Genomic DNA, 43,306 nt, shown 5'->3' with positions numbered 1-43,306 from the left:
TGGTGGGTGATGACGGGTTCGAACCGCCGACATTCTGCGTGTAAGGCAGACGCTCTACCAACTGAGCTAATCACCCTCAAGGAATCCTTTAAATAGGATTTCTTAGAAGTTCAATTCTCTAAAGGTGTCACGTTCTAGAATTATAAAACTTCCAACAGCTTAAAGCTCATTAAAGCCCTCTGCTGTGGGTGTGTATTATATAGATTTACATTGGTCTGTCAAATAGTATTTTACACATTTTTTAAATTAGTCGTGATTAGGCAGTAAAAGCACAAGGTAAGAATGAATGCTGGCTACACAGTTACCTATTGTGTGATAGCCAAAAGCCACTATACTATTAGCGTTTTAACTATTAGCTAGCATTTTGGTAATTGTAATCATAATTAGTTGTATTCGGTTATATGAGTCGTATTGGTTTATGGAGGTTAATATAGACGGTTTAGCTACTGAGCAGCAACTTGCATCGTGGTCATGGACCGATATTGCAGGGTTTGGGTGGATATTACATATTATCCTCATGATAGTGATGACTTTGCGTATTGTCTCCGTACAGCGCAACATTGGCGTGGCGATTGCATGGATAGCAGTATTGTATACGCTGCCTGTGGTGGGGCTGGTTGCTTATATTTTAGTTGGTGAGCCGATGATTGGCCGCCGCTACCGCCAGCGCATGGATCAGGCGCGGCTGCTGATGAATGAGATGGCGGAGCGTGAAAGTTTGGTTTTCGATAAGGGCCAAGAGCTGCTCCCTGAGAATTACCGAGGTGTTAGTCGAATTGGTACTCGCTGGACGGGGTTCGGTGTATTTTCAGATCATGACATGCAGCTATTGACTCATCCCAATGCTATTTTCGAGCGTTTGATTGATGATATAGAAGGCGCTCAACATACTATTCTAATGGAGTTTTATATTATTTACCCCAAAGGGCAGGTGCTAGATGTGGTGCAAGCCTTAATGGCAGCTGCTCAGCGCGGGGTAGAGTGCCACATTCTCATAGATAGTGTGGGGAGTTTTAGCTTTTTTAATAGTAATGAGCATCACGAATTAGAGCGTGCTGGCGTTTCTGTACATCAATCGTTGCCAGTAGGATTGTTTAAAACCTTACTTAAGCGTTCTGATCTGCGAAATCATCGTAAGATTGTCGTTATTGATGAATATATTGGTTATATCGGTAGTTTTAACTTAGTCGATCCGAAATTTTTTAAACAAGATAAAGATGTTGGTCAATGGATTGATGTGGCGATACGTAGTGTCAGTCAGCAGTCAATCAGTATCGCGACTGCGATGGCTAAGGTGGTGGTCACCGATATTGGTGCTGAAAATAGGGATAATCTAGATGCGTTGCATCAACGCGTGAATAGTTATACACGTAAGTTGTATGTGCAGCATCCAACCATCAATGATATGAACAGTCGGATAAAGGTGCTAAAAGAAGCCGTCGATTATATTGAGCAGCCGAGCACGGGTGCGACATCGATTGTGATTCCGCAGATGCCTGTAGTAAAGGGTGTAGTGGCACAGCTGATTCCCTCAGCGCCGCAAGTGACCGCTCATGTAATTTATAATACTTTGGTGACCATTATCCACCGCGCCAATAAGCGTATTCAAATTACCACCCCGTATTTTGTTCCCGATGAAGCGCTGTCAGGGGCGCTGGTAACGGCAGCTAAGCGTGGGGTGGATGTGACCCTTATTATTCCTGAAAAGGTCGATTCATTTCTAGTACAGCACGCCTCGCAAGCGTATTATCAAGAATTGTTAGAAGCGGGGGTGACCATTGCGTTATTTAAAGGCGGACTACTACATGCCAAAACGGTAATTATCGACGATGATTACTGTTTGTTTGGTACGGTCAATATTGATATGCGCAGTTTTTATTTAAATATGGAAGTCAGTTTGGCAATTTATACGCCGGAGATGGTCGCGCAAGTCGCTGACTGTCAGGAATCCTATTTGCAAAGCTGCCGTTTTATGGGCTTAGAGGAGTGGGAGCAGCGCCGTGATTATGAGCGCTTGTTCGATAATGTCGTGCGATTGTTTAGTCCTTTATTGTAGCGATTTAGATTTTAGTTTAGGATAACTGCCAACTAATCGCTGCTCACTTATTTTATAAAAGGATGGGCTTGCCTTATGCCTGCTATGTCTACAACGTCCTTACCTAAAACGCCGCTCGATTATGTCGCAGAAGGCTATTGGCAAGATTTCTTAGCCAATCGTCCTATCGCTGGTGACATTGCTTATGAAGCGGCGCTGCGTGATTGTCAATTAGATGAATCGATGTTGAGCTTACAACGGCTTGATACGCTGTTATTACAAATACGCCGTGATATGATTAAGTCTAATATCTGGGATGAAAAAGCGCTACTGGCTGATGAGCGTTATCGTAATTTTCTGATATTTTTAGCATTTTATACGGGACGGGTGCTGGCAAGACAATGGCAAAATATGCCGCATTGGTATGGTCAATTTGAATTGCGCACCCGTTATCCTAAGTTGCCACTGATAACCGATGATTTTTATCAGCATATGGCGGTATTGTATAAAGAAGCTTCTATGCAAGGTAATGATACAAAAGCTGCTATCAATGACGAGGCAGTTGCGCCGGTGTTTTTTGCTTTAGAGCCGATAGGAATGCGCTTATTTGGACATATTGATCGGCAGTTTCAAGCAGTACAAGGCGGACTAGTTGCCAGCGGTCTATATCAAGCAGTTCATGCATTATTACCTAATGCTACGGCTGCTGCAATTAATACAGTGTCTGTTATGCCAAATACTGTTGTCAACGCGGATATTACGGCAACTTCAATAAGTAAAAACCCCATAAAGAAAAACTCCCATGCAGGCCAAGCTATTGTTAATACATCAGAAAATGTGTCTGTTGTGCCATCAAAACCAGTACCAACAATATCGCCAACCCCAACGCCCGAAATTTTTACTCAACTCCTTACTGAATTGGATGAGATTGAAGTGGTACAAACAGCGGGCAATAGCGATTATCAACAAGCACGCAAAATCCTCGACCAGTTTGAGCGTCATATAGTCAAGCAGCATAAACCACGCGCCCAAGTGATATTTTCAGAGAAGCACCAAGCGTCACGTAAGCAAACCCTTGTCCTACTAAAAAAATCTGCAACGGCTGGCAATACTGCGGCGATGCTCCGATTGGCTATGTATGAGCTATTAGGTGAAGGCCTGTTAATAGACAATCCAGAGAATGAAGCTGCCGCTAAAGAGAACGGTGTTAACTGGGTTAAACAGGCCGCTAGCACTAAGGATAGCCGCGCCCAGCGTTTGCTAAGTCGAATGTATTATCAAGGAATAGGCGTGCCACAAGATATTAATAATGGCAAACATTGGCTTGAACAAGCGGCTGAAAACGGTCATCTCGAGGCGGCGGGTCTTGTGGCACAATGGCAGCAGGCGCAAATATTGATTACGACGCGAAAGCAAGAAGAACATAGCTTTAAGCGTTATCAGCTTTTGATTGGGGTAGTGGTAGTAGGCGCTTTGTTATTAATTATCTTTGTGTAATGGTCTTATCTTTTAGTCTATCCATTATCAATATAAGCTTTCTCCTGCCATCTTCTTACCTACCACCGCAAAAATTAGCGTCTGAATCTGAGCCGTTGAAATTTGTAAATTAGCTGAATAATCATACTATGGAAATCATCTCTACACAAATAACCAAGCGCCCTGTCATTAGCCCACCTTGGTATTATCGACTGGTTATTAGCCTATTAAAGCCCTTGTATCGTCTGCAAGTATGGCAACGCTCGCATAAGCGTGATAACTATCAGCAAGAGGTGGCGCAGCGTTTTGGTAAGCACTATCCACCACGTCCAGTTACTCAAGCTACAACTAATCATAAAATAATTTGGTGTCATGCAGTCTCGTTGGGCGAGACCAATACGGTTGCGCCCTTGTTAGATAAATTGCTCCAGCAGGGCTATCAGATTTGGCTGACCAATACCACTCAGACTGGTTTTGCACGTGGTGCCAGCCATTTTGCAGAGGATATTGCCCAAGGACGCATGAGTCACAGTTATGTGCCGGTAGACACTCCGGCGGTTATTAAGACGTTTTTAGCGCATGTACAACCGGTTGCCGCTTTATTTGTCGAAACTGAGTTGTGGGCAAATATTTTAACGGTCCTCTCACAGCAGAGTATTCCCAGTATATTAGTCAATGGACGCCTATCAGCAGCGTCTTTTGGCCGTTACCAAAAAATTAGCGCGGTCAGCCAAAGCATGATGCAAAACCTAACGCTAATCATTGCCCAAGACGAGGAGTCGGCTCAGCGCTTTCAACAATTGGGTGGTCATAGTTCGCAAGTTCGGGTAGCGGGTTCGCTTAAATGGGTGATTAATTCTCCTAAGATAACTCATAGTAATAATGAGGCTTTCAATCAAAATATAGACCAAGTGATAGCAGAAAAAAATTCCATTGCTCTTGAGCAGAAATCTGCTAATAAAAAACCTGCAGATATTGATTTACACCATTTAAAGCGCCCCATCTGGATAGCCGCAAGTACCCATAGTGGTGAGGAAGATATCATGCTGTCATTACAGCAGCAAGTTTCAGCCATACCTGAACTTAGTGAGACCCTGTTAATTATTGTGCCAAGACACCCTGAACGCTTTGATGAAGTCGCGGCCCTTATCCAGAAGTCAGGATTGAGCATGGCGCGGCGTAGTATTAATGAGACCGTCTCAGCGCAGACGCAAGTTTATCTCGCTGATAGTATGGGTGAGCTAATGACTTGGTTTGCGCTGGCTGATGTGGCGCTAGTCGGCGGCTCCTTGGTTGATATTGGCGGCCATAATCCTGTTGAGCCGGCAAGTGTGGCAACGCCCGTATTGATGGGTCGCTATACGCAATCGTGTCAAACCGTAGTGGATAAGCTTGCTGGCGTCGGCGCGTTGTATCAGCCTCATAATGATTTTTATCGTCCCATAACTGTTAATGGACAGTTTGCAAAAGAGGATGAATCCGAGCGTATTCAACAAATTTCTGACGCTGATGCCGATATTGAAGATAGTGCACTTATTTATGAACAACTGCAATTTTGGCTGAGTCATTTATATATTGCTAAGCAGGCAGGACAGGCAGGCGTAGAGTTAGCAGAGCAACAGCAAGCGGTACTTACGCGCCAGTTGCTGATGATTGAAGATGTCATTGAGCAGTTTGTAATTGCTGACGAATAAATACTACTAACAACCTTTACTAATAACCGTCCTTCATCCTAAGTAAGCACCTGCCCTTATGAATTGTATTTTATTGCCTGCTACCAATTTTTCATTGCCCTTTGCCTATATTAACGCACCTGCCCAAATTGAGCATATTAATAACGTATTAGGTGCAAAGGTTGGCGATACTCTGAAAATAGGTCAGCTTGGCGGCAATCTTGGTACTGCAGTTATTAATGAAATTGTCTTTGATAATATTCAGCTGCATGATGTGCAGTTAGATAATCTGCCGCCTGCTAAACTTGATGTGACGGTGATTTTGGCATTACCGCGTCCCAAAGTATTACGGCGCTTGATTATGGATATGACCGCGCTTGGTGTGCGTGATATTGTCCTGATTAATAGCTATCGCACCCAAAAAAGTTATTGGCAAAGTCCATTATTAGCAAGGCTTGATGAGTTCGTATTGGAAGGTCTACAACAAGGCGTTGATACGATTGCGCCGCACATTCGCTTACAAAAACGCTTTAAGCCTTTTGTGGAAGATGAGCTGGCAAGTTTGATTACTCATCATGCCATCGTCGCGCACCCTTATAGTGAGCTGTCGTTATTGTCATATTTGCAGCAGCTCGCCTTATCTCAAAATGAAGATTATCCTATCAAAACCAACTTAGTTAAAAACACAGTATTACCAAGCGTGGTTTGTATTGGTGCTGAAGGGGGTTGGGTTGATTACGAGATTGAGCTATTTGCCGCGCAAGGATGTCGGGCGGTCAATATCGGCACGCGAGTATTACGTACGGAGGCTGCAGTGAATGTGATTCTCGGACATTGGTTGCTACACAGTTCGGTCTAGGAGTGTAATTACACTCCTAGATAAATGTATTGATAACTAATCTCATTTATATTAGTATGTTACTTTTGGTTTTTATCATTTTATGATTAACATCTCTTAAGTTTTTCTTATCCATTAGCAGTTGATTAACTAATTTTACCTCATCTACTTATTGCACTATCTATGGAGAAAATCATGTCGTTGAATGCGGCTACAGCATTGCCATCTTTTACTCGCCCTGTGAAGGCCACCTTATCTATTGCTGTATTTAGCTTGATGTTAGGTTTGGTTGGTTGTAATAAAGCGGAAACGCCCGAGCAAGGTGCTGATGCCGCTGCGCCAGTAGAAACTACCGCACCAGTAGCTGGACAAGATGCCGCTACCGATGGCGTTGCAACGACTAACAGTGACCAAGTGGTTACCATTTATTCTTCACGTAATGAGCAGTTAATTAAGCCTTTGTTAGATAAATATACCGAAGAGACTGGCGTAAAGATTGAGCTGGTCACGGATAAAACGGGTCCACTAATGGCGCGTCTAGATGCTGAAGGTAAGAACACTCCAGCAGATATACTATTAACGGTTGATGCCGGTAACTTATGGCAAGCGGCGCAGCAAGGCTTATTGCAACCAGTCTCTTCTACTATTTTAGAGAGCAATGTCCCTGCTAAATATCGCGATCCAAAAGGTCTATGGACCGGTTTGTCATTACGCGCACGTACCATTTTTTATGACCCAAGCAAAGTTGATGCCGCTCAGTTATCTACTTATGCTGATTTGGCCGATCCAGAATGGAAAGGCAAGCTATGCTTACGTACCTCGAAAAAGGTTTATAATCAGTCGCTAGTTGCTAGCATGATGGAGCATTTGGGCACAGAGAAAACCGAACAAGTCATTCGTGGTTGGGTTGATAACTTAGCAACCGACGTATTCAGTGATGACGTTAGCATGTTAGAGGCGATTGCTGCTGGTCAGTGTGAAGTCGGTATTGCTAACAGCTATTATTATGGTCGTCTGCTTGATGAGAAACCTAATTTCCCAGTAAAAATATTTTGGGCCAACCAAGATACTACCGGTACGCACGTAAACATTTCTGGTGCTGGGGTGATCGCAAACTCAGACAATCCAGATGGCGCGCTTAAAGTGATGGAATGGCTGTCTTCTGATAAAGCACAAGGTCTCTATGCTAGTGCTGATAAAGAGTTTCCTGTAAAAGAAGGTGTCGATGAGTCAGAGCTACTCAGATCATGGGGTCCGTTCAAGCAGGATGATATTAATGTACAAAAATTTGGCGAGTTACAGACCCAAGCAATCCAAATGATGGATAAAGCAGGGTATAAATAAGCGCATAAGCGTACATAGCTATTACAACCTAGACTTTATAATTTAGCCTTTATGCGTCTGACATGGTAATAATTTTATGATGACAATAGTTTTATGATGGTAATGATTCTATGATGACAACACCAAAATTGCCCGTTCGTCAAGACGATACTGTCAATAACAACCAGGCTGTCAGCCAAGATCATACAGTCGGCAAGCGTATTACCTCGAAATCAGTCTTAGGACTGATTTCGTTGTTTATGCTCGTACCGATTTTAATCGTGCTGTTATCGTGGACGCAACCGGTAGCCGATATTTGGACGCACATGCGTGAGTATGTGCTGCCGCAAGTGCTCAAAAATACGGCAATACTATTACTGATGGTCACGACAATCTCCGGTAGTATTGGTACGGCATTAGCATGGGTCACGAGCATGTACCGCTTCCCCGGACAGCGGTTTTTTTCGTGGGCGTTAATGTTACCGCTGGCGATACCGGCTTATGTGCTAGCCTTTGTCACCATAGGAATCGTTGATTTTAGCGGGCCGCTACAGACCGGTTTGCGAGATATGGGTATCAGTACGGCGATACCCTCAGTGCGCAATATATGGGGCGCAGGTTTAGTGTTATCGCTGGCATTTTATCCTTACGTTTATCTGCTGGCACGCCAAGCTTTTTTATCGCAAGGTCGCCGTGCCATTGAAGCGGGTCAAATGCTGGGGCTTAGCCGTAGTCGAGTATTCTTTCGTCTGGCTTTACCGCAAGCGTTGCCTTGGATTGTTGGTGGGCTGTTGCTGGCTACAATGGAAACTCTCGCTGATTTTGGGGCGGTATCAGTATTTAATGTCGATACTTTTACTACGGCGATTTATAAAGCGTGGTTTGGATTCTTTAGTTTGACCACTGCCGCTCAATTGGCTGCCTTGCTCATTGGGGTGGTATTTATCGTGGTATTGTTTGAGCAGTATTGGCAAGCCAAGCGCGGTAATGCGATCAGCCAAGGTAGCAACCGTCGCTTTGAGGCCAGTAAGCCGGCTAAATGGGCGATGTCATTGCTATGTACAGTGGTGTTTCTAATTGCCTTTCTGATACCATTTTTACAGCTGGTCTATTGGACAGCGATGAATTTTCGTCAAGATTTTGATGCGCGTTATATTGGTTTTGTCACTAATAGTTTATTGATAGCGACTATGACCACGCTATTCATTGCGGTTCTGGCTATTATTATTGCGTGGGTTAAGCGCCAATATCCGGATAAATCTACCAAATTAATGACTACGTTAGCCAATTTAGGCTATGTGGTACCGGGAACGGTATTAGCCGTCGGGGTATTTATTCCGATTGCTTGGCTAGACAATCAACTCATTTCTTTTGGCGTCACTTCGCATCAGGTTCTTTCAGGTAGTGTTATTGTGATGCTGCTGGCTTTATCCACCCGCTTTATGACCGTGAGTTTTCAGCCAGTAGACCGTCAGCTCCAACGCTTGACGGTTAACCAAGAAGCGGCGGCTAAATTGCTTAGTGACAGCCCATTGCAACGCTGGCGACAAGTGGTGTTACCGGTGCTCAGTCCCGGGGTGCTGACTGCATTGTTGATGGGCTTTGTTGAAGTGATGAAAGAGATGCCCATCACCTTAATGACACGGCGGCAAGGCTGGGATACGCTAGCAGTTCGAGTATTTGAGATGACCAGTGAAGGTATGTGGGGAAGGGCCGCATTGCCAAGCTTACTCATTGTGATGGTTGGCTTGATTCCAGTATGGATATTGCTGCGTCAAAGTGATAGAACAGGTTAATCCTATCGGCTATTGTCTACAGCACAGCTTATAATAATTCTGGCTCAGTTGGCTTGTTGTTATTATTATTATTGTTAGTTATTATTATTTTACTCATTAATCGCTTATTGGTACCGTCTATGTATACTGACCTCATGAACGACTCGACAGACCAGCCAGACCCAAAGTTTGCCAACAAAAAGGCGCGACTTGATTATGAACGTCAATCGCCAGCAGCTATAACTAAAGCGCCGCCAGCTCAGAAGAATGAGATTTCTAATCCAGACAATAATCATCAATTAAATACTAAGAGAAATAGCGTCACTGATGAGCCTTATTTTAGTGTACAAGATTTGGTAGTTGGTTATGATAAGACGACGGTAGTAAATGGGCTATCGTTAACCTTACAACAAGGCGAGATTGGTTGCTTTTTGGGTTATAGCGGCTGCGGAAAAACCACAGCACTTCGAGCTATTGCAGGGTTAGAACCCACGCGGGTTGGCATTATCAGCTTAAATGAGCAGCGCTTAACAGAACAGTCTAAAGGCACCTCATTTACCGTTGCGCCTGCCAAGCGTGGCATGGGTATGGTCTTTCAAGATTATGCGTTATTTGGACATTTAAGCGTCGCCAAAAATATTGGCTTTGGCCTGAATAAATGGTCAGCGGCGGATAGAAAGGTACGCGTCGCTGAGATGTTAGAGCTGGTTGAGCTGAGTGAACACGCTGATAAGCGCCCGACTGAATTGTCCGGCGGCCAACAGCAGCGCGTTGCTTTAGCACGAGCCTTAGCACCAAAACCTAAACTATTATTACTTGATGAGCCATTTTCTAACCTAGATGTAGTGCTGCGCGAGTCGCTGGCAATGAGTGTGCGCGATATTCTTAAGCGTACCAATACCACTGCGATTTTGGTCACTCATGATCAAAACGAAGCTTTTGCCTTAGCGGATAAAGTTGGGGTGATGAATGAGGGTAGATTGGTTCAATGGGCAACGCCAACTGAGTTATATCATGAGCCGGTCAGCCCTTTTGTCGCTGAGTTCGTTGGTGAAGGGGCGATGATAGATGGTATTATTAAAGAGGGTCATGTTGAGACCGCGCTTGGTGATATTTACCGGCGTATGGACTGCTATGATGAGGCCGGGCAGCCGCAGTATTGCGACTATGATTATCCTAATGGCACGCTGATTAAGGTGTTAGTCCGCCCTGATGATATCCTTCATGATGATGACAGTACGCAGACTGCACTAGTAGTAGGACGGGTCTTTCGCGGGGCAAACTATTTATATCGTTTGCAATTAGAGGATGGACAGACTGTATTGGCTTTGGTGTCCAGCCATCATAACCATGAAATTGGTTCGCATATCGGTATTTTACCGATGCTTAAGCACGTAGTAGTCTTCGACGAGAAGAATGTCAATGCTACTACGTGGTCAGAATACGATATGTAATAAGCCGTTGCTAAAGCGCTTATTGCAATCAAGGCAATTAAACATGGCGAGCCGCTAATATATGCAAATAGCGCCCCAATCTTTTATAAGGCTCTTTTCGTGAATAACGCAGCTCCATCCGAATCACCGCTTTGGGGTCGTTATGACCGCCGCGTTTTAACGGCGCATAATCGTGAAAGACGCGTAGACCGCTTTCTAATACAATATGATAATGATGCTGTTGTAACCACGACTCGACCTCTTGCTTGGCTACTGGATGATTCGGGGTCAAGCTTTTTTTATTGTCGGCTTTATAGTCCGTATTATCGAGTAGGTTAAAATTCCCCATAATAAGGTTGCGATAATCAAAACTTGCTGGGTTATAAAAACACAATGACAGCGCGCCTTTCTCAGTAAGCTGACTGTCAAAAAAGTCCATGATGGCTGCCGGTTCAGCTAGCCATTCAAGTAGGGCATGACACAATACCAAATCAAACTTGTCCGCTTTATTATCAACAACCAGCTTTTCTTCGAGCTGTTGATAAGGACAGACGTACCATTTTATCTCACCGAAATTCGCCGTACCGAAAGTCACTGTATTTAAAACATCGTTATCAGCGGTTGCCTTTTGTTTTTCAAAACTGGCTTTGGCTTTATCTAGCATATTAGCTGAGATATCGTTGACTACGACGCTATGACCTTGTACAGCAAGATCAATCGCTATTTGTGCCAGACCTGCACCCACATCTAAAATACGTAGCGGACGTCCAAGCGTTTTAGTCATCTGTTCGGTATACTCAAAAATATCACGGCGTAATACTGCCAGCCGAATATCACCTTTTAAGCCGCCATAGACCTTTTTTTCAAAGTGATCGGCAATCGCATCAAAGCTGCGGTCGGTGCGTGTCTCATTAGTTTTTGTTAAGTCTGGCATGTCCATATCGTTGTCATTATCGTTTGAGTGGTTATAGGTTTGATTGGGTATCACTTACTCATTTATCGACGGCGATTGATAACCCATTTAAATATCAGTTTAGATAAGGTAATGATCACAAATACCACTACTATAAACACCCAAATACCAGTCCCTTGCAAATTGGCTTGATAAGCAGAGGCGAGATAAGCTGATAATCCCATCGCAATCAGTAAAGACCCCCAGCGGATAAAAGGCAGCGCCTGGTTATTATGATTGGGAAAGCTGACAGCATAGTCGCTAGAAAAGCTGTATAACACCATTGCCAAAATCCAGACGATAGCTAAAACGATATCCATAAAAATAAATACCTATATATTAATAGATGGCTGAAGATTTAATATTAAAAAAATGAACCACTATAACTGATACTTGCATTCGGATGACGTTTGGTTACACATTCTTTGATATCTTTTAATAACATACTACGGTATAACCAGTAAGTTACAAGACACAAACCTTACTTTCATTGAATATTAAGCATGCTAAAGCCACTCTTTTATTACTGCTAAGGATAGTATTTATGACCACATCTAAGACGAATATTAAGTTCGCCAAGCAAACTAACCACTCTTCTGCCATTAGCCCAACTGTTGATTCAACTATTAATATTACTAGTAGGCCAACAATAACCCGCTGTTTACTATCCGTTGCGATAGCAAGTAGTCTGCTGCTTGTCGGTTGTGATGACGATGATGACTCTAGCGTGACTTATTCGGCCACATCTCAGTCTGTTGAAACCTTCAGTAACAGCCAAATAGATGCTGAATTATCAGAAGCAGAAACCGCTGGTCTCGGTAATACCTCGACCCCCGCTGCCAAATGCGGTGTCACGGTAGAAAAAGTCAGCTATCCAACCAAAGGTTCAGCAGGTGAGCAGACCAATGCGACTGCTGCGCTGATGCTGCCAAGCGGAGATGCTGCCGAGTGTCAAGGGGATCGCCCAGTCTTGCTATATGCTCATGGCACCACTACCGAGAAGACCTATGATTTTGCCCAAGTAGGTAACAATCAGAATCCGGCAGGCGCAAACGCAACCTTAATAGCGGCGAACTTTGCAGCGCAAGGTTATATCGTCGTCGCACCTAACTATGCAGGCTATGATAACTCTGATCTCGACTACCATCCGTATCTTGACGCCAATCAGCAGTCGTTTGATATGGTTACTGCCTTAGATAGCGCTCGCTCCATTATTAAACAGCAACAAAGTGCTAATAATAGTAAATACATTAATGTTAATGATTCTGGTAAATTATTTATTGCAGGCTATTCGCAAGGTGGGCATGTGGTTATGGCAACAGCACGTCTTTTAGAGCAGCAAAACAAGCCGGTAACTGCCATTGCACCCTCATCAGGGCCTTATGCTTTAGCAGCATTTGGGGATGCTATCTTTACGGGTAATGTAAATATCGGAGCGACAGCATTTGCACCGTTACTGGCTACTGGTTTGCAAAAGGCTTATGGCAATATCTATCAAAATCCAATGGAGATTTTTACCCCGCAATATGCAGATACTAAGCTGCCAAACGTATTAAGTTTTGAGGCACTGATAAATAATAAGAAGCTACCTGCAAACGCTTTATTTCAAACGCCACCTACTAATAACCCTGTAATTGATCAACTGCCAGAAAGTGAATTGCCTTTTGCTTCTGCCGGATTTGATAGTGTCAACTATCTTATTAATACTGAGTTTCGTGCTAAGTATGTTGCCGATGCTGTACAAAATCCTGATGGTCTAGTTCCAACCCTTGTTACTGGTATGCCAGCGGTCAACCCACAAAACAACCTTCGAAAAGCGCTAAAAGCCAATGATTTGCGCGGTTATGTGCCCACTATGCCAACGCTTATTTGTGGTGGTAACCAAGACCCGACGGTATTTTATGATTTGAATACTGGTTCAATGACAGCATTATTGCAAGGAGCAAGTGAGCAAAATCCAGCTGCTAAGCTTAACGTCACGGTATTGGATGTTGATGTGACCAATAAAGCCAAACGCCAAGATAAACTTGACCTAACTATCATTGGACAGGCATCTATGAACTCATGGAATGTTCAAACGGTCGCTAACAGTGTCCAAGCTAATTTTGCTGACAGAGTTGAACAAGTCATCTCTAATGCAGTACAGCAAGGCAATTCACCTGACGTCGCTTTTTTAAGCAGCTATCATGGCGGTCTAGTAAACACTGCTTGTAACCAAGCGACGCGTGAGTTCTTTAATCAAGAGTTTGCTCAACTGTAAGATGGGCGGGGTAGCGAACTGCTTGAAATAGGGCAAGTTTGTCTGCAAAAATGGTAAAATTAGTCAGTCTAAAAAGATATGTTGCTAGGACAAACTTAACATCCACTAATTTTGTAGAAAACCTACTACGAGTGACCTGATTTGCTTAAGCTTAATGACGCGCAAATGCCCCTAAATAGGCAAATTTGTGCTAAAATAGCTTCTTTTATTCAACATTAAAACTATCGCTATTTCCCTATCATTTTGCACGCTTTGTAGCGCTTTTTTATGGATTGTATTTGGGCAGTAGCTGCGCGTTTGTGCAGTTATGTTTAACTATACTATTGGCTGTAATTGTAAGCCTTCTATACAAACTACAAAACAGAACTGCAAGATAGCGAAAGGGATGCGAATGAAGGAATGTATATGAGCGAATCGGTCAGTCCTATTGGCATCGTCGATGAATTAAAGCAATCCTATTTGGATTATGCGATGAGCGTGATTGTCTCGCGCGCGCTACCTGATGTGCGTGATGGATTCAAGCCAGTACACCGCCGTGTGATGTTTGCAATGCACGTATTGTCTAATGATTATAATAAAGCTTATAAGAAATCAGCACGTGTAGTTGGGGACGTCATCGGTAAATACCACCCGCATGGTGACAGTGCAGTATACGATGCGATTGTACGCATGGCGCAGGATTTTAGCTTGCGTTATCCGATGGTCGATGGTCAGGGTAACTTTGGCTCGATTGATGATGATCCACCGGCAGCGATGCGTTATACCGAAGTACGTATGACCAAGCTGACCCATCAAATGCTTGCTGACTTGGATAAAGCCACCGTCGATTGGGAAGACAACTACGATGGCTCTGAGCGCATGCCAAGTGTGATGCCAGCACGTGTTCCTAACTTATTGGTCAATGGCGCGACAGGTATTGCCGTCGGTATGGCGACCAATATGGCACCGCATAACCTCACCGAAGTGATTAATGCCTGTTTGGCATATGCCAGCAATCCGCAAATCTCTGGTGAGGAGCTGATGAATCACATCTCAGGTCCTGATTTTCCTACAGGCGGTATTATTTATGGTCGTGCCGGCATTCAAGATGCCTATCGTACTGGTAAAGGCCGTCTACATATCCGTGGTCGTTATCATATCGAGTCGATGGCTGACACTGGCGTGAACCGCGACCGTGAGCGCATTGTATTCACTGAAGTGCCTTATCAAGCCAATAAAGCCAAGCTGATTGAACGTATTGCTGAGCTAGTTCGGGACAAGAAAATCGAAGGTATTAGCGAGATTCGTGATGAGTCTGATAAAGACGGTATGCGTATTGCTATTGACTTACGTCGCGGTGAAACTGCTGAAGTTATTGTAAATAACTTGTTTCTTCAGACCCCGCTTGAGTCCAGTTTTAGTATCAACATGGTGGCACTGGATGATGGTCAGCCGAAACTATTAACCTTGCGCCAGCTAATTGCTGCCTTTGTTCGTCACCGTCAAGAAGTCGTGACGCGTCGTACGATTTATGAGCTCAATAAAGCCCGTGTTCGGGGTCATTTGCTCGAAGGTTTGACCGTTGCATTGGCTAATATTGATGAGATTATTGCGACTATTAAAATTTCTGCTAGTCGCGCTATGGCCCGTGAAAACTTGCTAAATAATACGTGGGGCTCAGGTAGCGTGCAAGCGATGCTCACTGCTGCAGGTAGCCAATCAGTACGTCCTGAATTTATTGAGGGTGAAGATCCAAAAGCACCGTTTGGCTTAATCGAAGGTGCTGAAAGTTATCGCTTGTCATTAGATCAAGTCAATGCCATCTTAGAGATGCAATTGCATCGCTTAACCGGACTTGAGCAAGACAAGCTGACAGAAGAATATCAAGATTTATTACGTGAAATCGCTGGTTTAGAATCAATTCTTGGTGATTTTGATAAGCTTATGACTATTATCTCTGATGAGATGATTGAGATTCGTGAGAACTTCGGTGATGAGCGCCGTACTGATATTATTGACTCACGTACTGACTTTAGTCGTGAAGACCTTATTCCTGAACAAACGATCGTGATGACGGTATCGCGTACCGGTTATGCGAAAACCCAGCCAATCGATGATTATGTTGCCCAAAAGCGTGGCGGTAAAGGCAAGTCTGCAACCGCTATGAAAGAAGATGATGTGATTGACCATTTGGTCGTGACATCAACCCATGCAACCGTACTGTGTTTCACTGATAGTGGCCGTGTCTTTAGTTTACGTGGCTTTGAAGTTCCGATTGCCAGTCGCGGTGCGCGAGGTCGTCCACTAGTCAATCTCATTGGACTTAATAACGATGAGACCGTAACGACTATTTTACCGATTCCGCAAACGACTGATGAAGTGACCGGACGTTTTGTATTTTTCGCCACTGCTAACGGTACCGTAAAACGGGTTGAGCTTGAGCAGTTTGCCAGTATTCGCTCTAACGGTCTGATTGCTGTTGGTTTAGAAGAGGGCGATAAGTTAGTCAGCGCACGTATTACTGATGGCACACAAGATGTGATGCTGTTTGCCTCTAGTGGTAAAGCCATCCGCTTTGATGAAAACGATGCTCGCTCGATGGGTCGTACGGCAAAAGGCGTTCGCGGTATGCGCCTTGCTGACGATGAGTTTATCAAGTCGTTGGTCGTCATCGAAGATGATGTTCGAGAAATTCTGATTGCCTGTGAAAATGGCTTTGGTAAACGTACCTTTATCGAAGAATTCAATAAGCAAGGTCGTGGCGGTGGCGGTGTGATTGCTATCAAAACCAGTGCCCGTAATGGTGCACTCGTTCGCGCTACTAAGGTCGAGCCTGAAGATGATATTATCTTAATCTCAGACAAAGGTACATTGGTACGTACACCAGTTGAACACGTCGCTAGTGCGGGTCGTAATACTCAAGGTGTTACCTTAATTCGTCTGTCAAAAGATGAAAAACTCGTCGCTATGGCACGGGTTGAGCATGAAGAAGACAACAGTGAGTTAGTTGATGCTTTAAGAGAAGATGGTGTATTTGCAGTAGAGGGTCAAGAGCAAGTAGGCATAAATGCGGCGACCGATAGCACCGGTACAGCTGATATTACTAAAACTATTGATATTGCCAATGACTATAGTTTAGAAGATGGCACGTTAGACAATAATATGTTAGACGACGATACGGAATAAGTATCTAGATGAACTGCCTAGTAGAGTGGATAAATAGCTATATTTCTTGTCCATTCTGCTTTTGGCATCGTATCGTGATATATTCTAATAGGATAAACTAATATAATTTGTCCTAATGTTACATCATTATTGCCCTATTGTTATAAGAAGAAAAGCCTCCGACGTTAGCGTTTGAGGCTTTTGTTTTTTTTCTAATTAATGGTAGCGGATATCCGTTATTTTAAAAGCTTCATCTCAAAAGGCTGTTGTTATGTTGACTACCAATCAAACCTTTCAAGGATCCCTAGCATCGCTATCATCGAGTATTTTATTCTCGTTAATGTTTTTGTTTGGGCTATTTATGCAACCATTATCGGGTACGCAGGTAGCCTCATGGCGCATACTGATGATGTTATTGAGTCTGGTATTATTGGTCAGTTTTACTAAGCAGTGGCAGCATGTTTTTGATTATTTAAAAACTTTAAAGACTCCAAAAGAATGGCTATTATTTATATTACCCACCCCCATTTTAGGAGGGCAGATTTGGTTATTTATGTGGGGGCCGGTTAATGGTTTTGGTCTTGATGTCACTTTGGGTTATTTTTTATTGCCATTAGTGATGATCTTGATTGGACGATTTTTTTATCATGAGAGTATGGGTTTATTACAATGGTTGGCAGCATTATTTGCCGCGCTGGGTATTGGCTATGATATATTTCAATACGGGACGGTATCATGGGTGACTTTGTTTGCATGTTTGGGCTATCCGCCTTATTACTTGTTACGGCGCAAGCTTGCCGTACCGCCGATTACGGGCTTACTGTCTGATTTGACTTTACTGACGCCGGTAGTGTTAATCATGCTTTATAGTAATGACGGCTTTAGTATGGCAGCAGAATTTAGTAAGTTCTGGTATTTGTTGCCGCTGTTAGGGGTTTTTAGTGCGCTTGCGATGTCGCTATCGATGGTTGCTAGTAGCAAATTGCCCGTCTCCTTATTTGGTGCTTTAAGTTACCTTGAGCCTATGCTTTTGTTCGTATTATCCATTACCGTTTTGAATCAAAGTCTGGATGAGGGCGGCTCCTTGTTTATGTATGGCATGATCACTCTGGCATTACTATTCATGATTATGGAAAGTACAATGGGCTATGTTACTCGTAAGCGTGACAATCGTCTGCAAGGTTATGATAATCTACAAATTGACAGCTTTCCACCGCGTCGTCGTCCGAAAAAACATCGTATTAAAGGGGTGTTAGTGGCTCATAGATTCCGTAAAATCAAACGTTATCAGCAGAAAATTGATAAGATGATGCGCAAAATTGACCAATTGCACTCAAAATAATAGGCTTTTGCAAGAGTATGCTAAACCTCACTACATTTAATTTAAAAAGCTTAAAATGACTTAACCGGTCTAAATAGATTAGCTGTCGAGCAGAATCTTAGGATCGTTTAGTCTAATTCTGACTTGTTTAATATTGACCAGACAGACATTGTTTTTCGTAACGGTTGCGGTTACCTGTAGTGTCAAAGGTAAGTTAAGTACGCTATTATCAATAATAACAGGTTAGAACTTTACGCTATTTATCGCAATAATAGATTGCATAACTGTATTGTATAACCATAAATTTATAATTATAAGGATAGTCCATGTTACATCTTCATCATTTAGAAAATTCGCGCTCATTTCGTATTTTGTGGTTATTAGAAGAGCTTAAGGTTGACTATAAACTGACTTGCTATGACCGTACTAAAGCTTATCTAGCGCCTGATAGTTTAAAAAAAGTTCACCCGCTCGGTCACGCGCCCATATTAGAAGTGGATAATCGGGCGTTAGTCGAGTCCGGCTTTATTATCGAATATCTGCTCAAACACTACGATAAAGGGCAGATGTTTAAGCCTGCAGATGATAATGAAGCGGCGTGGGAAGCATATACTTTTTGGATGCACTTTGCCGAAGCTTCAGCAATGCCGCCATTAGTGATGCGTTTGGTATTTACTAAAGTGGTTGAAAAGTCACCGATGCTGATTAAACCTATTAGTAAAGGTATCCAAAAGCAGGTCGAAAACAGCATCATTGAGGATAGTATTACCAGTATATTGGCTATGATGGAGCAACAGCTACAAGACAATCATTGGTTTGCAGGGGCAGCCTTTAGTGCCGCTGACATTCAAATGTACTTTGTGGTAGTCGCTGCCAAAGCTCGTGCAGGATTGGATAGCGCCAAATATACTAATATATTAAATTGGCTCAAACGCTGTCAGGAGAGGGATGCCTTTAAACGTGCCGAAGATAAAGGTGGCCGTATTCAGTTCTAAGTGTTGTTTTTAGTATTTCTTACATATTGTTTTTGCTTATTAATAGAGAAAATCTCGATAAGGTAACATGATGACAGAGCGCAATAAACGAGACGGTCTTAATAAAAGCACCCTTGAAAAAGATGGCCTTGATAACAACACCCTTGATAAAAATCGACGGCATTCCGCAGAGCCTGAGGTTAATCCTCAGCAAGTTTCTATCAAGGCGTGGTCTCAGAAGATACTGGTTGCTTTATTATGTTTGGCTAGTTTTTATGGTGGCTGGAAGTCGCATGAGTCGAGCATGGTCAATCAGTGTTTTGCTAGCGGTGGACAAATAGTCGAGGGCGGCAAGACTATCTTGTGCGAAATATCGTAAAACAGAAATATCTTAAAACATAAGCTATGAGCCATAAATCATGATTAAGATGAATAGTAAACCATGCTACAACTGACATTTTTAGGTACTTCAGCCGGTGTCCCAACCAAGCAGCGTAATGTGACGGCGCTGGCTATTGAATGCCTAAACCCTTATCCGGTAGGGCCTAAGAAGAAAAATGACCATTATAATGACCAATATAATAAGAAGTCGCGGCCTTGGTTATTAGTTGATTGTGGGGAGGGGACGCAGCACCAGTTGTTACACACCAAGTTATCGCTGCATCAACTGACCGCTATTTGTATTACCCATGTACATGGCGACCATTGCTACGGTCTGCCTGGCTTGCTAGCTAGTGCTGCCATGTCAGGGCGTACTGCGTCGCTAACTCTTATCGCACCTCAAGCAATCGCTAAACTACTTGATACCTTTACTTTGACTACCGAATTATATCTTCCTTTTACCATTAACTTCATGCCGATTGAAGAAGTATTGTCTCAGCAAAACGGTACAATTAGTTTGCATTTAGGCGACCAACTAAATAACCAGCACCAGCTTGATGTTGATATCACTCCATTATCGCATCGCGTACCTTCTCATGCTTTTGGCATTACTCAAACCATCAGCCGTCGTATCCTGAATAAGGCTAAGCTCATGGCGGCAGGTATTCCGGCAAGTGCGCTATGGGGCAAATTACAACAAGGCGAAGATGTCTGTACGGAAAGCGGTCAGAAATTGCTTTCGGCAGATTACGTTGATAATGATAAGCGACGTACACGAGTGGTTGTCGCTGGAGATAATGACACACCTGCTTGTCTAACCTCTGCGTTAAATGATGCTGATTTATTGGTACACGAAGCCACTTATACCTCTGAGGTGTTGTCTAAAATTAAAGCTAAAAATCTAGACTTTGATCCGATGCATAGTAGCGCACAATTAGTCGGCAAGTTCGCTCAAAACATTGGCATTAACAATTTAATTCTGACTCACTTTAGCGCCCGTTATCAAAGCTTTGATAACTCAAACAGTCGTACAGTAAATATGGGGCATATACGCTTGGACGCTGAAAGTACCTATCAAGGTAACTTATGGCTAGCAGCAGATTTTGCTCAGTATTTGGTTAATGGCGCAGCAGAAGTAGTCGATGGAGAAATAGCGAGCCCCGTACAGTATTTAGGTTCTGCACGCGGTAATTAAAAATTAAATAGAATAATTTTGATAGACACCACTAGACTACTTTTTTGTATTTTTCAATACTCTAAGAGTCACTATCTGCATTTGCCAGTTGTTCTTTACCACTCCAATAACGGCTAAACTGATAGGCTACTCGCCCTGAGCGCCCACCACGTTCTGATGCCCAGCGTAGTGCATCTGCTCTAATGTTTTTAGCCAGTTCCTTATTTTTATTATTACTATTAACTTCATCATTAACGTTAGCATCACTATCACTATCACTATTTATATTGTTGTCTGTCATTTCCGCTGCTTGTAAGCTTAGATAATGCTCGACGATTTGCAAATAAGTCTGCTGATTCATGGGGTGAAATGATAGCCATAAGCCAAAGCGGTCGGATAATGAGACGGACTCATCAATAGTCTCATAAGGGTTGACCTCATCAGTCTGGCCATCATAAATATTGACGTTATCTTTCATCAGCTGTGGCATTAGGTGCCGACGATTACTGGTCGCATAGACCAATAGCTTGTCTTGCTCAGAATCTAGCGATCCATCCAGCACACTTTTTAGGGTACGATAGCTCTCATCTTGACTATTAAATGCCAAGTCGTCGCAATAGACCACATAGCGGCAATGACAATCGCTAGGCAGCTTATTAATAGCTGCGCGAATCTTATCTAATACCAATAGATCGTTACGAGCTATCTCAATAATACGCAGCCCCTCGTTATGATAGGCTTGCAGTAAAGCCCGAATCAATGATGATTTACCTGCACCACGTGTACCAGTCATGAGCACATGATTGGCAGGATACCCTTTTAGGAATTGGCGCGTATTTTGTATTAGCTTAGATTTTTGGGTATCAATACCATGCAAGTCATCTAAGCTTAAGAATAAGTTGACCGCTAACGGCTCTAGATGTCCGCTATGTCCACCAACCCAGCGATAGGCCAGTTGAGTTGGGTCAATCTCAATGGTTGGCGTTACTTGCTGCTGTAAATACTGGTTCAGTAAATCTAGCAAAGGGGCTGGCAGTGCGTAAGGGGGTGATGGTTCAGATGAGTATAACTTAGATGAAGAGGACATAATTACTCTATCGTTAATAAAAAATTGGTGTTGCGTTTAAAATCAGTATTATATTTAATAGTGCGGTAGCAGCTTTATAAAGGGTCGACTGTACCATGAAAAATAGTGCCAGTAATCCGTCTATAACACAAGCTTTACGTACTCGAGCCATACAGTTATTGCCTATCTTGACGGCTGAGCTTATGGATTTAGGTTATCATAAAATCTCTCATCAGCGTATCAGCCAGCAAGATCAGTATACCAAGACCGTGATCTATCAAGGAGCTATTTACCAGGGATTGACACGCGCTTGGCATAAGCAGTTTGGTCGCGTGATGATTAAATGGGAATTAAGTCCTTATAATGATGATGCTAATCATGATATCGCTAATTATAATGCACCCAATCACAGTATATCTGACCTTAGCCATGAAATAGCTGTCCTGCAAACCTTGCATAAGTCACTACAAACGCAAGCTCAAAATAACGTCACAATCAAATTGTCTATCGCGCCGCCCATATGGGCTTATAAAAGCTTGAGCGTAAATATAATAAATCAAAATCATTGGCTCACGATGCTAGTTATGCCTTATTATCCGCATGGTAGTTTGGCGTATCGGCTTAAAGATAAAGAATATCCATTATTAACAGGTAAGCAAAAACGGCAACTTATAATACAAGCCGCGCACCTTATAACCAATCTACATTATAGCGGTTGGCTACATAACGATATCAAGCCTAGTAATATTTTGCTAAACGGCTCTTTTTTACTAAATAATTCTTTATCAAATAATACTGATTATGGCAGCATAATACCTAAATTATTGCTCACCGATTTTGCTTTAGCCAATCGCTTTGGTGAAGGCTTCGATAAAAGCGTTAATAAAGACTCTAATCAAGAGTGCACAATAAATGCTGCTGGCACGGCGGCTTATCTCGCCCCCGAACGCTGGCAAGGGCAGAGTGCAACACAGCAAAGTGATATCTATGCGTTTGGGATAACGATGTATGAAGTCTTAGCAGGCCGGCGACCGTTCAAGGTTGTGCCGAAAAGTAGTGAGCCGTCAAAAGCATGGGCTATCGAGCATTGTCAAACGCCAATTCCAGTACTACCGGAACAGTACCTTTATTATCAGCTTATTGTTAATAAGGCATTGGCGAAGCGGGTTGAGCGGCGTTATAAAAGTATGGAGGAAGTGTTGAGTGATTTGGAAGAATTTTAGATAAAGCATATTACTGGTAGTCTTGATAGAGTGCCTCAACAGGTTTGTCATTAACAATGCTTTGACACTGGCTAAACTGCGCATTAAATGTATTTCTCATCTCATTTATCTGGCCAATATCCATTGGGTCCGCATCAGAATAATAAGTTTTAGAGGCAGCAGCATAAAGACCTAACGTATCTAGCGCCTCATCGCAAATTTCAAAAGGTGCAATAGTTGGCATGCGACTAACATTCACATTATCCATAATTCTATAGGTATTGTTTACAGTACTTCCTAAGAGGTTAATATCTTTAGTATCAATCGCTTTTTCCAGACCAGTTTTTAAAACGGTTAACTTCTCTAGCAGTATCTCTGCGTCATGGTGAAAGCCCTTAAAACTTTCTAAACTTATCATAAGCTTAGTGTCTGAATTAATATCAACATTAACTGTATCGGTATTTGTTGAGGTATCAGGTTTAAACAAGCTTCGAAGCCCCACAAGGCCACCTGCTAACAGTACCAAGAAACCTACTGACATCCAAAATCCTTTATTCATTGTTTTAACCTAGACACTTTATACCTTTAATAGATAGTTGTTAGTATGGCACAATTTATTATTACTAATTTATCTGCTTAAGTATTCTTCTGTTTGAATGCTCTGTGTTATTGATTAATACTCAAACCCTAAACACAAAAAAACCTGCTTAATAGCAGGTTTAATTTGATATATGTTTGAGACAACCGTTTTATAAATTAATATCTATAAAACTATAAGTCACTATCGAAAAATGGTGGGGCTGGAGAGACTCGAACTCTCACACCTTTCGGCGCCAGAACCTAAATCTGGTGCGTCTACCAATTCCGCCACAGCCCCATTCTCGTTACTCTATCATCGTTAACATCTAAAATCAAATGTCATCCAAATAGATAACTGATTCGGTAGTGAGTCTCAGTGGTTGGCATTATATAGATTTTGGAGAGTTTGGCAAGCCCTTTTTTGATTAACCTTAATTATTTTCTATTTTGTTATAAATAATAATATAAGTTCCTGATATTATTAACTTTTTATTTTATCAGTTTATAGGATTATTTATGCAATATTCTGTGGCTTATAGGCTAAGGTTACTCTGTAACCTTGATATAATATCTAACCACAACTCAACACTATAGCGCGGCAAAACTGGCGATTAATATAAAAAAAACGTACAATGCGCTCAGCCATTTTATCTCTAGCAAGGTCAGCCATGCCCAAAATTTCTACCCAGTCTCCTGATGCAATGCATACAGTCGAACGCTCAACTTCAGATGCTCTGAATGCAGATAACCTAAATACTGCCGCGCAACCGCTACAAAATACGGCGACCGTGTTTAATCCTGCACAAGCTCAAACACAGAGCGAGCCTTATCATCATAAAGCCAATCACAATCAAAACCGCAGTATTGCTCAAAGTAGCGATGCAACCAGCGGCGGGATTGGTGCAACGGCATCTAGCCCTGCAACAGCTACGCCTAAGATAGGTTTTGTGTCTTTAGGGTGTCCTAAAGCACTAGTTGATAGTGAGCGTATTATTACTGAGCTTAGCCGTGATGGTTATCAAGTTGCTAGTGATTATGAAGGCGCAGATTTAGTCGTCGTCAATACCTGCGGCTTTATTGAGTCAGCGGTACAAGAGTCGCTGGACGCCATCGGTGAGGCCATTAGTAAAAATGGTAAAGTGATCGTCACTGGTTGTCTGGGTAAAGAGGCGGATAAAATTCGCACAATGCATCCTGCTGTATTAGCAGTGACCGGCGCGCACGCTTATGATGAAGTCATTAGAGCAGTCGCGCTGCACGTGCCAAAGCCTGACCGCAGTACCGATAAAGATTATAATCCTAAAATAGATTTGATTAATGAGGCGGGGATTAAATTAACGCCCAGCCATTATGCTTATTTAAAGATTTCAGAAGGCTGTAATCATCACTGCACGTTTTGTATTATTCCAAGTATGCGCGGGAAATTGGTCTCACGCCCGATTGATAGCGTAATGAATGAGGCGATGGCGCTTAAAAACGCTGGGGTCAAAGAGCTGTTAATCATCTCACAAGATACCTCTGCCTATGGGCTGGATTTAAAATATAAGACCAGCTTTTGGAATGGCATGCCGCTAAAGTCTAAGTTTTATGACTTATGCCAAGCATTAAACGATTTAGGCATTTGGGTACGTCTACATTATGTTTATCCGTATCCGCACGTCGATAAAGTCGTTGAGTTAATGGGTGAAAAGAAACTACTTCCTTATTTAGATATTCCTTTTCAGCATGCCAGTCATAGCGTCTTAAAGGCTATGAAACGTCCGGCCCATAGCGAAAACACCTTAGCGCGTATTCATGCTTGGCGTGCTATTTGCCCTGATATCGTTATTCGCTCAACCTTTGTAGTTGGCTTCCCAGGGGAAACAGAAGAGGACTTTCAATGTTTACTCGATTGGTTAGTCGAGGCCCGTCTCGATCGGGTGGGTGCGTTTACTTATTCAGACGTCGAAGGCGCAGTTGCCAATGACTTGCCCAATCCAGTGCCTGAAGCTATTAAACAAGAACGCTATGAGCGCTTTATGGCGTTACAACAAGAGATCTCTGCGCAAAAGCTGCAAGAAAAAATCGGTAAAACCTTAACCGTATTAGTTGATGAGATTGATTTTGAAGAGAATGTTGCTATCTGCCGTAGTTATGCTGATGCGCCAGAAATTGATGGTCATGTCTATGTCGATGACATTACGTCCGCGGTAAAAGTCGGGCAGTTCTTGACGGTTACCATTGATGACGCCAGCGAATATGATTTATTTGCCAGTTATGATGGTTAAAGTTGGCTAACTACAGTTAATATTTAAAAAAGCCAATCGACTATTAAATGTAGGCGTGAAAATTGCCCAACGGCGAGCAGTTTTTGCTACAATTAGCGCAATTTAGCACGCTTGTGCTATTTTGGCGCACATGTCTTATTCTGTATTCTAGTGTCATTGTTATGTTAACGATATTTTTGATTATAATTTAACGATAAAAAGGTGCTTTCATGTCTGACAAAAACCCCCGCTACTCTCGTATTTTGCTTAAACTCTCTGGCGAAGCCTTAGCAGGCGGCAAAGACATGGGTATTGATAGCGACGTGCTTGATAAGATAAGCCTGTCCATCGCGCATTTGCGTGGTCTTGGGGTGCAAGTCGGTATCGTCGTTGGTGGTGGTAACTTATATCGCGGCGCGCAGCTGCAAAAAGAAGGCTTGGTTGGCCGAGTAACTGGCGATCAAATGGGTATGTTAGCCACCGTTATGAATGGTTTGGCGATGCGTGATGCCCTTGAGCGTCGCAATATTAAAACGCGCTTGATGTCAGCCTTACCTATTGGTGAAGTTACTGAAAGCTACAGTAGCCGTAACGCTATTCGTTATCTTAAAAATGGCGAAGTATGCATTTTTGTTGCTGGTACCGGTAACCCGTTCTTTACGACTGATACCGCTGCTTGTCTGCGCGGCATTGAGATTGAAGCGGGTTTGATTCTTAAAGCCACCAAAGTGGATGGCGTCTATGATAAAGACCCAAGCTTGCATGCCGATGCGGTCAAATATGATGGTCTAACCTTTGATGAAGTATTAGAACAAAAACTCGGTGTCATGGATTTGACTGCTATTGCCCTATGCCGCGAGCATAATGTACCTCTGCAAGTTTTTGATATGACCAAGCCCAATGCCTTATTAAATGTCGTTATGGGCGAGAATGAAGGCACGCGCGTTTTTCACTAAAGTGATAGGGCAGTGCTATAGCTATAGCTATTAGCAGTAACGCAGCACCTGAAAGTTGCGTCAGCATTTAAACAACGAACAGCCATACATATTATCGGTATCGATAAATAAGGACACGTAATGATTAAAGAGATTAAGCAAGACGGCGAATCGCGTATGCAAAAGACGTTAGAGGCGCTCGAAGGCACCTTTAGTAAAGTTCGTACGGGACGCGCACATCCAGGTATGTTGTCAGGCGTAATGGTTAGCTACTATGGCTCAGCCACCCCTTTAAACCAAGTTGCTAGTGTTAACGTCGAAGACTCGCGCACGCTATTGGTACAGCCTTTTGACCGTACCATGGTGCAAGCGATAGACAAAGCCATTCGCGAAGCCGATTTGGGTCTTAATCCAATGACTGCTGACGTTATTCGGGTACCAATGCCATCTTTGACGGAAGAAACTCGCCGCGACATGCAAAAGCTGGCGCGCGGAGAAGCTGAGAACAGCCGTGTCTCTATCCGTAATATCCGCCGTGATATGCTGGGTGATATTAAAGATTTGGCCAAAGAAAAAGAAATATCAGAAGATGACGAGCGCCGCGCTAGTGATGATATTCAAAAAATTACGGATAAATTTATCGAAACTATCGATAGCCGTTTAAGCAGAAAAGAAACTGATTTGATGGAAGTTTAGCGTGATAAAAACAAGGTGCTAGAAGCCAATTTCATAGCCTTTAGCAAGCCATGTTGATTTTCTTATTTGTGTAAACAGACGGCCAATAGTTTGATACTGTTGGCTGTTTATTTCTATTTTAAATCAATAAATAAATATGACTAACTTCTATTATTTGCAAATTGTGTTTAATGACAAACCTTATTTATGATAATCCTGTGAAATAGCAGCGCGTTACTTTTTAAATCTCATCACCTGCGTTATTATAAAGAGGTCACTATTTCAAATGGTTGTTATAAATTGATTATAAATAAGTGTGCTAAACCAGCACTATCAATAAATTAACCCTGATAAATTTACCTCAATAATAAGCAGTAACGTCCATGTCTACTTCCGCTCCTTCGGCCCCTGTCCTTATCCCTCGCCATATCGCCATCATTATGGATGGTAACAATCGCTATGGTAAAGCCAACTCCTTAGGCCACGGCGAAGGTCATGTCGCTGGCAAAAATGCACTAGATCCTATCGTTGAGTATTGTATCGATGCTGGGATTGAAGTATTGACGGTCTTTGCTTTTTCGAGTGAGAACTGGCAACGTCCGCCGAATGAAGTGGCACTCTTGATGCATTTATTAGCGCTGGCTATTCATGAGCAAGTGCCGCGTATGCAAAAAAATCACATTCAGCTGCGCTTTATTGGGGATCGCAGTCAGCTCAGTGATGATTTGCAAGACTTAATGGCAGACGCTGAAGCCAAAACTGCTCATTTTAATGCCATGACCCTAGTGATTGCTATCAGTTATGGTGGACAATGGGATATTGCTCATGCTGCAAAACAACTGGCACAGCAGGTACAAGACGGACAGTTACGCGCCGACGATATTAATAAAGATATGCTTGGCCAGCACGTGCAACTTGCCGATACGCCCGCAGTAGATATGTTAATACGGACGGGCGGCGAATATCGTCTTTCTAACTTTTTATTATGGCAATCAGCCTATGCAGAGCTGTTTTTTACCCAAACGCTATGGCCAAATTTTGCTGCGGCAGAGTTGGCATCAATGGTCGCAGAATTTGCTAAGCGCCAGCGCCGTTTTGGTAAAACCAGCGAGCAAGTAGAGCCGCCGCCATCGCAGTCATTAACAGATATAAATTAATTGTTATAATACAATATTAATCAGATATGTCTCATTATTATAAGGCCTAATTGGTATGTGGCAACGGATTAAAACGGCAATTGTTCTCATTATTATCGTTGGTATTGCGCTGTTTGCGAGCCAAACGCCTATTCTTTTTGCGCCGTTATTGATGGTTGGCGTAACGATTGCCGCCCACGAATGGACGAAGCTGATGCCAAAATGGCGGCAGCCAGTGGTTTTTGTGCTGCTGGTGTTGGTAGTGACATTAATAGCACTCATGTTCCCAATAACTTGGGTGTTATGGTGGGCGGCGTCATTAATAATATGGCTGATGGCACTATCTTGGGTCGGTAAGTTCCCAACTCATACCAAATGGTATGGTAAACAGCTGGCACTGATGGGGGGCGTGATATTAACTGCCTCGATTACGGCTATGTTCTACCTGTGGCAACAGTCAGCGTGGTGGCTGCTATATGTATTCTTGATGGTCTGGTGTGCCGACAGCGGTGCTTACTTCGTTGGGCGTAAGCTGGGACGGCGTAAAATGGCACCGAATGTTTCTCCCAATAAGAGTATGGAAGGGCTTGCTGGCGGGCTGGTGACGGGTTTGCTCGTGGTTATCGCTATTAGTGTCTTTAAGTTGCAACTGACAGGTATTGCTCTGATTTCATTTATAGCCTTGTCAGCGCTAACTATCTTGGCCTCAGTTTTAGGTGATTTATTTGAGTCAATGCTCAAGCGCCGAGCCGGTGTCAAAGATTCTGGTACTATTCTGCCAGGACATGGTGGCATACTTGATCGTATCGATTCGCTATTATCTGCGACCCCGATATTCGCGCTTGGTTTTTGGGGCTTGCAGCAACTCGGCTTATTGGTGGTTTAAAAGATATGTTCAGCAATGTTGTCGAGCTGGTTTATTATGCCGAGCTAAGTACTGGGCTTTTTATTTTTGTTGAGTTGTATTTATAACGGTTTATAATAAGTCTTTTTTGTATTTTTTATTTCTGGCTATCCATACTTTTCAGTTGTTTGACTCTCTTTATTTACTATAACGATATCATAGGCATCCATAATTATGACGCAACGCATCGCCGTACTCGGCGCAACGGGCTCTATTGGCGATAGCACTTTAACAATTTTAGCGGGCTATCCGCATGATTATGAGGTCTATGCCTTATCAGGATATCAGCGTTTAGATAAGTTATTGGCACTGTGTCAGCAGTTTATGCCGAAGCGTGTTTGCGTACCGACGGTCGTCGTTGATGAGTTCGCTCAGCGCTTGCATACAGCGGGTTTGAATGTTGATGTGGTTGGCGGTGATGCTGGATTGATTGATATTGCCACCGACAGCCAAGTTGATACGGTGGTTGCCGCTATTGTCGGAGCAGCAGGGTTGCCATCTACTTTAGCGGCAGCGCGTGCGGGTAAACGTATTTTATTGGCCAATAAAGAAGCGCTGGTCATGGCTGGACAAATGATGATTGAGGCAGTAAAGATTCATCATGCTACTTTGTTACCAATTGACTCTGAGCACAATGCGATTTTTCAATGTTTGCCGCCTGTTATTCAACAAGACAATACCCAAATTCATGAGCGTAGCCACGGGGTACGTAATCTGTGGTTAACCGCCTCCGGTGGGCCATTTTTGCAGCAGTCATTTAGTCAGATGCAGCAAGCAAGCGTAGCAGAAGCGGTCAAGCATCCAAATTGGTCGATGGGACAAAAAATATCAGTCGATTCAGCAACCATGATGAATAAGGGGCTAGAGCTGATAGAAGCGTGCCATTTATTCGACTTGTCAGAAGATAATATAAATGTGGTGATTCATCCACAAAGTATCATTCACTCAATGGTAGAATATAGCGACGGTAGCTTTTTGGCGCAGCTGGGCAGCCCAGACATGAAAACCCCCATTGCCCATGCGCTCAGCTATCCTGCGCGTATCAATAGTGGCTCGCAGCCCTTAGATTTGTATGCGCTCAGTGGTCTTGAGTTTATTAAACCTGACTTACAAAAATTTGCTTGTTTGCGTCTGGCGCGCCAAGCCATGCAAGCAGGGACACAAGCGACTATTGTGCTCAATGCAGCCAATGAGGTCGCTGTGGCGGCATTTTTAGCGGGGCAAGTACGCCTGACAGATATTGCTGATATTAATGAGCAAGCATTGGCTGAAGTTCAGGTGTCGACATTAGGCACGGATGCAGATATCGATGATATTCTAGCGATTGATGCGATGGCGCGGCGCTATACCGATGCCATTATTGCAAAGATCGCATAGCTGAAATCAATTTAAATTGGCGACAGTGATTAAACAAACCTATATAAATGTAGGCGACTTAACCTATAGCAACCTAAGCGAGAAAAGATAATGACGTTCTTATTAACGCTATTGGCGGCAATTTTTGTATTGGGGCCCCTGATTGCGCTGCACGAATGGGGTCACTTTATCGTGGCGCGGCTGTGCGGTGTTAAGGTGCTGACTTATTCTATTGGCTTCGGTCCTAAACTTGCCGGTTGGACCAGTAAGAAGAGCGGTATTGACTATCGCATCTCAGCGTTGCCACTTGGCGGTTATGTTAAAATGCTTGATGAGCGCGAAGGCGAAGTGGCTGAGCATGAACAACATTTGGCCTTTAATCGTCAGCATCCACTGAAGAAGATTGCTATTGTGGCTGCTGGTCCGATTATGAACTTTATTATTGCCATTGCGCTGTTTTGGGTGTTGTTTATGACCCCATCAGAGCAGTTAGCAACCAATATTGGTCAAGTATTACCGGATAGTCCAGCAGCGATGGCGCAGTTGCCAGCCGGTGACAAAATTGTAGCTATTGATGGACATGAAGTGCAAACATGGGAGGCGATTAATTATCGTCTTGCAGGACGTATGGGTGAGACTGACAATGTCAGCGTTACTCTTCAGTCGCAAGCTAGCCCACAACCCCAAGCCACTTCGCCATCTGCTACAGGCTTGCAAACTTATCAAGCACCCGTGACGCGCTTTATGCAAGGTGATGCTCAAGGTAAAGACGCGTTAACTAGCTTTGGGATGCTGCCTTGGCAACCAGAAATTGCACCTATCATTGGTGATTTATCAGCTGATGGGGCGGCTCTTCGCCAAGGTTTAGAAGTCGGTGATCGTATCACCGCGATTAACGATACACCAGTAGTAGATTGGCTAAGCGCCACCCGAATTATCCGTGATAGTCCTGAAGTATTGCTAAACTTTACGGTGCTACGAGCGGATAAACCGGTGCAGCTGCAAATTATGCCACAAGGTAAAAAAGATACTTTGGGTAACGATTATGGCCAAATTGGTGCTATGGTTGCTCAATCTGAGATTGTCATTCCTAATGCTTATAAAACCACGGTAGTATATGGCGCAGGTGAGGCACTGGTTAAATCGTTTGAAAAAACCGAGCAGCTGGCAGTGATGACAGTCAGCTCAATGGGAAAAATGCTGTCTGGAGCAATTGGACTTGAAAATCTATCTGGGCCTATTACTATTGCCAAAGTCGCCAAGCAAAGCTTTGATATTAGCTGGGAGATGGTGCTGTCGACCGCCGCTTTAATCAGTTTGAGTCTAGCGGTACTGAATTTGTTACCTATTCCAGTATTGGACGGTGGTCACATTGTTTATTATCTTATCGAGCTGATTCGGGGTAAACCATTATCAGAAGGCGTACAAATGATAGGTCTGAATATCGGTTTACTCTTGCTGGCAGGTTTCATGGTGTTAGCGATTGGTAATGATATCAGTCGGCTATTTTGATTGTACGGTAACCGTCTAACAGAGTAAGATGCGATATACTAACGTCTGCATGGGAATAGCATCCTGATTATGCCAATGACATGCTGACGGGCTATAGCACTGCTACTATACTAATGGTAATTTTTAGTTTATTTTATGATACGTTTTATATAAAGTGTTCGGAGTCACCAATGTTTGAGTTAAAAACTCCGAATTGATTGGGCTAGACAACACGCGCTTTTTACCTTAACTTAAGCAAGTTTTTTATTGACGGATAGTGTTTATGCGTACGCCTTTATTTATGAGCGCGGCTGGGTTGCCGTTAGTGGTAGCGATGATGAGTATGTCGGCACAAGCGGCAGACTTTGTGGTAACAGACATCGACTTTTCAGGGCTACAGCGCCTAACTGCCGATAGTCTCTATCCGGTGTTACCTGTTTCGGTGGGTGATACGGTCACGGACGCAAGCCTTGCAGCCAGCATCAAAGCCCTATATGCCACCGATAATTTCGCCAATATTCAAAGCCGCGTTGAAGGTGGCCAGCTGCGTTTTGATGTTATTGAACGCCCTGTTATCGCCGAAGTAAACTTTGACGGTAATAAGCTGATACCTAAAGAGGGACTGGAGCAAGGACTAAAAAACGCAGGTTTATCTGTAGGCGCTGTGCTTAAACAGTCGACGCTGCAAGGCGTGGCCAATGAGCTACAGCAGCAATATATCAGCCAAGGTTATTATAATAGTAATATCGAAGTCGACCAAACGCTGCTTGATGGTAACCGCGTTAAATTAGACGTGCGCTTTATCGAAGGCAAGCCTGCTAAAGTAGTCGATATTAATATTATTGGCAATAAGCATTTCAGTGATTCTGATATTAAAGATGTCTTTGCGGTAAAAGAATCATCGTGGACGCGTTTACTGTCTAAGTCTGATCGCTATGCTAAAGAAAAGCTGGCGGCCAGTTTAGAGAACCTAAAAGCGCTTTATCAAAATGATGGCTACGTGCGTTTTAACGTCGATAATGCAGTGCTTAATATCAGTGAAGATAAACGCAGTGTGTTTATTGAAATTAGCTTAAGTGAAGGGGAGCAATATCAATTCGGTGATATCAACTTCTTAGGTCAGCCTAAGTTTGATAATGATCAGCTGAAGGAACTAGTCACTTTTGCACCCAATGAGCAATACTCTCAAGCCAAGCTTGATGCAACCACCGCGGCACTAAAAAGCCGTTATGGTAACGAAGGCTATTATTTGGCCCAAGTTCGTCCGGTTCCTCGCATTGATGAAGATACCAAAATCGTTGATATCGATTATTATATCGATCCTGCCCGTCCTATTTATGTGCGCCGTATTAATTTTAACGGTAACTTGCGTACCCAAGATGAAGTACTACGCCGTGAGATGCGTCAATTAGAAGGCGCGCTTGCTTCTAATGAAAAAATCCAGCTGTCGCGCACGCGTTTGATGCGTACAGGCTTTTTTAAAGGCGTTAACGTTGAAGTTAAACCCGTGCCCAATCAGCCAGACCAAGTCGATGTCTACTATACTGTTGAAGAGCAGCCCTCAGGTAGCTCGACTATTGCCGCGGGTTACTCACAAAGTGGCGGTGTGACTTTCCAAGTAGATTTGACTCAGAACAACTTTATGGGCACCGGTAACCGAGTTAAAGCGGGATTATCACGCTCAGAGACTCGCGACTCTTATAGCTTAGGTTATACCGATCCTTACTTCACTGAAAATGGGGTCTCACAAGGCATCAGTGCTTATTATCGTGAGACCAAGTACGATGATAGGAACGTTAGTAACTATGTTACCGACTCTTATGGTGGGACGCTAAACTATAGCTATCCAGTCGATGAAACCAAGCGCGTTAGCGCCGGTTTAAATGTCGATAATACCTCAGTTCGTGGTGGTAGCCGTCTCGGAGTTTCAAACGTTCAGCAGCTGATTGATGATGGCGGTTCGTTTGAAAGCTATAAAAATGATGAGGGTGAACTTACTGGGCGTGCTGGTTTCAAGAATGACTATAGTACCTACAATCTCTTACTGGGCTGGGATTACAGTACTCTAGACCGTCCCGTATTCCCGACTAAAGGTATGAGCCATACTGTTGATGCTACTATTGGGCTTGGTGATGCCAGTTATCAAAAAATGATATATCGTGGTAACGTGTATTATCCATTCTATAAAGACTGGGTAGCACGTGGTTATACTAAGCTTGGTTATGGTAACGACTTACCATTCTATGAGAACTTCTATGCCGGTGGTTATGGTTCCGTACGTGGTTATGAAGCATCAACCCTTGGACCTAGATCTAAAAGCTACTATGATGCCGTCGATGACAGTTTTGACCGTCTGCAAGATGAAGAGGTCGGTGGTAACGCCTTAGTCAGCTTTGGTACCGAACTAATTTTGCCAATGCCATTTAAAGGTGATTGGGCAGAACAAGTGCGTCCGGTAATATTCGCTGAAGGCGGCCAAGTATTCGATACCACTGATAAAGAAGACCGTAAATTCTTTGATCCAGTGGGCAATAAACAAACCGATATACCGCTTCTGACCCAAGATAATAAATTCCGTTTCAGTGCGGGCGCCGGTATTACTTGGTATACCCCTATTGGACCGATTTCGTTAAGTTATGCCGTACCCATTGGTGATAAAGAAGGCGATGAGACTGAGAAAGTACAATTCCAGATTGGTAGCACGTTCTAAGTTGATATATTCAAACTTAGTCCGTTCTAGCTTGGTTTGCTTTAAATAGCTTCAGTGTCTTAAATTGAGCGCAATACAATGAGGTTTTAATTGGTCGTCAAGCTAAGGTTTTAGCTCGGCGCTCGTCTAATTTTATAAAGCGTACTAACTTGAATTATGATAACGATTGAACAACTTATTACCAAAATTGAGCAATGCCAGCCAGTATTGAATAAATCTGAGCTCAGTACTGAACAGTTGCATACCCGCCTAAATGGTGTTGGCAGTTTGACTGATGCCGATGGTGCACAACTGAGTTTTTTGGCCGACCCGCGCTATATATCTAGCCTAGCTAATAGCCAGGCAGGGGCAATGCTGGTTACTGAGCCCTACCGTGATCAGGTTCCGGTAACGTCCATAGCGCTGGTAGTGGCAACACCCTATTTGGCTTATGCCAGCGGCAGTCAACTGTTTGTGCTTAATAGCGCTAACACTGGCATTCATCCGACAGCCGTCGTCGCTGATAGCGCGGTTATCAGTGACGAGGTCAGCATTGGTCCTTATTGCGTGATTGGTGAGCAGGTTCATATTGGTGAGCGTAGCTGTATTGATTCGCATGCCGTCGTTGAGGCGCACTCCCAGATTGGTACTGATGCAGTTATTAAGTCGCACGTAGTGATTGGCCATGACTGTAGGATTGGCAATCACGTGCGGTTGCATACTGGAGTGAGTATTGGTGCTGAAGGTTTTGGTTTTGCGCCGACAGGTGACCCAAGTTCCAGTGGGTGGGTACGTATTGCCCAGCTTGGTCGTGTCATTATCGGCAATCATGTGCGTATTGGCAGTCACACCTGCGTTGACCGCGGCGCGATTGATGATACCGTCATTGGCAATCATGTTATTATTGACAACCTTGTGCAAATAGCACATAACGTACGCATCGGTCACGGTACCGCTATTGCTGCTAAAACAGGTATTGCAGGCAGCACGACTATTGGTAAACGCTGTATTATTGGCGGCGCAGTCGGTATTAATGGCCATATTGAGATTGCGGATGATGTCATTTTATCAGGCATGACAATGGTGACCAAATCCATTAAAACAGCGGGCTCATATTCCTCAGGGACAGCAGCAATGCCAACCGCCAAATGGCGACGTGCTGCTGTACGCTTCCGTCAGCTTGGTAATGAATAGCTTTTTAGAGTTTTAATAATAACTACAATTTATATCAAATAAATACATATTATTTCTTACATCGTATTATTAATAGCCCGCAACAACAGCAAGGAAGCCCCGTTATGAGCGCCACTGATATTGACACCCTAATTGATGACGATATTAAAGCATTATCTGAGCAAGGGCTAACCTTGCCATTGACTTATCACACGCTCAAACATTATCTGCCGCATCGTTATCCATTCATGCTGGTCGATAAAATTACGGCATGTAAGCCGGGTGAGTGCATCACGGGCATCAAAAATGTCACTATTAACGAAGAGTTTTTTAATGGTCATTTCCCTGATGAGCCGATTATGCCAGGAGTGTTGATGGTAGAAGCCATGGCGCAAGTTTCAGGGGTACTGGGCTTCATCAGCGCAGGCTTGACCGCTGAAGATGGCTATCTATATTTGTTTGCAGGGGTCGATAAAGTGCGTTTTAAACGTCGTGTAATTCCGGGGGATCAGCTGATTATTCGTGCTAAAACGGTTGTGCAAAAGCGTGGTATTTATAAGTTTGACTGTACGGTACATGTGGAAGATGAGCTGGCAGCAAGTGCTCAAGTGATGATTGCCCGCCAAGAACAGTGACAAGCGGCTAATTGTTGTGATGAAGCTACTTGCTTAACCAAATGTAATTTTCACTACTTACCTGCATTAAATGATACAAAGGCCTGCATTATGAGTCAGATTCACCCTACAGCGCTCATCTCACCGTCTGCTATGATCGATGACACCGCAGTCATCGGTCCGTATTGTATCGTTGGTGACGAGGTAACGATTGGCGCGCATACTACTTTGTATCGGCATGTGGTAGTCACAAAACTCACTAAAATCGGTAAGCACAATCAATTTTATCAGTTCGCCAGCATCGGTGAAGATCCGCAAGATTTAAAGTATGCCGGTGAGCGCACGTGGCTAGAGATTGGCGATCACAATACTATTCGTGAAGCTTGTAGCCTGCATCGAGGTACCGCGCAAGATGAAGGTATAACCAAGATTGGCAGTCACAATCTATTGATGGTTAATACCCATATCGCCCATGACTGTTCGATTGGAGATCATAATGTAATCGCTAATAATGCGGGTATCGCAGGGCATGTCACTATCGGTAATCATACCATTATCGGCGGTAACTCAGGTGTTCACCAGTTTTGCCGGGTTGATGATTATAGTTTGGTGGGAGGTGCCAGTTTAATCTTAAAAGACGTGGCCGCTTTTACTATGGTATCTGGTAATCCTGCTCATGCACATGGTCTTAATATTGAAGGAATGCGCCGTAAAGATTGGTCACCGCAGACTATCGATGTCTTGCGCCAAGCTTACATGGCTATTTTTAGATCTGGATTAACCACTGCGCAAGCGCTTGCCATATTACGAGAAGAATTGCTGCCTAAAGAACCTAAAATTGAGCTACTTATCAACTCTTTGCAGCACAGTGAACGTGGTGTTGTCCGCTAGGATTCGCTATAAGGTCTTTTATCGCGCCCTTAATCTCTTATCCTCTACTGAATTAAGCTCCTATACTTATTGAGATTTTTTTAGCCATAACTATTAGTTATGGCCTTTCGTGTTTATCATCACTTGACTTTTCCAGTGGCTTAGCAGAAACTGAGCTTTTACAACATTGTAAATAATCCTTTCTTAATGTTGCTGAGCGCGTCACATTGATGTGTTAGTTAGACAGTCGAATGACTATTTATGGCTACTAACGATGATTAAGATTAATCATAAGCAATATTGAGCGGGTCATGAGGACGGCATAATGGCTATCAACAAACAAGAACACGCGCAGTGGAGTTCAAGCTTTGGCTTTGTCCTTGCAGCAGTAGGCTCAGCAGTAGGTTTAGGAAATATTTGGAAATTTCCCTATATGGTAGGTGAGAGTGGGGGTTCCGCTTTTGTTATTGCCTATTTATTTTGTATCGCACTAGTCGGTTTTCCAATATTGGTTGCCGAATGGTTAATCGGTCGTCGAGGGCAAAAAAATCCTGTTAATACCTTTACTGATGTTGCAGCAAGCGAAGGTAAATCTCGTAGTTGGGGTATTGTTGGTGCAACTGGTATTTTAGGTGGTTTCTTAATTCTATCGTTCTATAGTGTCATCGGTGGTTGGGCGCTTAACTATATCACCAAAGTAAGTACCGGTAGCTTTAGCGGTCAAGACGGCGATGCTGTTGGCGCAACCTTTGATGCCATGCTGGCTTCGGCCAGTACACTGACCATTTGGCATACGGTGTTTATGGTGATTACTGCCCTGATTGTCGGTATTGGCGTGACCCGTGGTATCGAAACCACTGCCAAGATTCTGATGCCATTATTAGGTATTATTTTATTCGTCATCGTTGGTTATAACGCCATGAATGCCGGTTTTGGTGAAGCAGTTAACTATCTATTTGTCCCTGATTTGAGCAAGCTGACTGGCGATATCATGTTAGCGGCATTAGGTCATGCCTTCTTCACGCTGTCTATTGGTATGGGTATCATGGTCGCTTATGGTTCCTACTTAGGCCGTGAAGTAAATTTGCTAAAAACCGCACGTATGGTAATCATTTTGGATACTGTCATTGCTTTAGCTGCCGGTTTGGCGATTTTCCCGATTATCTTTAACAATGGTCTTGACCCTGCTTCAGGTCCTGGTCTTATATTTGTGAGCTTGCCTATCGCCTTTGGTAGTATGACTGGCGGCATTATCATTGGTACGTTATTCTTCTTGTTAATTACCTTTGCGGCAGTAACGTCTTCAATCTCATTATTAGAACCATCAGTTGAGTTTTTAGAAGAGCGCACCTCAATGAGCCGTACGATGTCAACTATCGTTGCTAGTACTGTGATTTGGCTATTGGGTATTGCGGCACTATTATCGTTCAACCTATGGGCGGATTTTACCATCATGGGTAACGGTATCTTTGATGTGTTAGATAAGCTAACCAGTAAGTTCTTATTGCCATTGACGGGTCTAGCAGCGATTGTATTCTTCGCTTGGAGAATGGATCAACGTAGTATCCAACAAGAGCTTAATCTGTCTGGTACAGCTTGGACACTCTGGCAAATTATTGCTAAATTTGTCGCACCAATCGCGGTGATTGTGGTCTTTATTACTACCCTTATGAGCTAAGTATTCATTAGTACGATCAAGATAGTATAATCAAAAAAAGTGCTAATAAAAGAGACAGTTAATAGAAAAGGCCTAAGATTATCTTAGGCCTTTTTTATATTTTGAAGGGTGTAAAAACTGCGGTTAAATGAGTAATAATTAGCGTAAGTTTAGCTCAGGGACCGTTTGTCCGCGTATGCTATAAAACTCATTCACAAACGCATCAAAGCTATCTTGCTCAATGGCTTCCCTGATACCAATCATCAAGCGTTGGTAATAACGCAGGTTATGGATAGTTGCTAGCTGTGCACCCAGCATCTCTTTACATTTGTTAAGATGATAGAGGTAGGCACGGCTAAAATTCTGACAAGTGTAGCAATCGCATTCAGGGTCCAACGGTCCCTCATCATTACGATATTGGCTATTGCGAATACGTACGATGCCAATGTTATCCAAATTACCAGTAACAAAGTAATGACCATTACGGGCGTTACGAGTCGGCATCACACAGTCAAACATATCTACCCCACGCCGCACAGCTTCAACGATATCTTCAGGTTTGCCAACACCCATCAGATAGCGCGGTTTATCCGCTGGCATGGCGTCTGGAATATAGTCTAAGACATCCATCATCTCATCTTTAGGTTCGCCGACTGACAGTCCACCGATTGCGTAGCCATCAAAGCCAATCTCTAACAGACCTTCCAATGACTGCCGACGCAAGTCTTCATACATGCTGCCTTGGATAATACCAAATAAGGCATTGGTGCTGCCTAGATTTTGATGCTCATCAAGGCAACGCTGACCCCAGCGGAGTGATAACTCTAAAGACTTTTTGGCTTCATCATGAGTGGCAGGATAGGGCGTACACTCATCGAATTGCATAACGATGTCAGAGTTTAGACTGTACTGAATCTGCATCGATTTTTCTGGTGATAAAAATACTTTAGCGCCATCAATGGGTGATTTAAAGTTTACACCTTCTTCAGTAATTTTACGCATAGCGCCTAAGCTGAATACCTGAAAGCCACCGGAATCGGTCAGGATTGGCTTATCCCAATGCATAAATTGATGCAAGCCGCCAAACTTGTCGATGACATCGGTACCAGGGCGCAACCATAGATGGAAAGTATTGCCTAATATAATATCAGCGCCAATGGCTTCAATATCGCGTGGCAGCATACCTTTAACCGTGCCGTAAGTACCAACTGGCATAAAAGCGGGGGTTTGGACGTCACCATGATTAAGATGAACGGTGCCGCGACGTGCGCGAGTATCGCCGCTGGCCGTTTTATGTAAGGTAAATTGCATATAATAGTCGCTATCTAAGCTATGAAAATAGCACTAATTATAGCATTGCTGGTTATTTTTTGGGTGTAGATATTAAGATAGGCGTTAAGAGGAACAAAGTTAATTTTAATCTTCTGTCTTCTGTTTATTATATAAATAATTTATATGTGTGGTCATATAGCGCTTCACATGGCTTTGCAGAGAACGTTGTATATATAAGTAGATAGCAGGCAGTGCAGTATACCTAACAGCAATAGACACAGCCGTTAGCTGATTGTTAAAGTATAGGTATGAGTAGATTAAAAAATGAGTGCTTTTTTCTCTCACCTTTGAGCCGTACGTATTATAAAAAACAATACTATTGAACTGCGGAGACAAGTTATAAAAGCTTAATTTCTCTATTGCTTGTCACTTCACTACTTATACGAGGAGTTGCTATGGCCACTGAAGAACCTAATTATACTATTTTGAATCAGACCGAAGACTTTGAGTTACGTCGCTATGATGCCCAGCTCGTCGCACAGACTTGGGTGACAGGCGATCAAGATGCTGCCAGTCGCCAAGGATTTAAAATATTGGCAGACTATATTTTTGGTAATAATACTGCGCTAAGTGGGGACAGTAGTAAAATCAGCATGACGGCTCCAGTAATGATGCAGCCGCAAACTGTTAATGAAAACAACAACCCTGACAGTAATGGCACTGATAGCAATGACACCGATAACGCTGAGCAGTCAAAAAAGATTGCTATGACCGCACCTGTGATGATACAACAATTACAAGAAGCACAGCAGGATAATGGCAAGTGGCGGGTACAGTTTATTATGCCCAGTCATTACACTATGCAAACCTTGCCCAAACCTAATAACTCGGACATTACGATTACTGAGCTACCCGTTAAGACTTATGGGGTCATTCAATTCTCAGGACTTGCTGGTAATAATAGAGTAGTAGACAAGACAGAGACCTTGCGGACTTGGATGCAAAGTCAAAAATTAACTATAACCGGTACCTCCGAGCTGGCGCGTTATAATCCGCCGTGGATATTACCATTTATGCGCCGTAATGAGGTTATGATTCCTTACCAGCAGAAATAACTGTTTACTTGTATCAAGCTGGTTCTTTTAATAAACAGACTCTATTAAATGACGGTAGTAAAATCGACCCAAAAAAAGACAGCCTAGGCTGTCTTTTTTATTTTATTATCATTGCTTATGAAGCAACTGCTAATAGGCTTCTATTAAAAAGCTGCTTATTATTTTTGCTCACGAATGATGTTTAGCATCCGGCGTAACGGCTCGGCTGCGCCCCATAACAGTTGGTCACCAACGGTAAAGGCACCTAAATATTCAGGTCCCATATTGAGCTTACGTAAACGACCAATTGCCACAGTTAATGTACCAGTGACGGCCACTGGCGTTAAACGGTTCATAGTTCCTTCTTTATCGTCTTCGACTACATCTAACCACTGATTGCCGCTGTTTTTTAGCGCCGCTTCGATTTCCTCTAGCGGAATATCTTTTTTCAGCTTAATTGTTAAGCCTTGTGCGTGACAGCGCATCGCACCAACACGGACACACATACCGTCAATAGCGATGTTATCGACTTCTGAATTACCAAGAATTTTATTGGTTTCAACACCGCCTTTCCATTCTTCCCGTGACTGTTTGTTTTCCAGTTGCGAGTCGATATATGGAATTAAGCTACCGGCTAATGGCACACCAAAGTACTGCTTAGGGAAGTCAGCTGAGCGCTGAGTTTCAGCAATCTTTTTATCAATCTCAAGTATCGCGCTCGCAGGGTCTGCCAGCTCATCTTTGACCGCATCACGTAGTACACCCATGCCATTAATTAGCTCGCGCATGTTATTCGCACCTGAGCCACTAGCCGCTTGATAAGTCATGGCGCTGACCCATTCGATCCAGCCTTTATTAAACAGCTCACCGATTGCCATTAGCATAAGTGACACGGTACAGTTACCACCGATAAAGTCTTTTTTGCCATCAGCTAAAGCCCTGTCGATGACTTTGCGGTTGACTGGGTCAAGCACAATGATGCTCTCATCTTCCATGCGTAGGGTACTGGCAGCATCAATCCAATAACCATTCCAGCCGCTATCGCGCAAGGGCTGATGTACTTTTTCTGTATAGTCGCCACCTTGGCAGGTGATAATCGCGTCACAAGCAGCTAATGTCTCGATATCATGAGCATCTTTCAATTGGCTTGTAGCGACACCATCAAAGCTTGGGGCGTCACCGCCGGCATTACTGGTCGAAAAAAACACTGGCGTGATACCAGCAAAGTCATTTTCTTCACGCATCCGTTGAACCAGCACTGAGCCAACCATGCCGCGCCAACCTACCAAGCCTACTGTTAAATTACTCATGCAACTCAATCCTCTTTACAATTATTTATGACAATGTCAACCGTTAACAATGCCGTGAAAGCCTATAAAAAGCAAGGTTTTTTGCATAATATTGCTGATTTTCTAATCAATAGTGGCTAGGGCGTGTCATCAATTAGCGCTTCTTTTGTAGAGTAAGTTATACTTATTCTAAATTGGAAACCCGATATCAGACATCATGACAAGACGGCATGCCCTACGCGATGACCAATGGGAACGAATTAAAGACATTCTGCCTGGTAAATCAAGTGACGTCGGAG

Annotated in this window: 33 protein-coding genes and 2 tRNA genes; 27 read left to right on the top strand and 8 right to left on the bottom strand. The window is 43.2% G+C overall.

What is annotated here, in order from left to right:
- A tRNA-Val gene (locus tag JMY06_RS10510) sits at window positions 1-76 on the bottom strand.
- A gap of 342 nt (window positions 77-418) precedes the next feature.
- On the opposite strand from JMY06_RS10510, the gene JMY06_RS10505 reads away from it, so the two are divergent.
- The 7 genes from JMY06_RS10505 (at window position 419) to JMY06_RS10475 (ending at window position 10,574) form a co-directional block, all read left to right on the top strand.
- Window positions 419-2,056 carry a cardiolipin synthase gene (locus tag JMY06_RS10505; protein WP_201618217.1) on the top strand — a complete coding sequence of 546 codons (1,638 nt, stop codon included), beginning with the start codon at window positions 419-421 and terminating at the stop codon, window positions 2,054-2,056.
- Between the two features lie 75 nt (window positions 2,057-2,131).
- Complete coding sequence (locus JMY06_RS10500; RefSeq protein WP_227672299.1) at window positions 2,132-3,532, top strand: tetratricopeptide repeat protein; 1,401 nt, start codon at window positions 2,132-2,134, stop codon at window positions 3,530-3,532.
- Between the two features lie 128 nt (window positions 3,533-3,660).
- Window positions 3,661-5,205, top strand: coding sequence for a 3-deoxy-D-manno-octulosonic acid transferase (locus JMY06_RS10495; protein WP_201618216.1), 1,545 nt, complete (start codon window positions 3,661-3,663; stop codon window positions 5,203-5,205).
- A gap of 58 nt (window positions 5,206-5,263) precedes the next feature.
- Window positions 5,264-6,043 (top strand): 16S rRNA (uracil(1498)-N(3))-methyltransferase, encoded by a 780-nt coding sequence (locus JMY06_RS10490; RefSeq protein WP_201618215.1) that lies wholly within the window; start codon window positions 5,264-5,266, stop codon window positions 6,041-6,043.
- Window positions 6,044-6,217: 174 nt separating this feature from the next.
- Entirely contained in the window at window positions 6,218-7,366 is a 1,149-nt protein-coding gene (locus tag JMY06_RS10485; RefSeq protein WP_201618214.1) for an extracellular solute-binding protein, read from the top strand.
- 110 nt (window positions 7,367-7,476) lie between these two features.
- Window positions 7,477-9,141, top strand: coding sequence for an ABC transporter permease (locus JMY06_RS10480; RefSeq protein WP_201618213.1), 1,665 nt, complete (start codon window positions 7,477-7,479; stop codon window positions 9,139-9,141).
- A gap of 119 nt (window positions 9,142-9,260) precedes the next feature.
- Window positions 9,261-10,574 (top strand): ABC transporter ATP-binding protein, encoded by a 1,314-nt coding sequence (locus tag JMY06_RS10475; protein WP_201618212.1) that lies wholly within the window; start codon window positions 9,261-9,263, stop codon window positions 10,572-10,574.
- A gap of 37 nt (window positions 10,575-10,611) precedes the next feature.
- Here the strand turns inward: JMY06_RS10475 and JMY06_RS10470 are convergent, their stop codons facing one another.
- A complete protein-coding gene (locus JMY06_RS10470; protein ID WP_227672297.1) occupies window positions 10,612-11,487 on the bottom strand; it encodes a methyltransferase domain-containing protein in 876 nt (291 codons plus the stop codon).
- Between the two features lie 62 nt (window positions 11,488-11,549).
- Window positions 11,550-11,825 (bottom strand): hypothetical protein, encoded by a 276-nt coding sequence (locus tag JMY06_RS10465; protein WP_201529559.1) that lies wholly within the window; start codon window positions 11,823-11,825, stop codon window positions 11,550-11,552.
- Window positions 11,826-12,049: 224 nt separating this feature from the next.
- Here JMY06_RS10465 and JMY06_RS10460 point away from each other — a divergent pair, with 224 nt between their 5' ends.
- The 6 genes from JMY06_RS10460 to JMY06_RS10435 all read left to right on the top strand — a co-directional run bounded on the left by JMY06_RS10460 (window position 12,050) and on the right by JMY06_RS10435 (window position 20,780).
- The gene (locus tag JMY06_RS10460) at window positions 12,050-13,765 is read left to right on the top strand and encodes an alpha/beta hydrolase family protein (RefSeq protein ID WP_201618210.1); all 1,716 of its coding nucleotides are present in this window, start codon (window positions 12,050-12,052) and stop codon (window positions 13,763-13,765) included.
- A 405-nt stretch (window positions 13,766-14,170) separates the two neighbouring features.
- Window positions 14,171-16,930 (top strand): DNA gyrase subunit A, encoded by a 2,760-nt coding sequence (gyrA, locus tag JMY06_RS10455; protein ID WP_201529563.1) that lies wholly within the window; start codon window positions 14,171-14,173, stop codon window positions 16,928-16,930.
- A 250-nt stretch (window positions 16,931-17,180) separates the two neighbouring features.
- Window positions 17,181-18,251 (top strand): EamA family transporter RarD, encoded by a 1,071-nt coding sequence (rarD, locus tag JMY06_RS10450; RefSeq protein ID WP_201529565.1) that lies wholly within the window; start codon window positions 17,181-17,183, stop codon window positions 18,249-18,251.
- A 305-nt stretch (window positions 18,252-18,556) separates the two neighbouring features.
- The gene (locus tag JMY06_RS10445) at window positions 18,557-19,225 is read left to right on the top strand and encodes a glutathione S-transferase (RefSeq protein WP_201529567.1); all 669 of its coding nucleotides are present in this window, start codon (window positions 18,557-18,559) and stop codon (window positions 19,223-19,225) included.
- Window positions 19,226-19,292: 67 nt separating this feature from the next.
- On the top strand, window positions 19,293-19,583 hold the full coding sequence (locus tag JMY06_RS10440) for a hypothetical protein (RefSeq protein ID WP_227672295.1): 291 nt from the start codon (window positions 19,293-19,295) through the stop codon (window positions 19,581-19,583).
- Between the two features lie 63 nt (window positions 19,584-19,646).
- Window positions 19,647-20,780, top strand: coding sequence for a ribonuclease Z (locus JMY06_RS10435; RefSeq protein ID WP_201529569.1), 1,134 nt, complete (start codon window positions 19,647-19,649; stop codon window positions 20,778-20,780).
- 61 nt (window positions 20,781-20,841) lie between these two features.
- Here JMY06_RS10435 and JMY06_RS10430 read toward each other — a convergent pair whose 3' ends face one another.
- Window positions 20,842-21,846: an ATP-binding protein gene (locus JMY06_RS10430; RefSeq protein ID WP_201529571.1), complete on the bottom strand. Its 1,005-nt coding sequence runs from the start codon at window positions 21,844-21,846 to the stop codon at window positions 20,842-20,844.
- Between the two features lie 95 nt (window positions 21,847-21,941).
- Between JMY06_RS10430 and JMY06_RS10425 the strand changes: the two genes are divergently transcribed.
- Entirely contained in the window at window positions 21,942-23,048 is a 1,107-nt protein-coding gene (locus tag JMY06_RS10425; protein WP_201529573.1) for a protein kinase domain-containing protein, read from the top strand.
- A gap of 10 nt (window positions 23,049-23,058) precedes the next feature.
- On the opposite strand, the gene JMY06_RS10420 is transcribed toward JMY06_RS10425, so the two are convergent.
- Both JMY06_RS10420 and JMY06_RS10415 read right to left on the bottom strand, forming a co-directional pair.
- Window positions 23,059-23,586, bottom strand: a complete 528-nt coding sequence (locus JMY06_RS10420) for a hypothetical protein (RefSeq protein WP_201618209.1) — start codon at window positions 23,584-23,586, stop codon at window positions 23,059-23,061.
- A 233-nt stretch (window positions 23,587-23,819) separates the two neighbouring features.
- Window positions 23,820-23,904: transfer RNA gene (locus JMY06_RS10415), tRNA-Leu, on the bottom strand.
- Window positions 23,905-24,274: 370 nt separating this feature from the next.
- On the opposite strand from JMY06_RS10415, the gene rimO reads away from it, so the two are divergent.
- The 12 genes from rimO (at window position 24,275) to JMY06_RS10355 (ending at window position 39,373) form a co-directional block, all read left to right on the top strand.
- Window positions 24,275-25,873 carry a 30S ribosomal protein S12 methylthiotransferase RimO gene (gene rimO, locus JMY06_RS10410; protein ID WP_227672294.1) on the top strand — a complete coding sequence of 533 codons (1,599 nt, stop codon included), beginning with the start codon at window positions 24,275-24,277 and terminating at the stop codon, window positions 25,871-25,873.
- 209 nt (window positions 25,874-26,082) lie between these two features.
- Window positions 26,083-26,808: a UMP kinase gene (pyrH, locus tag JMY06_RS10405; RefSeq protein ID WP_201618208.1), complete on the top strand. Its 726-nt coding sequence runs from the start codon at window positions 26,083-26,085 to the stop codon at window positions 26,806-26,808.
- Between the two features lie 120 nt (window positions 26,809-26,928).
- Window positions 26,929-27,483 (top strand): ribosome recycling factor, encoded by a 555-nt coding sequence (gene frr / locus JMY06_RS10400; RefSeq protein WP_201618207.1) that lies wholly within the window; start codon window positions 26,929-26,931, stop codon window positions 27,481-27,483.
- A gap of 362 nt (window positions 27,484-27,845) precedes the next feature.
- Window positions 27,846-28,619, top strand: coding sequence for a polyprenyl diphosphate synthase (gene uppS, locus JMY06_RS10395; RefSeq protein WP_201529585.1), 774 nt, complete (start codon window positions 27,846-27,848; stop codon window positions 28,617-28,619).
- Between the two features lie 55 nt (window positions 28,620-28,674).
- Entirely contained in the window at window positions 28,675-29,484 is an 810-nt protein-coding gene (locus JMY06_RS10390) for a phosphatidate cytidylyltransferase (RefSeq protein ID WP_201618206.1), read from the top strand.
- A gap of 192 nt (window positions 29,485-29,676) precedes the next feature.
- Complete coding sequence (gene ispC, locus JMY06_RS10385) at window positions 29,677-30,879, top strand: 1-deoxy-D-xylulose-5-phosphate reductoisomerase (RefSeq protein WP_201618205.1); 1,203 nt, start codon at window positions 29,677-29,679, stop codon at window positions 30,877-30,879.
- 90 nt (window positions 30,880-30,969) lie between these two features.
- The gene (rseP, locus tag JMY06_RS10380) at window positions 30,970-32,370 is read left to right on the top strand and encodes an RIP metalloprotease RseP (protein ID WP_201618204.1); all 1,401 of its coding nucleotides are present in this window, start codon (window positions 30,970-30,972) and stop codon (window positions 32,368-32,370) included.
- 262 nt (window positions 32,371-32,632) lie between these two features.
- Window positions 32,633-35,059 (top strand): outer membrane protein assembly factor BamA, encoded by a 2,427-nt coding sequence (bamA, locus tag JMY06_RS10375; RefSeq protein WP_201618203.1) that lies wholly within the window; start codon window positions 32,633-32,635, stop codon window positions 35,057-35,059.
- 156 nt (window positions 35,060-35,215) lie between these two features.
- Window positions 35,216-36,232, top strand: coding sequence for a UDP-3-O-(3-hydroxymyristoyl)glucosamine N-acyltransferase (gene lpxD, locus JMY06_RS10370; RefSeq protein WP_201618202.1), 1,017 nt, complete (start codon window positions 35,216-35,218; stop codon window positions 36,230-36,232).
- Between the two features lie 104 nt (window positions 36,233-36,336).
- Window positions 36,337-36,846, top strand: a complete 510-nt coding sequence (gene fabZ, locus JMY06_RS10365) for a 3-hydroxyacyl-ACP dehydratase FabZ (protein WP_201529597.1) — start codon at window positions 36,337-36,339, stop codon at window positions 36,844-36,846.
- 90 nt (window positions 36,847-36,936) lie between these two features.
- On the top strand, window positions 36,937-37,716 hold the full coding sequence (gene lpxA, locus JMY06_RS10360) for an acyl-ACP--UDP-N-acetylglucosamine O-acyltransferase (protein ID WP_201618201.1): 780 nt from the start codon (window positions 36,937-36,939) through the stop codon (window positions 37,714-37,716).
- 304 nt (window positions 37,717-38,020) lie between these two features.
- On the top strand, window positions 38,021-39,373 hold the full coding sequence (locus JMY06_RS10355; protein WP_201618200.1) for a sodium-dependent transporter: 1,353 nt from the start codon (window positions 38,021-38,023) through the stop codon (window positions 39,371-39,373).
- Window positions 39,374-39,511: 138 nt separating this feature from the next.
- Here JMY06_RS10355 and tgt read toward each other — a convergent pair whose 3' ends face one another.
- Window positions 39,512-40,663, bottom strand: coding sequence for a tRNA guanosine(34) transglycosylase Tgt (gene tgt, locus JMY06_RS10350; protein ID WP_201618199.1), 1,152 nt, complete (start codon window positions 40,661-40,663; stop codon window positions 39,512-39,514).
- Between the two features lie 416 nt (window positions 40,664-41,079).
- On the opposite strand from tgt, the gene JMY06_RS10345 reads away from it, so the two are divergent.
- Window positions 41,080-41,739 carry an SOUL family heme-binding protein gene (locus tag JMY06_RS10345; protein WP_201618198.1) on the top strand — a complete coding sequence of 220 codons (660 nt, stop codon included), beginning with the start codon at window positions 41,080-41,082 and terminating at the stop codon, window positions 41,737-41,739.
- Between the two features lie 158 nt (window positions 41,740-41,897).
- On the opposite strand, the gene asd is transcribed toward JMY06_RS10345, so the two are convergent.
- Complete coding sequence (gene asd, locus JMY06_RS10340; RefSeq protein ID WP_201529607.1) at window positions 41,898-43,028, bottom strand: aspartate-semialdehyde dehydrogenase; 1,131 nt, start codon at window positions 43,026-43,028, stop codon at window positions 41,898-41,900.
- Window positions 43,029-43,306 lie beyond the last annotated feature (278 nt).

The organism is Psychrobacter urativorans (assembly GCF_904846675.1).
Taxonomy (GTDB): domain Bacteria; phylum Pseudomonadota; class Gammaproteobacteria; order Pseudomonadales; family Moraxellaceae; genus Psychrobacter; species Psychrobacter urativorans_B.
This window is presented reverse-complemented; position numbering and strand designations above follow the sequence as displayed.

What these genes read in the sequence shown, in the direction of transcription:
- JMY06_RS10505 (WP_201618217.1), top strand. Translation starts at nt 419, where the DNA reads ATGGAGGTTAATATAGACGGTTTAGCTACTGAGCAGCAACTTGCATCG.
- JMY06_RS10500 (WP_227672299.1), top strand. Translation starts at nt 2,132, where the DNA reads ATGCCTGCTATGTCTACAACGTCCTTACCTAAAACGCCGCTCGATTAT.
- JMY06_RS10495 (WP_201618216.1), top strand. Translation starts at nt 3,661, where the DNA reads ATGGAAATCATCTCTACACAAATAACCAAGCGCCCTGTCATTAGCCCA.
- JMY06_RS10490 (WP_201618215.1), top strand. Translation starts at nt 5,264, where the DNA reads ATGAATTGTATTTTATTGCCTGCTACCAATTTTTCATTGCCCTTTGCC.
- JMY06_RS10485 (WP_201618214.1), top strand. Translation starts at nt 6,218, where the DNA reads ATGTCGTTGAATGCGGCTACAGCATTGCCATCTTTTACTCGCCCTGTG.
- JMY06_RS10480 (WP_201618213.1), top strand. Translation starts at nt 7,477, where the DNA reads ATGATGACAACACCAAAATTGCCCGTTCGTCAAGACGATACTGTCAAT.
- JMY06_RS10475 (WP_201618212.1), top strand. Translation starts at nt 9,261, where the DNA reads ATGTATACTGACCTCATGAACGACTCGACAGACCAGCCAGACCCAAAG.
- JMY06_RS10470 (WP_227672297.1), bottom strand. Translation starts at nt 11,487, where the DNA reads ATGCCAGACTTAACAAAAACTAATGAGACACGCACCGACCGCAGCTTT.
- JMY06_RS10465 (WP_201529559.1), bottom strand. Translation starts at nt 11,825, where the DNA reads ATGGATATCGTTTTAGCTATCGTCTGGATTTTGGCAATGGTGTTATAC.
- JMY06_RS10460 (WP_201618210.1), top strand. Translation starts at nt 12,050, where the DNA reads ATGACCACATCTAAGACGAATATTAAGTTCGCCAAGCAAACTAACCAC.
- gyrA (WP_201529563.1), top strand. Translation starts at nt 14,171, where the DNA reads ATGAGCGAATCGGTCAGTCCTATTGGCATCGTCGATGAATTAAAGCAA.
- rarD (WP_201529565.1), top strand. Translation starts at nt 17,181, where the DNA reads ATGTTGACTACCAATCAAACCTTTCAAGGATCCCTAGCATCGCTATCA.
- JMY06_RS10445 (WP_201529567.1), top strand. Translation starts at nt 18,557, where the DNA reads ATGTTACATCTTCATCATTTAGAAAATTCGCGCTCATTTCGTATTTTG.
- JMY06_RS10440 (WP_227672295.1), top strand. Translation starts at nt 19,293, where the DNA reads ATGATGACAGAGCGCAATAAACGAGACGGTCTTAATAAAAGCACCCTT.
- JMY06_RS10435 (WP_201529569.1), top strand. Translation starts at nt 19,647, where the DNA reads ATGCTACAACTGACATTTTTAGGTACTTCAGCCGGTGTCCCAACCAAG.
- JMY06_RS10430 (WP_201529571.1), bottom strand. Translation starts at nt 21,846, where the DNA reads ATGTCCTCTTCATCTAAGTTATACTCATCTGAACCATCACCCCCTTAC.
- JMY06_RS10425 (WP_201529573.1), top strand. Translation starts at nt 21,942, where the DNA reads ATGAAAAATAGTGCCAGTAATCCGTCTATAACACAAGCTTTACGTACT.
- JMY06_RS10420 (WP_201618209.1), bottom strand. Translation starts at nt 23,586, where the DNA reads ATGAATAAAGGATTTTGGATGTCAGTAGGTTTCTTGGTACTGTTAGCA.
- rimO (WP_227672294.1), top strand. Translation starts at nt 24,275, where the DNA reads ATGCCCAAAATTTCTACCCAGTCTCCTGATGCAATGCATACAGTCGAA.
- pyrH (WP_201618208.1), top strand. Translation starts at nt 26,083, where the DNA reads ATGTCTGACAAAAACCCCCGCTACTCTCGTATTTTGCTTAAACTCTCT.
- frr (WP_201618207.1), top strand. Translation starts at nt 26,929, where the DNA reads ATGATTAAAGAGATTAAGCAAGACGGCGAATCGCGTATGCAAAAGACG.
- uppS (WP_201529585.1), top strand. Translation starts at nt 27,846, where the DNA reads ATGTCTACTTCCGCTCCTTCGGCCCCTGTCCTTATCCCTCGCCATATC.
- JMY06_RS10390 (WP_201618206.1), top strand. Translation starts at nt 28,675, where the DNA reads ATGTGGCAACGGATTAAAACGGCAATTGTTCTCATTATTATCGTTGGT.
- ispC (WP_201618205.1), top strand. Translation starts at nt 29,677, where the DNA reads ATGACGCAACGCATCGCCGTACTCGGCGCAACGGGCTCTATTGGCGAT.
- rseP (WP_201618204.1), top strand. Translation starts at nt 30,970, where the DNA reads ATGACGTTCTTATTAACGCTATTGGCGGCAATTTTTGTATTGGGGCCC.
- bamA (WP_201618203.1), top strand. Translation starts at nt 32,633, where the DNA reads ATGCGTACGCCTTTATTTATGAGCGCGGCTGGGTTGCCGTTAGTGGTA.
- lpxD (WP_201618202.1), top strand. Translation starts at nt 35,216, where the DNA reads ATGATAACGATTGAACAACTTATTACCAAAATTGAGCAATGCCAGCCA.
- fabZ (WP_201529597.1), top strand. Translation starts at nt 36,337, where the DNA reads ATGAGCGCCACTGATATTGACACCCTAATTGATGACGATATTAAAGCA.
- lpxA (WP_201618201.1), top strand. Translation starts at nt 36,937, where the DNA reads ATGAGTCAGATTCACCCTACAGCGCTCATCTCACCGTCTGCTATGATC.
- JMY06_RS10355 (WP_201618200.1), top strand. Translation starts at nt 38,021, where the DNA reads ATGGCTATCAACAAACAAGAACACGCGCAGTGGAGTTCAAGCTTTGGC.
- tgt (WP_201618199.1), bottom strand. Translation starts at nt 40,663, where the DNA reads ATGCAATTTACCTTACATAAAACGGCCAGCGGCGATACTCGCGCACGT.
- JMY06_RS10345 (WP_201618198.1), top strand. Translation starts at nt 41,080, where the DNA reads ATGGCCACTGAAGAACCTAATTATACTATTTTGAATCAGACCGAAGAC.
- asd (WP_201529607.1), bottom strand. Translation starts at nt 43,028, where the DNA reads ATGAGTAATTTAACAGTAGGCTTGGTAGGTTGGCGCGGCATGGTTGGC.